This is a genomic window from Leptolyngbya boryana PCC 6306, from assembly GCF_000353285.1.
Classification (GTDB): Bacteria; Cyanobacteriota; Cyanobacteriia; order Leptolyngbyales; family Leptolyngbyaceae; genus Leptolyngbya; species Leptolyngbya boryana.
Map to the genome: position 1 here is coordinate 994,977 of NZ_KB731324.1, position 56,647 is coordinate 1,051,623.

General features: G+C 47.0%; 56 protein-coding genes (1 of these 56 running past the window's edge). 30 read left to right on the top strand and 26 right to left on the bottom strand.

Annotation, left to right across the window (positions count from 1 at the left end; translation table 11 throughout):
- Positions 1–32 precede the first annotated feature (32 nt).
- Both LEPBO_RS0104610 and LEPBO_RS36180 read right to left on the bottom strand, forming a co-directional pair.
- Entirely contained in the window at positions 33–1,019 is a 987-nt protein-coding gene (locus tag LEPBO_RS0104610; RefSeq protein ID WP_017286364.1) for a methyltransferase domain-containing protein, read from the bottom strand.
- Between the two features lie 75 nt (positions 1,020–1,094).
- Entirely contained in the window at positions 1,095–1,709 is a 615-nt protein-coding gene (locus tag LEPBO_RS36180) for a Crp/Fnr family transcriptional regulator (RefSeq protein ID WP_036044394.1), read from the bottom strand.
- Between the two features lie 401 nt (positions 1,710–2,110).
- Here LEPBO_RS36180 and LEPBO_RS0104620 point away from each other — a divergent pair, with 401 nt between their 5' ends.
- Both LEPBO_RS0104620 and LEPBO_RS0104625 read left to right on the top strand, forming a co-directional pair.
- On the top strand, positions 2,111–4,459 hold the full coding sequence (locus tag LEPBO_RS0104620) for an HD family phosphohydrolase (protein ID WP_017286366.1): 2,349 nt from the start codon (positions 2,111–2,113) through the stop codon (positions 4,457–4,459).
- A 192-nt stretch (positions 4,460–4,651) separates the two neighbouring features.
- Positions 4,652–5,632 carry a phosphodiester glycosidase family protein gene (locus tag LEPBO_RS0104625; protein WP_017286367.1) on the top strand — a complete coding sequence of 327 codons (981 nt, stop codon included), beginning with the start codon at positions 4,652–4,654 and terminating at the stop codon, positions 5,630–5,632.
- 43 nt (positions 5,633–5,675) lie between these two features.
- Here the strand turns inward: LEPBO_RS0104625 and LEPBO_RS0104630 are convergent, their stop codons facing one another.
- Entirely contained in the window at positions 5,676–7,712 is a 2,037-nt protein-coding gene (locus LEPBO_RS0104630) for a sensor histidine kinase (RefSeq protein ID WP_017286368.1), read from the bottom strand.
- A 341-nt stretch (positions 7,713–8,053) separates the two neighbouring features.
- Between LEPBO_RS0104630 and LEPBO_RS0104635 the strand changes: the two genes are divergently transcribed.
- Both LEPBO_RS0104635 and LEPBO_RS0104640 read left to right on the top strand, forming a co-directional pair.
- Complete coding sequence (locus tag LEPBO_RS0104635) at positions 8,054–9,244, top strand: GNAT family N-acetyltransferase (RefSeq protein WP_017286369.1); 1,191 nt, start codon at positions 8,054–8,056, stop codon at positions 9,242–9,244.
- A gap of 30 nt (positions 9,245–9,274) precedes the next feature.
- The gene (locus tag LEPBO_RS0104640; RefSeq protein ID WP_017286370.1) at positions 9,275–9,658 is read left to right on the top strand and encodes a DUF4346 domain-containing protein; all 384 of its coding nucleotides are present in this window, start codon (positions 9,275–9,277) and stop codon (positions 9,656–9,658) included.
- A gap of 57 nt (positions 9,659–9,715) precedes the next feature.
- Here LEPBO_RS0104640 and LEPBO_RS0104645 read toward each other — a convergent pair whose 3' ends face one another.
- Positions 9,716–10,861 (bottom strand): aminotransferase class V-fold PLP-dependent enzyme, encoded by a 1,146-nt coding sequence (locus LEPBO_RS0104645; protein WP_017286371.1) that lies wholly within the window; start codon positions 10,859–10,861, stop codon positions 9,716–9,718.
- Positions 10,862–10,972: 111 nt separating this feature from the next.
- On the opposite strand from LEPBO_RS0104645, the gene LEPBO_RS0104650 reads away from it, so the two are divergent.
- The 11 genes from LEPBO_RS0104650 (at position 10,973) to LEPBO_RS0104705 (ending at position 21,257) form a co-directional block, all read left to right on the top strand.
- Positions 10,973–11,956, top strand: coding sequence for an alpha-ketoacid dehydrogenase subunit beta (locus tag LEPBO_RS0104650; RefSeq protein ID WP_017286372.1), 984 nt, complete (start codon positions 10,973–10,975; stop codon positions 11,954–11,956).
- Positions 11,957–12,242: 286 nt separating this feature from the next.
- The gene (locus LEPBO_RS42805; RefSeq protein WP_017286373.1) at positions 12,243–12,392 is read left to right on the top strand and encodes a hypothetical protein; all 150 of its coding nucleotides are present in this window, start codon (positions 12,243–12,245) and stop codon (positions 12,390–12,392) included.
- 297 nt (positions 12,393–12,689) lie between these two features.
- Entirely contained in the window at positions 12,690–13,739 is a 1,050-nt protein-coding gene (locus tag LEPBO_RS0104665) for an LPO_1073/Vpar_1526 family protein (protein ID WP_017286375.1), read from the top strand.
- 290 nt (positions 13,740–14,029) lie between these two features.
- On the top strand, positions 14,030–15,454 hold the full coding sequence (gene secD, locus LEPBO_RS0104670) for a protein translocase subunit SecD (RefSeq protein WP_017286376.1): 1,425 nt from the start codon (positions 14,030–14,032) through the stop codon (positions 15,452–15,454).
- Positions 15,451–16,413, top strand: coding sequence for a protein translocase subunit SecF (secF, locus tag LEPBO_RS0104675; RefSeq protein WP_017286377.1), 963 nt, complete (start codon positions 15,451–15,453; stop codon positions 16,411–16,413). Before secD ends, secF begins: the two co-directional genes overlap by 4 nt.
- Before the next feature lie 9 nt (positions 16,414–16,422).
- On the top strand, positions 16,423–16,845 hold the full coding sequence (locus tag LEPBO_RS0104680; protein WP_017286378.1) for a hypothetical protein: 423 nt from the start codon (positions 16,423–16,425) through the stop codon (positions 16,843–16,845).
- A 47-nt stretch (positions 16,846–16,892) separates the two neighbouring features.
- Positions 16,893–17,687, top strand: coding sequence for a tryptophan-rich sensory protein (locus tag LEPBO_RS0104685; RefSeq protein ID WP_017286379.1), 795 nt, complete (start codon positions 16,893–16,895; stop codon positions 17,685–17,687).
- A gap of 111 nt (positions 17,688–17,798) precedes the next feature.
- Positions 17,799–19,835, top strand: a complete 2,037-nt coding sequence (locus tag LEPBO_RS0104690; RefSeq protein WP_017286380.1) for an NACHT domain-containing protein — start codon at positions 17,799–17,801, stop codon at positions 19,833–19,835.
- Between the two features lie 46 nt (positions 19,836–19,881).
- Entirely contained in the window at positions 19,882–20,241 is a 360-nt protein-coding gene (locus LEPBO_RS0104695) for a hypothetical protein (RefSeq protein WP_017286381.1), read from the top strand.
- Between the two features lie 255 nt (positions 20,242–20,496).
- Positions 20,497–20,781 (top strand): UPF0175 family protein, encoded by a 285-nt coding sequence (locus LEPBO_RS0104700; protein WP_017286382.1) that lies wholly within the window; start codon positions 20,497–20,499, stop codon positions 20,779–20,781.
- On the top strand, positions 20,778–21,257 hold the full coding sequence (locus LEPBO_RS0104705; protein ID WP_017286383.1) for a DUF3368 domain-containing protein: 480 nt from the start codon (positions 20,778–20,780) through the stop codon (positions 21,255–21,257). The genes LEPBO_RS0104700 and LEPBO_RS0104705 overlap by 4 nt, the downstream gene beginning before the upstream one ends.
- 116 nt (positions 21,258–21,373) lie before the next feature.
- Here the strand turns inward: LEPBO_RS0104705 and ispE are convergent, their stop codons facing one another.
- Positions 21,374–22,315 (bottom strand): 4-(cytidine 5'-diphospho)-2-C-methyl-D-erythritol kinase, encoded by a 942-nt coding sequence (ispE, locus tag LEPBO_RS0104710; protein ID WP_017286384.1) that lies wholly within the window; start codon positions 22,313–22,315, stop codon positions 21,374–21,376.
- 148 nt (positions 22,316–22,463) lie between these two features.
- On the opposite strand from ispE, the gene LEPBO_RS39780 reads away from it, so the two are divergent.
- The gene (locus LEPBO_RS39780) at positions 22,464–23,084 is read left to right on the top strand and encodes a hypothetical protein (RefSeq protein ID WP_017286385.1); all 621 of its coding nucleotides are present in this window, start codon (positions 22,464–22,466) and stop codon (positions 23,082–23,084) included.
- A 120-nt stretch (positions 23,085–23,204) separates the two neighbouring features.
- On the opposite strand, the gene rsmA is transcribed toward LEPBO_RS39780, so the two are convergent.
- Complete coding sequence (rsmA, locus tag LEPBO_RS0104720) at positions 23,205–24,017, bottom strand: 16S rRNA (adenine(1518)-N(6)/adenine(1519)-N(6))-dimethyltransferase RsmA (RefSeq protein ID WP_017286386.1); 813 nt, start codon at positions 24,015–24,017, stop codon at positions 23,205–23,207.
- Between the two features lies 1 nt (position 24,018).
- Positions 24,019–25,047, bottom strand: a complete 1,029-nt coding sequence (gene purM, locus LEPBO_RS0104725) for a phosphoribosylformylglycinamidine cyclo-ligase (protein ID WP_017286387.1) — start codon at positions 25,045–25,047, stop codon at positions 24,019–24,021.
- Between the two features lie 343 nt (positions 25,048–25,390).
- Here purM and LEPBO_RS0104730 point away from each other — a divergent pair, with 343 nt between their 5' ends.
- Positions 25,391–26,443, top strand: coding sequence for a septal ring lytic transglycosylase RlpA family protein (locus tag LEPBO_RS0104730; RefSeq protein ID WP_017286388.1), 1,053 nt, complete (start codon positions 25,391–25,393; stop codon positions 26,441–26,443).
- A 205-nt stretch (positions 26,444–26,648) separates the two neighbouring features.
- Here the strand turns inward: LEPBO_RS0104730 and LEPBO_RS0104735 are convergent, their stop codons facing one another.
- From LEPBO_RS0104735 to LEPBO_RS0104745, 3 genes are all read right to left on the bottom strand, one after another.
- Positions 26,649–27,731 (bottom strand): class I SAM-dependent methyltransferase, encoded by a 1,083-nt coding sequence (locus LEPBO_RS0104735; protein ID WP_017286389.1) that lies wholly within the window; start codon positions 27,729–27,731, stop codon positions 26,649–26,651.
- Positions 27,732–28,000: 269 nt separating this feature from the next.
- Positions 28,001–28,219 carry a hypothetical protein gene (locus LEPBO_RS0104740; RefSeq protein ID WP_017286390.1) on the bottom strand — a complete coding sequence of 73 codons (219 nt, stop codon included), beginning with the start codon at positions 28,217–28,219 and terminating at the stop codon, positions 28,001–28,003.
- 724 nt (positions 28,220–28,943) lie between these two features.
- Positions 28,944–30,128 carry an NAD(P)H-quinone oxidoreductase subunit H gene (locus LEPBO_RS0104745; protein ID WP_017286391.1) on the bottom strand — a complete coding sequence of 395 codons (1,185 nt, stop codon included), beginning with the start codon at positions 30,126–30,128 and terminating at the stop codon, positions 28,944–28,946.
- A gap of 192 nt (positions 30,129–30,320) precedes the next feature.
- Here LEPBO_RS0104745 and rsmH point away from each other — a divergent pair, with 192 nt between their 5' ends.
- From rsmH to LEPBO_RS0104770, 5 genes are all read left to right on the top strand, one after another.
- The gene (gene rsmH, locus LEPBO_RS0104750) at positions 30,321–31,184 is read left to right on the top strand and encodes a 16S rRNA (cytosine(1402)-N(4))-methyltransferase RsmH (RefSeq protein ID WP_017286392.1); all 864 of its coding nucleotides are present in this window, start codon (positions 30,321–30,323) and stop codon (positions 31,182–31,184) included.
- A gap of 80 nt (positions 31,185–31,264) precedes the next feature.
- The gene (locus tag LEPBO_RS0104755; RefSeq protein WP_017286393.1) at positions 31,265–32,338 is read left to right on the top strand and encodes a histidinol-phosphate transaminase; all 1,074 of its coding nucleotides are present in this window, start codon (positions 31,265–31,267) and stop codon (positions 32,336–32,338) included.
- 10 nt (positions 32,339–32,348) lie between these two features.
- Positions 32,349–32,657, top strand: coding sequence for a type II toxin-antitoxin system HigB family toxin (locus tag LEPBO_RS0104760; RefSeq protein WP_017286394.1), 309 nt, complete (start codon positions 32,349–32,351; stop codon positions 32,655–32,657).
- Positions 32,629–33,048: a helix-turn-helix domain-containing protein gene (locus LEPBO_RS0104765; protein ID WP_026148423.1), complete on the top strand. Its 420-nt coding sequence runs from the start codon at positions 32,629–32,631 to the stop codon at positions 33,046–33,048. Before LEPBO_RS0104760 ends, LEPBO_RS0104765 begins: the two co-directional genes overlap by 29 nt.
- A 168-nt stretch (positions 33,049–33,216) precedes the next feature.
- Positions 33,217–34,821 (top strand): DUF3352 domain-containing protein, encoded by a 1,605-nt coding sequence (locus LEPBO_RS0104770; protein WP_017286396.1) that lies wholly within the window; start codon positions 33,217–33,219, stop codon positions 34,819–34,821.
- A gap of 79 nt (positions 34,822–34,900) precedes the next feature.
- Here LEPBO_RS0104770 and LEPBO_RS0104775 read toward each other — a convergent pair whose 3' ends face one another.
- The 5 genes from LEPBO_RS0104775 to LEPBO_RS0104795 form a co-directional block, all read right to left on the bottom strand.
- Positions 34,901–36,163, bottom strand: a complete 1,263-nt coding sequence (locus tag LEPBO_RS0104775) for a SufS family cysteine desulfurase (protein WP_017286397.1) — start codon at positions 36,161–36,163, stop codon at positions 34,901–34,903.
- 2 nt (positions 36,164–36,165) lie between these two features.
- Positions 36,166–37,494 carry a Fe-S cluster assembly protein SufD gene (sufD, locus tag LEPBO_RS0104780; RefSeq protein WP_017286398.1) on the bottom strand — a complete coding sequence of 443 codons (1,329 nt, stop codon included), beginning with the start codon at positions 37,492–37,494 and terminating at the stop codon, positions 36,166–36,168.
- Positions 37,491–38,273: a Fe-S cluster assembly ATPase SufC gene (gene sufC / locus LEPBO_RS0104785; RefSeq protein ID WP_017286399.1), complete on the bottom strand. Its 783-nt coding sequence runs from the start codon at positions 38,271–38,273 to the stop codon at positions 37,491–37,493. Before sufC ends, sufD begins: the two co-directional genes overlap by 4 nt.
- 127 nt (positions 38,274–38,400) lie before the next feature.
- Positions 38,401–39,837, bottom strand: coding sequence for a Fe-S cluster assembly protein SufB (gene sufB, locus LEPBO_RS0104790; protein ID WP_017286400.1), 1,437 nt, complete (start codon positions 39,835–39,837; stop codon positions 38,401–38,403).
- A 72-nt stretch (positions 39,838–39,909) separates the two neighbouring features.
- Entirely contained in the window at positions 39,910–40,272 is a 363-nt protein-coding gene (locus tag LEPBO_RS0104795) for a ferredoxin thioredoxin reductase catalytic beta subunit (RefSeq protein WP_017286401.1), read from the bottom strand.
- 203 nt (positions 40,273–40,475) lie between these two features.
- Between LEPBO_RS0104795 and sufR the strand changes: the two genes are divergently transcribed.
- The 4 genes from sufR (at position 40,476) to LEPBO_RS0104815 (ending at position 42,045) form a co-directional block, all read left to right on the top strand.
- Entirely contained in the window at positions 40,476–41,111 is a 636-nt protein-coding gene (sufR, locus tag LEPBO_RS0104800) for an iron-sulfur cluster biosynthesis transcriptional regulator SufR (RefSeq protein WP_017286402.1), read from the top strand.
- A gap of 135 nt (positions 41,112–41,246) precedes the next feature.
- Positions 41,247–41,447 (top strand): type II toxin-antitoxin system HicB family antitoxin, encoded by a 201-nt coding sequence (locus LEPBO_RS0104805; protein ID WP_017286403.1) that lies wholly within the window; start codon positions 41,247–41,249, stop codon positions 41,445–41,447.
- Positions 41,444–41,653 carry a type II toxin-antitoxin system HicA family toxin gene (locus LEPBO_RS0104810; protein ID WP_017286404.1) on the top strand — a complete coding sequence of 70 codons (210 nt, stop codon included), beginning with the start codon at positions 41,444–41,446 and terminating at the stop codon, positions 41,651–41,653. Before LEPBO_RS0104805 ends, LEPBO_RS0104810 begins: the two co-directional genes overlap by 4 nt.
- Positions 41,654–41,664: 11 nt before the next feature.
- Entirely contained in the window at positions 41,665–42,045 is a 381-nt protein-coding gene (locus tag LEPBO_RS0104815; protein ID WP_017286405.1) for a hypothetical protein, read from the top strand.
- Between the two features lie 119 nt (positions 42,046–42,164).
- Here the strand turns inward: LEPBO_RS0104815 and LEPBO_RS0104820 are convergent, their stop codons facing one another.
- Positions 42,165–42,950 (bottom strand): AKAP7-like phosphoesterase domain-containing protein, encoded by a 786-nt coding sequence (locus LEPBO_RS0104820; protein ID WP_026148424.1) that lies wholly within the window; start codon positions 42,948–42,950, stop codon positions 42,165–42,167.
- 142 nt (positions 42,951–43,092) lie between these two features.
- Between LEPBO_RS0104820 and holA the strand changes: the two genes are divergently transcribed.
- Together holA and LEPBO_RS0104830 are read left to right on the top strand one after the other, a co-directional pair.
- On the top strand, positions 43,093–44,082 hold the full coding sequence (gene holA, locus LEPBO_RS0104825) for a DNA polymerase III subunit delta (RefSeq protein WP_017286407.1): 990 nt from the start codon (positions 43,093–43,095) through the stop codon (positions 44,080–44,082).
- Positions 44,083–44,176: 94 nt separating this feature from the next.
- The gene (locus LEPBO_RS0104830; protein WP_144056143.1) at positions 44,177–44,689 is read left to right on the top strand and encodes a DUF4168 domain-containing protein; all 513 of its coding nucleotides are present in this window, start codon (positions 44,177–44,179) and stop codon (positions 44,687–44,689) included.
- A 207-nt stretch (positions 44,690–44,896) separates the two neighbouring features.
- On the opposite strand, the gene LEPBO_RS0104835 is transcribed toward LEPBO_RS0104830, so the two are convergent.
- The 9 genes from LEPBO_RS0104835 to LEPBO_RS0104875 form a co-directional block, all read right to left on the bottom strand.
- Positions 44,897–45,412: a DUF1993 domain-containing protein gene (locus LEPBO_RS0104835; protein ID WP_017286409.1), complete on the bottom strand. Its 516-nt coding sequence runs from the start codon at positions 45,410–45,412 to the stop codon at positions 44,897–44,899.
- Between the two features lie 132 nt (positions 45,413–45,544).
- On the bottom strand, positions 45,545–47,431 hold the full coding sequence (ftsH2, locus tag LEPBO_RS0104840; protein WP_017286410.1) for an ATP-dependent zinc metalloprotease FtsH2: 1,887 nt from the start codon (positions 47,429–47,431) through the stop codon (positions 45,545–45,547).
- A 288-nt stretch (positions 47,432–47,719) separates the two neighbouring features.
- Positions 47,720–49,165, bottom strand: coding sequence for a glutamate--tRNA ligase (gene gltX / locus LEPBO_RS0104845; protein ID WP_026148425.1), 1,446 nt, complete (start codon positions 49,163–49,165; stop codon positions 47,720–47,722).
- Between the two features lie 79 nt (positions 49,166–49,244).
- Positions 49,245–50,627: a DUF4335 domain-containing protein gene (locus tag LEPBO_RS0104850; protein WP_026148426.1), complete on the bottom strand. Its 1,383-nt coding sequence runs from the start codon at positions 50,625–50,627 to the stop codon at positions 49,245–49,247.
- 39 nt (positions 50,628–50,666) lie between these two features.
- On the bottom strand, positions 50,667–51,272 hold the full coding sequence (locus tag LEPBO_RS0104855) for a DUF3038 domain-containing protein (RefSeq protein WP_017286413.1): 606 nt from the start codon (positions 51,270–51,272) through the stop codon (positions 50,667–50,669).
- Between the two features lie 180 nt (positions 51,273–51,452).
- Complete coding sequence (locus LEPBO_RS0104860) at positions 51,453–51,956, bottom strand: methylated-DNA--[protein]-cysteine S-methyltransferase (RefSeq protein ID WP_036045338.1); 504 nt, start codon at positions 51,954–51,956, stop codon at positions 51,453–51,455.
- Positions 51,957–52,014: 58 nt separating this feature from the next.
- Positions 52,015–53,334 carry an omega-aminotransferase AptA gene (locus LEPBO_RS0104865; protein WP_017286415.1) on the bottom strand — a complete coding sequence of 440 codons (1,320 nt, stop codon included), beginning with the start codon at positions 53,332–53,334 and terminating at the stop codon, positions 52,015–52,017.
- Positions 53,335–53,428: 94 nt separating this feature from the next.
- Positions 53,429–53,962 (bottom strand): sigma-70 RNA polymerase sigma factor region 4 domain-containing protein, encoded by a 534-nt coding sequence (locus LEPBO_RS0104870; protein WP_144056144.1) that lies wholly within the window; start codon positions 53,960–53,962, stop codon positions 53,429–53,431.
- Between the two features lie 249 nt (positions 53,963–54,211).
- Positions 54,212–54,988 (bottom strand): DUF554 domain-containing protein, encoded by a 777-nt coding sequence (locus LEPBO_RS0104875; RefSeq protein ID WP_017286417.1) that lies wholly within the window; start codon positions 54,986–54,988, stop codon positions 54,212–54,214.
- A 187-nt stretch (positions 54,989–55,175) separates the two neighbouring features.
- Here LEPBO_RS0104875 and LEPBO_RS0104880 point away from each other — a divergent pair, with 187 nt between their 5' ends.
- On the top strand, positions 55,176–55,397 hold the full coding sequence (locus LEPBO_RS0104880) for a hypothetical protein (protein ID WP_017286418.1): 222 nt from the start codon (positions 55,176–55,178) through the stop codon (positions 55,395–55,397).
- A gap of 67 nt (positions 55,398–55,464) precedes the next feature.
- On the opposite strand, the gene menH is transcribed toward LEPBO_RS0104880, so the two are convergent.
- Entirely contained in the window at positions 55,465–56,319 is an 855-nt protein-coding gene (gene menH, locus LEPBO_RS0104885; protein WP_225885713.1) for a 2-succinyl-6-hydroxy-2,4-cyclohexadiene-1-carboxylate synthase, read from the bottom strand.
- A 12-nt stretch (positions 56,320–56,331) separates the two neighbouring features.
- Here menH and LEPBO_RS36190 point away from each other — a divergent pair, with 12 nt between their 5' ends.
- Positions 56,332–56,647 carry the 5' end (the start) of a GspE/PulE/PilB domain-containing protein gene (locus LEPBO_RS36190; protein WP_017286420.1) on the top strand. 761 nt of this gene lie beyond the right edge of the window, so only the first 316 of its 1,077 coding nucleotides appear in the window; it begins with the start codon at positions 56,332–56,334; the stop codon falls past the right edge of the window.

Genomic DNA, 56,647 nt, shown 5'->3' on the forward strand with positions numbered 1-56,647 from the left:
TTCAATCGAGGGGTTTTATTTTGCGGTTTCAATTACAGGGGAGCGGTCGCTGTTGAAAGATTGTGCGATCGATCAGAGGTCGCAGTATTGCGTTGAGCGCGAAACATACCAAATCGGCAAAGACCTGTGCCAAAAGCAATTCGCATCAGGATCAAGGTCGGAACTTCTCGCAGGGATTTGATCAAGCCTGATGCCCCAAATTTGATTAAGCCTTGGGGTCGGGCAATGCCTTGCCAAATCGAATCGAGCCAGGATGGCAGCGTCGGTTCTGTCCAGTCTGCGGTGATCACTTCACCTGCCACGAATCCGGTTGCCGCCAATTGTTCAGAAAATCCTTCAATACTCGAAAAAGCGGGATGTGCCCATTGATCGAGAAGTTGTTGCATCACCGGGCGCTCCCAAAAATTGAGCGGAATTTGACGATCGTCTCTCTGATTCCAATCGGCGACAACCAGAATGCCGCCGGGTTTGAGAACGCGCATTAATTCTCTAGCAAAAATCGCCTTATCTGGCATGTGCGGTCCTGCTTCAATTGACCAAACGACATCGAAACTGGCATCGGGATAAGAAAGTGCCATCGCATCATCGACTCGAAACTGTGCGGTGACGCCCGCGGGCGTTAATTCTTGAGCGCGTTTGACTTGTTGGGGGCTAATCGTCACCCCAGTGACCTCGAATCCATAATCTTTTGCCAGAATTCGGCTACTGCCCCCGATTCCACACCCGACATCGAGAACAGTTGTGCCAGGGGGAAGCTGATCTAATCCACCCCAGCGCACCATTTCATGCACAAAGTCAGATTTTGCGACAAGAAAATCTTTGCGGCGAGGCGGTGCGCCATAATGCCCCAGGTGAATATGTTCGCCCCAGTAAAACTCTAAAATGCCATCTTCTGTCCATGCGTCATATGACGTTGCGACCGAATCAGAAGATTGATATCGACGAGGAGTGATCAGATAAATAGCAATGCCGAGAATGGGTAGGGCAATCAAGAGCCAGAGAACGAGAGATAAATTCATGAATTCAGAGATGGTTGCCTGCAGCGAAGCGGATCTACTACGTTTGTACTTCTGTCAATCTAACGCAGTTCAATCTCAGAATTCAAATTCAGCCAGTTCTCGCCCCAGATCAGCACATAATATCAACAGCTTACGTCGGGGCAGCGGACAAATTTTGCCTTGTTGAGCGAAGTCATTGAACATCCGCGTTACCGTAACTCTCGTCGTGCCAAGCATTTCCGCGATTAATTGATGAGTGAGAGGTACATCAAGCAGATACCCTTGATCGACCTGGGTGCCAAATCTTGCGGCAAGCCAGTACAACAGTTTGAGTAATCGCTGTGACGTCGATCGAATATGCATGAATTGCAGCATGATTTCGGTTTGATTCGTGTAGCGCATCCATGCTGCTTGGGCTTCCGCGTTTGAGGTCGGAATTAATTGTGCGGTCACGTCTGTGAGACATTCGAGTTGATAATGCTTGAGTCGAGACAGCGGTTTCCCAATCATGTCACCTGCTCCCCAAATTCCAAGGGTTGTGACTTCTCCAGATCCAGTCCAAGTTACAGAACGCACATATCCTGTTTCGATTTCCCAGAGACAGTCGGGACGGAGCGTTAACAGTTTTTTGCGCTGAAACTGCAGCTTAGGCGATCTCAAAAGCGACAGGGTGAGGGGTGAGTTGAGGGAGGAGGAATGAACCAGGGGCATAAGAATTTGGGGATAGGGGAACGAACAGGCTAATGTGATGAAAGTTACACTCAAATCTCAAGATTCTTTGGGATTTGTAATTGCAATTTTTTAGGACATAGACCCGAGGAAAGAGGCTGTACGCGGCTAAAAATTAATGCAATTATTCTCACTTACTATACCGGGATCCCCCCGAAAAACGTTCCTTTTATTATCACTATCGTTTAACTTTGAAAATCTTATGCTAGGTCAGTTAATGATATTTAATAGCGATAGATAGATTCGATTATCACGGGCATTGATCTCGCATTTTTCCGTAGTTGAAGGGTTAATCAAATGTCTCAAAACCTAGTAGAGTGGTGCGTAGGTCATGTGTGATCATTGTCGATTCCACAAGATTAAAACTAGGTGGTGAGCTAGTGATGAACTCCCTTCGATCTTGGGCGCAACAAATTCAACACGTGTGCAATGAGTCGGGGAAGCATCTTAAGCAGTCCGCGTCGATGCGATCGTTGCAACGAGTCAGTGCGCTGCAAAAACAGTTAGGGAAACAGCCTAAAGTCCCGAAACCTGTGACGATTGTGCTCACTTCGCTGGTGCTATCTGCTGCATTGGGACAGCGATTTTATGACCAACCTCGTTTGAGTATAGGTAAGATTGCGCCTGAAACGATCACAGCGCCGAGAGATGCCCAAGTCGAAAATAAACAAGCGACAGAAGAGAAACGCAGAGCAGCGCGCAGCATTTCGACTCCGGTCTGGATGCCCGATGTGGCTCTGTCCGATGAAATTCGCAAAACGGTGCAATCCCACTTAGATGCAGGACTAAAACTGCGGAAAGACGCTGGAGAGTTTCCCTATGTCGAACTTGAAAAGCTGTCAGAACCGACTCAACGATATTTACGCAAAGCCGAAGTCTGGGAATGGAAAGCGATCTTAGAAGCGACTCAAGCTCCGAATACTCAGCTCGTCGATCGCATCAGTGATCCAGTGCAACGCCGAGCAGCAACAGAGCTATTTCGGAATAAAAATCAAACAACTCTGGATGGACTATCGGGTCTAGAAGCGAAAATCACAACGGCTCAGCAGCACTATGTCACGGCTCGTTCACAGCTTAGTGCGCCTTACGATCCAACTTTGTTTGATGTTTCTGACGTAGCGTGGCAGAAAATGCAGGGCGAAGTAATGGCAACGCTCGATCGCATGTTGATGCAAGGGATTGCACCTGGGCTAGAAGAAACATATGTGAGAAATGCGATCACACTGAATTTGCAAATTGCGACTCCGCCCGAAACAAGAGCGATCGCAACCCAAATCCTCGTCAGTGCGCTGAAACCGAATTTAGTCAAAGATGAAGATCGAACCCGCCAACAAGCCGAACTTGCGGCAAATAATGTTGAGCTTGTGATGGTGAACGCTTACCGGGGTAGAGCGATCGTTCAGCAAGGAGCAGAGATCACGCAGGATGCGTTTATTTTGCTTGACTATTTTAAGCTGAGTCGCCGCGAAACAAATTGGTGGGGGTTAGTGGCACTCTTTGGCTGTGTCAGTGGCTCCGTTGTTATTTTTTGGCGATTAGAACAGCGCTATCATCCCAAAGGATTGCGGAATCGAGACTACTGGCTGGTGGGCTTGATGTGTCTCAGCACGCCCTTGTTCATTTTGGTCAATGTGCCTTCAACGAATTTACCTGCGATCGGGGTGTTGATGGGAACGTTCTATGGTTCGGTTTTAGCTGTCACTGGGGTAGGATTACTGACGATCATTTTGCCGATCGCCATGGGATTAACTTGGACGCAGTGGTTACCGAGTGCGATCGCTGGACTCACGGTGGCACTGTTCGCTGCAAGAGTGCGATCGCGTGAGGAGTTAGCTTTTCTAGGATTAGGGGTTGGAGTGACTCAAGGCTTGCTCTTTCTACTGCTTGGCGCTCTGTCTGGAGTTGCTTGGTACAGTTTGCTCGGAGGAGCCGTTTTAGAAGGCTTGTTGGGATTAGGGTGGAGCATTATTGCCATCGGGATTAGCCCCTATCTTGAACATCTGTTTGATGTGGTCACCACCTTACGCTTGGTCGAACTTGCCAATCCCAATCGAGCGTTGTTGAAGCGGTTGGCAGCCGAAACTCCGGGCACGTTTCAACATACTTTATTTGTTGCGAATCTGGCAGAAGCCGCTGCACGGAAACTGGGGTGCAATGTGGAATTAGTCCGAGCGGGAACGCTCTATCATGACATCGGCAAAATGCATGACCCCCTCGGATTTATTGAGAATCAAATGGGGGGCGTGAATAAACATGATCTGATTGATGATCCGTGGCAGAGTGCAGCCATTATCAAGAAGCATGTGACAGAAGGCTTAGTCATGGCACGTCGCGCGCGATTGCCCAAGGTCGTGCAAGCGTTTATCCCAGAGCATCAAGGGACAATGACGATCGCATATTTTCATCACCAAGCCCTACAACGCGCTCAGCAGGATCAGACGATCATCGTCAACGATGAGGATTTTCGCTATGACGGACCTGCTCCCCAATCGCGAGAAACCGGGCTTTTGATGTTGGCTGATTCTTGTGAAGCGGCACTGCGATCGCTCAAGGATGCCACGCCAGACGATGCCTTAAATATGATTAACAAGATTTTGGCAGCCCGCTGGAAGGATGGACAGTTGAGTGAATCCGGCTTGACGCGATCAGAAATGAGCACGATCGCAGAAGTTTTTGTGCAAGTCTGGCAACAATCGAATCATCAACGTATTGCATATCCGAAAGCGAAGTAATTTCGATACCTAATATTGATGAATTGATGAAATCTTGCTGAACTTGGAAGCTTTTCCAGATCATCTCGGCAATTGTATGGAGAATGAAGCTAGGTGTGAGAATGTTAGGGTTTTACCTCTGCCTGAGGATAGATCTCTGCTCAGAGTTATTACGTATTTTTAATCAGTCCTTGAAAAAATCACGAGCAAGGCATGATTGACAGAGTTTTTCCCAAGAAACGCTTCATGATTCGTTGGTTATCGTCTGTTTCCGGTAGTTTTTCCGTTACGGCTACCTGTACACTGCTGAGCTGTGCGATTTTGCTGCCTCGCGTTGGCATTACCCCTCAACCTGTTCGCATCGCTCAAGCTGCTGATCCAATTGAGCGGTCTCGGGTAGCGCGCCCAGTCCCAGTTGTGGAAAGAAAGATTGCGGGAGTGCCGATCCGCCTCGTCACGATCGATCTAACAGACCCGCAGACTTTTATTAATATTGGGCTGGCAAACGAGGCAATTCGGGCAAATAGTGCCCGATCGACTCGGGGCGATGAAGCGTTTGAATCTCTGGTGAAGCGGCATCGCGCTGCGATCACCGCCAGCGGAACTTTCTTTAGCATGGATGAGCAGAAGCGCGTCATGGGCAATATGGTTGCCGCTGGTCGCTTTCTGAAATACAGTCCTTGGGAAAATTATGGAACTACTTTAGGACTCAAGCGCGGCAATCAGCTCGAAATGGTGACCGCTCGAACGGAGGGAAAGCCCAAGTGGGAGCGGCATTGGTTCTCGTTGACGGCGGGTCCGCGATTGTTGAAGCAAGGCAGAATATCGATTCGTCCCCGGCAGGAAGGATTCAGTGATCCATCGGTTATGGGAGTGGCGACGCGATCGGCGATCGGCTTTCCCAAAAGCGCGAATCGGTTGTATTTGGTAACTTTCCACAAGCCGATTACCTTGCAGAAAGAAGCGGAGATTATGAGAGCGATCGGGGCGCATGAAGCGATGAATCTCGATGGGGGAACGTCGGTGGCATTGGCGGCAGGCAATCGTGTTTTACAGTCGGCGGGTCGAGATTTGACGAATGTGATCACGGTTTACGACACAAAATTTCCAGCGCCGGAAGCGTTAAAGCGATCGTGGCAAACTTTTCAGCAAGATGATCAGGTTGCACTCAGGTTTAATCCAGCTAGCCCGTAGCCCTGTCAATTCAATCAGGTCAGACGAATTGAATTCGGGGTGCTTAGCTGTTCTGAATGCTGAGCGGCTGAGATTGTTTGACAGGAGAAGGCGCGATCGATAAATCTACATCCGTTTCCTCAATTTCTGCAAACGGATCTAACCACGGCAACCAAATCCGAAACGTACTGCCTTTATCTGGAACCGACCAGAACGACAACGTGCCCCCGTGCATTTCTGCTAATCGTTTTGTCAGCGCTAGTCCTAATCCTGTCCCTTCATGCTTGCGAGTCATGGAAGAATCAATCTGCTGAAAGGGTCTAAACAATAAATGCCAGCGATCTTTGGGAATGCCAATGCCGGAATCTTCGACTTCTAGACAAAGATAAGCGGTCTCTTGATTAATCGGACTGCGATCGGGGCGAACATCTTGAACCAGTTGATAGCCATACCCAATCCGGGCAATCAGTGACACTGAGCCTCCCTCGGGCGTAAACTTCACGGCATTCGAGAGCAGATTAATCACCATCTGACGAACCCGCCGTTCATCGAGGGGAACACGATCGAGATCATCGCCCAGTTTCATTTCCAATTTCAGCCGCTTCATCTCGGCGCTCGGCTGCACCATTTTCAGACATTGCTCACACATTTCTCGAATGTTCACAGGTTGCAGACTCAGCTCTGCTTTGCCCGCTTCGATTTTGGCAATGTCTAATAAATCATTGATGATTTTCAGCAAATGAATTGCCGCATCATCTGCTTGCTGAAGAAACTCTAATTCTTCTTCACGATCGTCACAACAGCCATCGCGCACCAAGCGGACACAGCCAATAATGGCATTCAAAGGAGTTCGCAATTCGTGAGAGGTCGTTGCCAAAAACTCGCTTTTGACTTGGTTCGCTGCTTGCGCTTCTTGCCACGCTGCTTCTAGCTCACTGGCTCGTTCTTCTAAACGCTCCACCATATTGTCGAGTGCTTCAGCGAGATAATTGAGTTCTCGAACCTTGAAATTCTTGGGGGCGCGCTCACCATCAAAACGCTGGCGGATTTTCAGTGCGTATTCGCTCAATTTCTCGATCGGACGAGCCAAATCGCGTGTGAGATAGAGGGTTGCTAATAAAATTGCAGTTAACAAACCCAAGGTGAGGATAATCAAAACCTGCTTGATATCCCCTAAGCCAAACAGCGCACTGTCAACCGAAGTTGCCGCGAGCACAACCCACGTCGAAGTCTCTCCATTCTTCAGCGACACCTGAATCGCACTGCTCCCGGCTAGCCACTCTGCACCGTTCTCTTCAAACAGGACAGGTGCAAGCGATTCGCGTTCATTTGAGGCGCGTGCTCCCACGGTACTGCTCGCCATTGCCTGTTCAAACACTCGTTGTAGCTGCTGAGAGTTTGCTTCTTGGCGAATATTCCGCCCGATCCGTTCAGGAATCGGATGCGCCAGAATTACGCCCGTATCATCAATGACAACGGTATAGCCCGATGAAATTGCATTCACTGCTGGCTCTGGTTTTGAGTAAAGCGATGCCTGCACGCTCAAGGCATAACGCTCTCCAGATTTGAGAACCACGGGCGCGCTCATGACTAAGCTCAATTGATGATCAACCGAAACTTCTGTGCCAACTTTAGCAGGCTGTCCAGGCGATACCTCAATATTGTTGGAATTGACCACATTGGCAGGAGTCTCTCTATTTTGCCAGGGATCTCGCGGAAACTGCACGATCGGTTGATTGCCACATGTACTGGACTGAACAGTTTGAGTTTTCAAGTTCAGCAGTTGGATACATTGCAGCGAGAGTGGGGAATTGCGCTGCAACTGCTCGAGAAAGTCATAGGTTGCTTGAGGAGAATCGAGTTGAAGTGTGGCAGACGTGGTTGCTAAAGCGAGATTCGATCGTAAAGTGGCGATCGAAGTTTGTAGTTCTTCTGCTTTGCGGACAGCGCTAGCTGTGAGGGTAGACCGCGCTGTTTGAAGGAGTCCTGATTTTGCTTTCTTATACGCAACAACTTCGCCTGTCAATAGCACCGGAATACTAAGGAGTAACAAACGCCATAGCAGGATGCGACGAAACGAAGATTGACGTGACTTTGCCATAAGCCCTAGGACTGGATAGGGGACGAAGACAGGAAAGCGGCAGAGCAGAAGAGCGATGACAAGTTTCTAGAGCGATGAGCGGAGGCAAGGCAGAATTTTGCCGAAACGAGTAGTGAACGATCTTATCGGCATAGTTCGAGATGATTCATCCGCTATATGTACGATCTTGAGCGAATTCGCACCAAAAATCATATTTTTACTTTAACGGCGATAGAGCGTTCTAACCAGTTTTGCGCGAATTTCTTCAAAATGGCAGTACCCAGGCGGGGGATATGCTGCGGACTGATATGCCAGATTTGAGCAAATTCTATTACCCTGTATGAAGCTACTGAACTGTGGATATGGTTGAACAATTCCAGCCCCGAACCTCGATCGCTTGGATCAATAAGATTTCTGAAGTTCCGCAGCTCGCCTGGGATGCTCTGGCAATGCCGCTGAAAACGCCGTTTCTCGAATGGGACTGGTTGCATACTCTGGAGACATCGGGCAGTACAACGGCTCGCTCTGGCTGGTTACCGAATCATTTAACGGTTTGGCGAGACCATGAGTTAATTGCTGCCGCGCCGCTGTATATCAAAGGTCACAGTTATGGTGAGTTTGTTTTTGATCACCAATGGGCGGATTTAGCCGATCGCTTAGGGATTCAGTATTATCCAAAACTCTTAGGAATGTCACCGTTTACCCCGGCTGAGGGGTATCGATTTTTGATTGCACCGGGAGAAGATGAGGACGAGATTACCGACCTGATGGTCAGCGCGATCGATCATTTCTGTTCGCGAAATCGGATCTCTGGCTGTAATTTTCTCTATGTTGATCCCGATTGGCGTGTGGTGATGGAACGTCACGGGTTTAGTTCTTGGCTGCATCACAGTTTTATTTGGTCGAATCAGAACTATCAATCGTTTGATGACTATCTAGGCGCATTTAATGCGAATCAACGCCGCAATATTAAGCGTGAGCGGAAAGCCGTGACAAATGCGGGCTTATCTTTCAAGATTCTGACTGGGGATGATATCCCAAAGTCAATGTTTTCGCTGATGTACAACTTCTACAGTGATACTTGTGACAAGTTTGGCTGGTGGGGGAGTAAGTATTTAACCAAGAAATTCTTTGAGCAGCTTTATACGAGCTACCGTCATCGCGTTGTGTTTTTTGCGGCTTATGCAGAAGGGGATGAGCATCCGATCGGCATGTCGTTTTGTCTGACGAAGGGCGATCGCTTATATGGTCGTTACTGGGGTTGTACTCAGGAAATTGATTGCTTACATTTTGATGCTTGCTATTACGCGCCGATCGAGTGGGGCATTCAAAATGGCATTCAACTATTTGATCCGGGTGCGGGCGGGCGGCATAAGAAGCGGCGAGGCTTTCCGGCAATGCCAAATCATTCGCTGCATCGGTTCTATAACAGTCGGCTGTCGCAGATTTTGCGATCGCATATCGAGCAGATTAATGATCTCGAACAACAAGAAATTGACGCGATTAATCAAGAATTGCCGTTTAAGCAACAAACAATCGACTTCAAAATTTAGAATGGATAAGCTGACACGGGTTGGACTCTCATGACTCAAGCGGTTTTTAATCCCACTGCTTTGGATGACAAGCTCTCGAATCGGTTTATTGAACTCGATCCGAGCGGCTATTTTTTGATTTATCTCGATCGATCCGGCGGGGTCATTTGCGCCGATTTTTACACGAATACGATTAACGAAAAAGGGTTAGCCTGCGACCCAGAAACGGGTGAACCGTTACCTTGTAGCGGCGGGTTGAAGCGACAGCCGAGCGCAGTTTTTCGGGGTCGGACGGCGAAAGAGTTGTGTATTGAAGTGTTTGAGAAGCCTGAAACTTGCTGTATTACTCGATTGGATCATGCAGCGTATTTGGGTCGGGAATTTGTCCGGGCAGAATCCTGTTTGTTTGGCGATCAAGAATACGTGCAAGATTAGAATCGGGTTCGGCTCCGCTGGTGCTGAGGTTGGTGAAGGGGAGCCGAGGTTTGCAACCTATAGAAATTCCTCGATCGCATGGGCTAACGCATCGATTTCTTCTTCGGTGGTGAAGTAATGTACACATGCCCGAACACAATTCGGATTCAGAATCACCCGCAGAAAGAAATTTCGCGCCTCTAAATATTGAACCAGTTGCGGATGCTTGCCATTCTCTAACTGAAACGAGACGAGTCCAGAAGCAGGAGCCGAGGTTTTGAGGCATTTCACATTCGGCAATGCTTTCAATCGTTGCCAGAGGTACGCACTGCGATCGCAAATCATTGAATATCTTGTTTCGGCAAAGGGCTGATGAAACGCGATCGCCTCTCTCAAAGCTGGATACAGCGGAATCGCAGAAGTGGCAATCTCAAAAGCGCGACCATCGGATTGAAAGCACTCGGGAGTTCCTTTGGCATCGGTGATCACACTGCGCCAGCCAATAAAGGTTGGATGTAAGGTTTCTCTTGCTTCAGGGCGAACGTACAAAGCACCAACTCCCGCCGCTCCACACCACCATTTATGACCAGTGAAGGCGTAGAAGTCTGCGTTTAATTCAGTGAGATTTAGGGGTAAAACGCCTACAGACTGAGCGGCATCGACGAGAACTTGTACTGATCGCGCATGACAAATTTCCACCATTTCTTGAAGTGGTAAAACTTGCCCCGTGTTCCAGAGAATGTGGCTAACCACGAAGAGACGAGTATTGGGTTGGAGAAACTGTTCGACGATCGCGCTTGGATCACCCGAATTCAAAGTCTCTAATAGGGGACAAACCGAAACCTCTAAATCAAATCGTCTCTGAAGTTCTTGAACGGCTGCCACGATTCCTTGATGTTCGCAATCGGTGAGCAGAATGTGATCGCCTGCTTGCCAATCGATTCCCCACAGGGCAATATTGCAGCCAACCGAGACATCTTCGGTGAGAGTAATCGTGTCTGCAGTTGTGCCGAGTTCTTTCGCGATCGCTGCTCGCGTCAAATTTCCTTCTTGCACAATCCAGGAATTCGCTGCACTGGAAAAAGGACCCAATTCCTGAAAGCGAATATTTGCATCTTGGAGGGCTGCAATTGCCGATCGCGGCATCGTTCCTTGTCCGCCGTAATTAAAATACGCTTTCCCAGCGAGATATGGAAATTCAGCCCGATGCTGTTGTAAAGACATAACGCAACTCTAAGCACTCTCTTCATCCTACGATGAAATATTCGTGACTCTTTGCGGATTGCGCTTGCTCCTCTAAGATAAGTATTTGCAGCACATTACACCTTAAACGCAATGGCAGAGACAATCTTCTTTAACGCCCTTCGGGAAGCGATCGACGAAGAAATGGCAAAAGACCCGACAGTATTGGTGATGGGAGAAGATGTCGGGCATTATGGCGGCTCCTATAAAGTCACCAAAGATTTGCATAAGAAGTACGGCGATTTGCGATTGTTAGATACCCCGATCGCCGAAAACAGCTTCACGGGTATGGCGATTGGTGCAGCAATGACTGGATTGCGTCCCATTATTGAAGGGATGAATATGGGCTTTTTGCTGCTGGCGTTTAACCAGATTTCAAATAATGCGGGCATGTTGCGCTACACGTCTGGCGGGAATTTCAAAATTCCGGTTGTGATTCGCGGTCCCGGTGGAGTAGGAAGTCGGCTCGGAGCAGAACACTCTCAGCGATTAGAAGCGTATTTCCAAGCGGTTCCAGGTTTGAAAATTGTGACCTGCTCAACGCCTTATAACGCGAAAGGGTTACTCAAATCTGCCATTCGTGACGATAATCCTGTTCTCTTCTTTGAGCATGTTCTTCTGTACAACTTGAAAGAAGATTTGCCCAACGAAGAGTACTACTTGCCGCTCGATAAGGCAGAAATCGTTCGCAAAGGTAAAGATGTGACGATTCTGACCTATTCGCGGATGCGTCACCACGTGATGCAAGCGATGAAAACGCTAGAAAAAGAAGGCTATGACGCAGAAGTGATCGATTTGCTTTCACTGAAGCCGTTAGACTTTGAAACGATCGGTGAATCGATTCGGAAAACTCATCGTGTGATCATCGTTGAAGAATGTATGAGAACGGGCGGAATTGGAGCAGAGTTGACGGCTTCGATTAACGATCTCTTTTTTGATGAGTTAGATGCTCCGGTGTTGCGGATGTCTTCACAAGATATTCCGACTCCTTATAACGGAACTCTAGAAGCATTAACGATCGTGCAACCGCCGCAGATTGTGGAAGCAGTTCGGAATATGGTTCCGCTCAAGGTGTAGCGAGAAGGGTCAATCGATCGAAGAAAAGCGATCGATTGACCCTTCAGCTTATTAACTGATGTCGATTAAGTTGTAATAGAACTCGTTAATGAGATTAAGATGTAGCGCCGGATCTAGGTCTGAATTATTATACAAATGAACTATACGATATCCAGCTTCTCGATCGGGCGGATTCTGATCCTAAAAATAGCTTTAAATCTGCTTTCAGAATAAGGTTGCGGAGTCTACCATGTGCCTGACTTGACAGATTAAGATTCGGATTCCGGATCTTAATTTGTCAAAGACGATGGATAAGATTCTGCGCAGTGAAATAATGCAGCAAAGATACGGGCTATTTCTAAAGGTGAAATTTTGGATTGCAAAATTGCTGAATAATGCTCCGATTTGGGATCTTATCCACCAGGAATGCGGTTCAATGCCCGATTTGGGATCTTAGACTGCAAGGTAAAAGAACGCTAATAAAGTTGTTATGTATTAAGAGGAAAGCATATGACCCAAATAATAAAGTTCTTGGCTATTATTACCTTGGTGGGTTCAATTGCTTGGCTTGTCTCAGATCCGGGCTTCGAGCCAGCACTCGCGTTGGTAGGCTCAATATCAACTCTAGTATCAGCGGTAGTTGTTGAGAAACGCAGTAAACGGCTTGCACGACAGCATCAGTCTGTCTCAAATTCCTCTATGGGTATTCAGGCAGGTGGAGATGTAAGTATCGGAAATAGCAATAGCGACGAGCATGCTAAATAAAGATCAGGAACAAAACGTCGCCCAAGGGAGTACTGCAATCCAAGCAGGCGGTGATGTCACAATTACGGGGTTAACTTACACTGAAGTTAGAAACGTTGCACTTGATGTCTTTAAAGCAAATTTCTATGAACTTGCGGGAGTTGCCAAAGAAATAGCTAGAGCCAGAGCCGAAGAAATTACTGAAGCATTTCTATCGAAACTACAACAAGAAAATTCAAATGGGTTTAAGAAATCGAACGATCCCGATTTCCAGTACGCACTTTTTACAGTTCAGAAGGAATACGCCAGAAATGGTGACAAAGAGCTTGGAGATCTTCTGGTTGATCTTTTGGTCGATAGAAGCAAGCAAGAGCAGCGCGACATTTTACAGATTGTTCTTAATGAATCTCTTATCACAGCACCCAAGTTAACCGAGAACCAACTTGCCGCTTTGGCTGTAGTATTTCTGTTTAGGTATACACAGAATTTTCGTGTTGGCAATCATCAAATGTTTGGTGAGTACCTTGACACGCATGTTGCTCCGTTTGCTTCAAAACTCGTTAAAAATATAGCTTGTTATCAACATCTCGAATTTTCCGGTAGCGGAGCGATTGGGCTTGGAGAAATCAGCCTTGAAAAGATTTTGGGTAAGACCTATCAGGGACTATTTCTGAAAGGATTTGAAGAAAAAGAAATTACAGATAGGAGTATCTCTATTGGAATTGCTCAAGGTTTCTTCATACAGTGCCTTAATGACCCATCCAAATTACAGGTTCGTGCGATTAACAAAGAATCGCTAGACAAGGCTTTGGAAGAATGTGCAATTTCGGCTGAGGAGCGTGTCCAAATTCATGCTCTGTTTGACCTCGGAAAAATGAACGATTCGGAGATTAAAGACAAGTGCATCGAAATTAAATCCTACATGTCTAACCTTTTTGAAACATGGTCGGAGTCTACGATGAAGAACTTCAAACTTACTAGTGTGGGGATCGCGATTGGTCATGCAAATATCAAGCGCTTGACAGGTGAGTTCACAAATTTATCTGCTTGGATAAACTAATGCATCCCACCCAAGCGAATTGCCTAGATCCTCTTGGGTGGGATGCAAAGCTCCTGCTGATCCGAAAGATAAGCCATAGGGCAATGCAGTCGATGATACTAGCTTCTTGCTCTCTGTCCCACCCAACTCAACCTGAGAGAATTCGCGCAATCCTCTACATCAATCTAACCCTACCCCAAAGCAAATCTTTTTAGCGGCTTCGTAAGGCTATTTTTATTACTCGAACCGTATCCAATGCAACGTCCTGCATAGAAAGCGCTATCATAACCTTTGTCATAACGGGATTTGCTATGGGACGGCAACGAGGATTATTAATACTCATTTTGGTGATGGTGCTTGCCTCCATTTACATCATTGTGGATGAGCGGCACTTTCCAACACTATTAGGATTGGACTTACGCGGCGGTTCGCAAATTACGATTCAGGTCAAACCCACCGCAGAGATCAAAAACATTACATCCGAACAGCTTGGAGATGTCCAGCGCGTCATCGAAGGGCGGATTAATGGACTCGGCGTATCAGAGCCGCTCGTACAAACAGCAGGCGAAAATCAGATTCTTGTCCAGTTGCCGGGAGTTAGCGATCCCGAACAGGCAGAACGAGTGCTCGGCGGAACCGCTCAACTCGATTTTCGGGCGCAGAAACCTGGAACAGAACAGCAACTCCCGATCGAATATCAAATTCGCCGAGAATTGCTCGCCAAACAGAAAGAACTGCGAAAATCGAACGACGAAAAAGCGATCGCCGAAAATCAAGCCGCTCTCAAACGTAGCAATGACGCGATCGCCGCTTTATTCGACTCACCTGCATTAGGTGGTAGAAACTTACAGAATGCTCAGCCCGAATCTGCCCCCGGTTCAAGTGCTTTCAGTGTCGCACTGAGATTTGATCAAGAAGGCGGCGATAAATTTGCCCAACTCACCAAAAGCTTGGCAGGAACAGGTCGCTCTCTCGGAATTTTCTTAGACAACGGCTTAATTAGCTTTCCTAGCGTCGGTGCAGAATTCGCACAGACTGGCATCACAGGTGGAGGTGCAGTCATTACCGGAAACTTTACAGCCCAAGAAGCGACAGACTTAGCTGTACAGTTGCGAGGCGGCTCACTCCCGCTGCCTGTTGAAGTCGTCGAAAACCGGACAGTCGGTGCAACCTTGGGACGCGATAGTATTCAGAGCAGTATCTACGCTGGACTGGGTGGATTGCTATTTGTATTAGGCTTCATGGTTGTCTATTATCGGCTCCCTGGCGTAATTTCAGCGATCTCGCTCGTTATCTATGCGCTCCTCACCTATGCCGGATTCAAACTCTTAGGTGTAACGCTGACTTTGCCTGGAATCGCCGGATTTATTCTCAGTATTGGGATGGCAGTCGATGCGAATATTCTGATCTTTGAACGGACTCGTGAAGAATTGCAGTCTGGTAAAACCCTGTATCGATCGGTCGAGTCCGGCTTCTTCCGCGCCTTTTCCAGCATTCTCGATAGTAATGTGACCACTGCGATCGCTTGTCTTGCTCTGATTTTTCTCGGTTCTGGGCTAGTTCGTGGATTCGGAGTTACACTTCTGCTCGGTGTCGCCATTAGTATGTTTACGGCTGTGACTTGTAGCCGCACCCTCCTGCTGTATGCCTTGACCTTTGCCGGATTACGCAAGCCTGAATGGTACAGCCCCAACGTTCCCAAAGCTAATCAATCGATCTCGGAGACCGCTTCATGAAACTGAATGTCATTCGCCAGCGAGGACTGTGGTGGGCGATTTCTGCAATCTGTATCCTTGCAAGCATCATTGCCATGCTGATGCTCCAAACTCAAATCGGCACACCTTTACGTCCGGGACTCGACTTTAAAGGTGGAACGCGTCTGCAACTAGAACTCGATTGCAGTCAGCCTGGAAATTGTGATAAGCCCATCAGCCTCGACGCAATTCGTGAAGTGTTGAAGACTGAGAATTTAGGCGACTCGAGCCTTCAACTTGTCGGTCAGGATCAGCGAGCAGTGTTGATTCGGACGAATACATTAAGCGTGGATCAGCGCACTAAACTGCAAGCAGAACTGCAATCGAAAATTGGCAAATTTGATGCGGCGAAAACGCAGATTGATACTGTCGGTCCGACGATCGGGAAACAGCTCTTTCAATCTGCACTCTTGGCGCTGATTGTTTCCTTTGCAGGCATCACGTTCTACATGACAATTCGCTTTGAGTTGGACTATGCGATTTTTGCAATTCTCGCGCTTTTCCACGATGTGCTGATCACCGTTGGTTCCTTCGCAATTCTGGGGTTAACGCCTTTGAGAACCGAAGTCGATAGCTTGTTCGTTGTGGCGCTACTGACGATCGTGGGTTTCTCGGTCAACGATACGGTTGTCATCTACGATCGTATTCGCGAGACGATTCAACTTAACCCAGGTCAGCATATCAATGAGATTGTCGATGATGCAGTCAATCAGACCTTAACGCGATCGATCAACACAACTTTGACGGTGTTATTGACGTTATTTGCGCTGTTTTTCTTCGGAGGCGAAACGCTGAAGAATTTTGCATTGGCGTTGATTATCGGATTTGCTATGGGAGCGTATTCAAGTATCTTTATCGCGAGTACACTATTGGCACTGTGGCGTGAGAAGCGGGGTCGAGCCTTTGCCCCGGTGAAAACGGCAGCAGTAGAAGCCGAGTAACGATAAAGTATGACACCTCCAGATTTCATTGACCCGAATGCACCCAAACTTGACCCCAAATTTCAAGCCGCTGTGCAACGCTTGCATCAATTGACAGTATTGGGGCGGTGGCTGACCCTCATCGGACTGTGGTTGACGATCGGGGCACTGAGTCTCTGGGGGTTACGCTATCCAATTTCGCTGATGCAAGATTACTTTACCTGGGCAGCATTGCGGCATGGGTTAGCGAACAATTTGCTTGCTTCACTTGGCTTAGGGTTGTGTATTGGGCTAACGGTGAGTGTTCTGGTTTGGCAGAGCCGAAATATTCTGTTTGGTCTGCCCAAACCTGAGCAGGAAAGACTGGAACGAATGGTGTTCAAGATTTGGCAACAGGGTGAAAGTCATCCGCTCTGGAAGTGGATTCAGCCCAAGTCATCGAGTAGAAGTTGAAGTGCAGAAAACCCGCTACGCTAGATGAGTGAATTCTAGAAAGCGATATGCAAAATTCTGAGCGCAATTCTCCCGCTGCACCGCTGCTTCAGAGTGCAACATTGATCTCAATTCTCGCGGCGATCGTGATTAATGCGCTTTCCAATGTGTTTCCGCTACGAGGCTTAAATATTGGCGCGATCGCAAATCAGGTTTTAGGCGGAGTTTTGATCACGCCAGCGAATTATGCGTTTGCGATTTGGGGTGTGATTTACCTAGGTTTAGTCAGCTTTGGCATTTATCAAGTGCTTCCGGCTCAGCGTCATAATCCCCGGTTATTGAAATTACGCGCTCCGATCATTTGGGCATCGATTTTTCAGATTGTTTGGGTGTATTTATTTCAACTGCAACAGTTCTGGTGGTCTGTTGTCTTCATGTTGGGGATTTTGTTGAATTTGATTGCTGCATATTGGTGGTCAAGATTTCAAAATACTCGGATTTCACGTGAAGATAAATGGTTGGCTCAGATTCCAATTCGGATTTATCTAGGCTGGATTAGTGTGGCAACGATCGTGAATGTTGCCTCTGCTTTATACGCTTCTCAGTGGAATGGTTTTGGCATTGCGCCGAGTGTGTGGACAGTGTTGATGCTATTGATTGCAGCAGCGATTACTTGTGCGATCATTCTCCAATATCGAGATGTGGCATTTACGGGCGTAATCGTGTGGGCATTTTTAGCAGTTGCGGTGCGTCAATCTGCACAGCCTGCGATCGCGATTACTGCGCTTGGTTGCGCGATCGGGCTTTTAGTGTTGCTGTTGTTGAGAATATCGAAGAGGCAGACAAACTCGCTGCGGGGATGAGTTCTAATTGATTGGGATGCGATCGCGAAAGTTTCTGTAATTTCTCTAGATCATCCGTGTAGAAGCGCGATCGCAGTGTATCAATGAGAGAAAGCCTCCTATTGATACCTTATGACGATCGATCCTATCTCGCAGGCAGTGATTACGAATCTGATCAAACTTGCGATCGAGACGGGCTGGAAACAAGCTGGCAACCAAATTGATAAGAAAATCCAGCAGCAAGTGGGTCATGCGATCGAAGAGTATGTCCGAACGTATGAAAAGCGACACTGTACGCTGAAATATGATTGTCTGCGAATGGATAATTCGCAGACTTTGGAAGAGATCTACACTGATGTCCAGGTTTTGAATACTCGTGAGAGTCGTCGGTTTGAAAGTCCTGAAGCGTTGAAAGAATTGTTTCTAGAGACGGGGCGAGGATTTATTTTTGAGAAAACGACTCGACAAGAAGGTATTGCGGTCGCAAATCTTGAGCCTCGATTGATGGTGCTAGGAAGTCCGGGAATTGGCAAATCGACTTTTCTCAGGAAGGTTGGACTGGAAGCGCTGAAGTGGGAAACGGCAAGGTATCGACATGAATTGATTCCGGTATTTATCGAGTTAAAGCAGTTTGGGGATCAACATAGTGAGATTGAAAAGCTGATTGCTGAAGAGTTTGAGACTTGTGGTTTTCCCAATGCGGACGTGTTTACGCAGAATCTTTTGAAAGCAGGGAAGCTTTTGATTTTGCTGGATGGTTTGGATGAAGTGCCGACCGCTTATGTCGATCGAGCGATCAGCCAAATTGGAACATTTGTTGATAAGTACGACAAAAATCATTTCATTGCATCCTGTCGAATTGCTGCCTATAAAGGAGGATTCCCGCGATTCAAAGATGTGACGATGGCGAACTTTAATGATTCGCAGATGCAGACTTTTGTGCAGCAGTGGTTTCGACGAGAGCCGAAAGTGGCAGAGCAGTATTGGCAATTACTCGATAGTTCAGAGTACAAAGCAGTCAAAGAACTTGGTCAAACGCCTTTGCTCTTAACCTTGCTTTGTGCCGTTTATGACGAATCGCAGAGCTTACCGAAACGAAGATCAGCGCTGTATGGTGAAGCATTGGAAGTTTGGCTGAAGAAATGGGCAGCAGAACGACGAGTTCACCGCGATCCGATCTATCAAGACTTGAATCTTCAGCTAGAACAAGTTTTACTATCTGAGATCGCTTATCAAAGCTTTGCCGAAGATCAGCTATTTTTCTCAAAGCGAGAACTAACTGATCAGATTCGAGCTTTTCTTGTGGGCAATTTGAATGCACCCAAGCATCTTGATGCAGAAAAGGTATTGAATGCAATTCAAGTACAGCAAGGAATTTTAGTTGAACGCGCTAGAGATACTTTCTCATTCTCACATCTAACTTTTCAGGAGTATCTCACCGCTCAATACATTGTGGATGAGCAGCAATTAGAAACCCTGGTAACGAATCATTTGATGGATAGACGTTGGCGTGAGGTTTTCTTTCTTGTAACAGGTCTAGTGAGAAGCGCGGATGTGCTTCTAAACCTTATGAGAGCTAAAACACAAGAATTGCTGTATACAGACAAACTTAAAGGACTGATCAGATGGACAAATGCAGTAACAACTGGATCAGCAGGTGATTTTAAGCCAGCAGTTATGAGAGTCATTACACTTTTCTATGCACTAGCCCTTGACTCCTCCCTCACTCCTAATTGCTGTATAGCCCTTGTTCTTGCCCTCGATCGCTACTGCGCTCTAAATTTCACCCTCGACGGTGCTCTTACCCTTGATGGAGTGATTGAGAACTCTATCACCCTTAACCACATCAAAGTCTTTGCCTCTATCAATTTTCAAGTCTTGGTCAATCAACTTGAAGCGATGAAAGACTCTGTTCCAAGCGACGATGCTTCATTAGAGGAGCGTCGAGTTTTTATTAGTCAACTTCGACACATCTGGTATGACGCTCTCCACCTTAATCCTAAGTTGCTTAAACTATCCCAGGAAGAGAGACAATCTCTCGAAAACTATCTCTACGCCAACGAACTGATGATTCGCTGCAAAGAAGCTGCCTTGCGAGTGTCGCCGCAGGTGTGGGACGCGATCGAATCCCGAATGCTAACCGTCAGCGATGATGAAATTGACTTGTAAAGCGCGATCGTCGTTAAAATGAAAAACCCCCGTGAGACACTCAATCATGACTCACACTGACATTCGCCAAAGAGCGATCGAACTGATTCAACAATTGCCACCCGAACGGCTCAATGATGTCGTTCACTGGCTCGAATCGCTCAGTTCAACTGATGAAACAGCACTCATCGAAATTATTCAACGTCGGCTCCCTCCACACGAACAGCAACGACTCAATGAATTACGCGATCGCAGCGAACAAGCTCTACTCAATGAAACCGAGCAACAAGAATACATCACCTACGCCGATCGACTAGAACAGCAGAACGTCGATCGGCTAGAAGCTCTCATCAAACTTGCCAAACTTAGAAACATTGATGTCCCAACCCTAAATCAACAATTTTGTGTAGAGCCTTATGCCTCCTGAGTCTGAACGAGTTTCCGCTGCCTTGGTGCTATGAATCTACGTCGTTTATTGATAACAATTGGACTTCATCTACCTTGCAATCAGAATCCTGAAAGCTCACTTTTTTAAAGACTGCGATCGAATCCCGAATGCTGACCGTAAGCGATAATGAAATCAACTTGTAAAACGTGATCGTTTGTTTCCATGCTTGCCAAACCTGTATAAGTAATTTATTCACAAGAGCGAGATCGAAAGTTATTTATCTTGGATAAAACAATGCAAATTACAATCGAGATTCCTGACATCCTGGGAAATCAGCTACAAACCAACCCAGGAAATTTAGAGCGAAAGATGCTCGAACTTTGCGTTATTGAAGCTTATCGAAACGCATGGATTAGCTCAGGCAAAGCGAGAGAACTCCTTGGATTTTCAACGCGGTTGGAACTTGATGCTTTCTTCAAGCAGCGAGCGGTTGATCTCAATTACGATCTGTCTGATTTAAAGAAGGATCTAGACACGCTAGAAACCCTTCAATCAGAAGGTAATCTAGCTACACCATGATCGTTATCTCTGACACTTCCCCTCTTTGCTATCTCTTACTGATTGATTTGATTGACTTACTCCCAGAGTTGTACGATCGCATCGTAATTCCCGAAATAATTCGAGATGAATTAGCCGCCCCCAAATCTCCTGCAATTGTTCAAGCCTGGATCGCCCAACCTCCAAGCTGGTTAGAAATCAGAGCAGTTACAACCTCAAACACTCTGTCCGCTGATGCACTTGACCCAGGAGAACGAGACGCGATCGTATTAGCTGAAGAACTGCAAGCCGACTTAATTCTCCTTGACGATCAAGCTGCAAGAGCGGTTGCGACACAAAGAGGCTTAGCGATCGTAGGAGTTTTAGGCATCTTAGTCAAAGCAGGTCAACAAGGAAAAATTGATTTTCCAACTGCGATTTCTCGACTGCAACAAACAACCTTCCGTGCTTCTGCGAGTCTAATCCAAACATTAATCGATCAATTTGAACAGCTGTAAAACCAATGGCTCTCAGAGAAAGCCAACTGCAACAAATCCCGATTGCTCGTTGGATGAATTGAAAATATCAATTTCTTCAAGAGCTTGCTTAAGACGTTAATGCGATATCGCGTAGATTAAGAATTCGCCAGATGAACACCGCACTGGCTTAATTTCGTCACCCAAAGGTCTAAATCCGAATCAGGAATACTCGATCGCATTCTTTCTCGAATTTCTTCTGCTTGCGATCGCGATTCCGCCAAAGCAAACACAGTCGATCCCGACCCAGACATCATCGTTCCAATCGGATTAAACTTCGCAAACTGATCTCGGATCTGTTGAATTTTCTCAAATTCTGGTAACACGACCAATTCCAAATCGTTGTATAAGTGCTGTCCGATTTGTTTGAAATCATGATGAGCGATCGCATTGAGCATTTCTCTCGATCGCGCTTTCTTCGCTTCAATCTCTGATGGCGATTTTGGATAAGTGCCACCAAACTTTTGCCGATAGGTTTTGTACGCCCAAGGGGTCGAAACAGGCAGATCCCGATATTTGGCTAAAACAACATAGAGATGATCCAAACTGGTCAGCGGTGCAAGCTGCTCTCCTCGTCCCGTAGCCAAGGCTGTCCCGCCTGAAATGCAAAATGGAATATCCGATCCGAGTCTGGCGCTAAGTTCTTGCAGTTCCCACTGCGTTAACCCCAAATTCCACATCAGATCAATTCCAACCAAGACTGCAGCCGCATTACTCGATCCGCCTGCCAAGCCTGCCCCCATCGGAATCCGCTTCTGCAAATCAATTTCCACACCGCCGAATCGAGCAGCCATTTCAGGAAATTCTTGCATCATCAATTCTGCGGCTCGGTATGCCAAATTTGTTTGATCGACCGGAACTGCCGGATGATCGCAGTGAACCCGAATTTGATCCGTGCCGATCGCGCGAACTGTGACTAAATCCGCCAGTTCAATGCTTTGCAGCACCATGACGAGTTCATGGAAGCCATCGGGGCGATCGCCCACAATTTGCAGATAGAGATTAATTTTAGCGGGAGCAACGAGAGAATACGATCGCATAAGATTCGCTGAGTCAGACCTATACCATTATCGGGATTGTAGGGACACCTTCACACCAATAATTTTTTACGGGTGTTTCCGTAAACTCTCCCAAACAGTTGAAAACAGAAGCAATCGCAACAGCAGTCATCTTGATTTACGTAGAACAATGAAAACAACATTCCTGAAAAAAGTGCTTGGTCTATTTGGATTCGCAGTGATTGGACTAATGGTTGCCGTAACGTCAGGGTATGCCCAAGATCTGCCCATGGTTGGATTTCTCTTTTCAGGTCGAAGTGTTGGCAATACTGGTCAAGCAACCGTTCCACTCGTCGGAATTCGCTACACAGGTGAATGTCCCGGCGAACAAGTGGCTTCTGCGCGATCGCGATTTTACTCAAAGACAACTCGCCCTGCCCCAGAACTTCGGGCAGTCATTAGAAATGTGACGTTTGGATTTCCGGGAGAGACGAAACCGTTTACCGATCGAGAATATTTCAACGGAGATGTTTCAGAAGATTTTGATATCCGATTTGGGGATGAGCACAAAGGTCGATTTCTAGCTGTACGCCCTGGAGAAAATCAGTTTGAATACGAAATCAAACGGGGAAATCAGGTACTTGAATCAGGCGGGTTTACAGCCTCATTTGAAGAAAGAACGATCGAGCAAAATCGCAGCGCTCGAAACGTTTGGCGCGAGAAAAAATACTGCCGAAGATATGACAAGAAAAAGAAACGTTGCATCGATGAAGATGTGCACGGTTACTATGAGCGCACGTGTGGGCAGTAAATCATTAAGTGAGATCAATTTACGAGTGAGTTGTATTTTGGCTTCGCTCAACATGAGAGATCTGCTATCAAATTTCTTGCCAGGTTGAGCGAAATTCAAGCCGTTCGCTAGGGACAAATATCAACTAACAAAGGCATTGCTCAATGTCACCCATTCTTCCACGCTCAAATCTTCGGCTCTTGCTTGAGGATTGAGATTCAAACGCTCAAGCAATTGATTCAACTCTTCAACCTCAATTAAGCTCTTCAAATTGTTCCGCAGCATTTTCCGCCGACTTGCAAATCCTAGTTTCACAAGCGTCTCTAATTTTCTCGGATCATTTGCAGGAAGCTCGATCGCTCTTGGCTTCAGACGAATCACTGCCGAATCGACTTTCGGAGGAGGTGAAAATGCCTTTGCTGGCACATCACAGATAAATTCTGCATCTGCCAAATACTGCACCCGAATCGATAATGCTCCGTAATGACTCGAATTGGGATTCCCGCAAATTCTTAACGCCACTTCTTTTTGAAGCAGCAAGACGATCGATTCAAAAGGCTGCGGATTCGGAGCCGCGATCGTACCTAGCAACTTTTCGAGAATTGGACCTGTAATGTTATACGGAATATTAGCAACGACTTTTCGAGGCTGCTGAAATGCTGGAAAAGGCTCTAATAATTCATCAATATCGAGTGTGAGAAAATCGCCTTGAAGTAAGACGAAATTCTCAAATTGCCCAAACTTTTGAACTAAAATCGGGCACAAATCTCGATCAATTTCAACCGCAACGACTGCCTGAGCTTGCGATAATAATTGCCGCGTTAAAATCCCCGTTCCTGGCCCAATTTCTAAAACGCGATCGCTTTCGTTCAATTCAGCGGCACTGACAATTTTGGCTAAAGCTTTCTCACTCTTTAGCCAATGTTGCCCAAACTGTTTTCTCGCTTTTGGCACGTTATTCCGGTAATCCTAATAGTTCACCCGAACCTGGAACGACTGTTCCAATTCTTGATGGTTTCAACTCGTGAGTTGTGAAAAATTCCAAAGTACGATCGACACTTTCTTCTGGAACAATCACAACATAACCAATCCCCATATTAAAAGTATTAAACATGGCATTGGGTGCAACATTGCCCTGACTCGCTAACCAATGAAAAATCGGTAAAATTTCCCAAGCATGGGGATCAATTTCAACCGTTTGATTGGGCGCTAAACAGCGCGGCAAATTCTCTGGCAAACCGCCTCCCGTAATGTGCGCCATGCCATGAATCTCAATTCCGGCTTTCAATGCTGCCAAGATCGGTTTGACATAAAGCTGAGTCGGTGTGAGTAAAACTTCACCTAAAGTCGCACCGCCCAAATCACTCGGTCGATCGCTCCAATCAAATCCACGATCGACCACGATTTTCCGTACCAAACTAAACCCATTGCTATGAACGCCTGAACTCGCAAGCCCGATCGCGACATCGCCAACTTTCACACGCGAGCCATCTAAAATTCGGCCCTTTTCAACAATGCCAACACAAAATCCAGCCAAATCATACTCATTCGGCTGGTAAAAACCGGGCATCTCCGCCGTCTCGCCCCCCATCAGGGCACATCCTGACAACTCACACCCTTGGGCAATTCCATCCACGACATCGGCAAGCTGATCCGGTAGCAATTTTCCCGTCGCCACATAATCGAGGAAAAATAATGGTTCGGCTCCACAGGTCAACACATCGTTCACACACATCGCCACTAAGTCAATGCCAACCGTATTGTGAACATCGAGTTGATGTGCCAATTTTAGCTTCGTCCCAACTCCGTCCGTTCCTGAAACTAAGATCGGCTCTTGATATCCAGACGGTAATTGAAATAACCCGCTGAATCCACCTAAGCCTCCTAAAACCTCAGAACGATAAGTACGCTTGACAGAATCGCGAATGCGATCAACAAACGCCCGTCCTGCTTCAACATCAACTCCTGCTTCCCGGTAATCCATGAACCTGCGCGTGAATCTGCAAAACAACAGCATACCTCACAAAATGTATGAAGTTATCGTAAAGTTATCGTGAAGCTGAAAAATCCTCAGCCTGCCTATAAATCCCTAAAAGCCTTTGTATGCAAGACCTTCGTCTTTTGTCAGAATTTGAAGCTAATATGAAGTTTCATTTCGCACTGATAGCACCCTGATCCCCTGGGTAAAAACTTCATGCTAGTCTGTTGCAGTTCTGAACTCAGGAGTGAACACGGAGCGAGTACGAGTTAGCACAGCTTAAGTTGTGTCAGTTGGCAGACCGCCACATCTCGGACTCAAGGTTTGAAGTGAATCTCATATAGGATGTATGAACCAAAAATTGATTAGCGGATTGACTGCCGCGTTACTGTGTTCCAGTACGGTCGGTGTGACCGCCGCCCTTGCGGAGTCCACCCAGGCAGCCAGCCAAGGATCGAAAGAGTCTACTGAGGCTCCCCGACCGTCTTCTCCAACCGTGGTGAAGATGGGCGAAGAACAAAAAGTCGGTGAACAGCTGACCCCCCAAAGCCAGGAATCGATCGCGAAGATTCATTCGCACGAAATCTCTGGGCGTAAAGCCGCTACCCTCTATGTCCGTAATATTCCCGTTGTTACGTTTCTAGGTCAGTCCCGGATTTCCTCAGACGAAGTGAAAGTCGGTGAGGTTGCTGACTCCTCTACCCAAGCCGCGAAACTGAAATACGGTGCGTCTAATTCCCAAGTTGATACTCGCACTCCATCGCGCCAGAATTCCTCTGCTGATCCAGTTAGAAGAGCCACTGAGATCGCAGCAAAATTAAACCAACTCCACCGTGACGGTATTAACGCAGATCAAATCACCGTCCGATGGAACGAACAAAAGTCCGGCGATCGATTTGTGATCGAGGCAAATAAAAAAACGATCGTCGCGGTCGATCCAGAAACGATTCTGCCAAACTCAACGCGCGATCCTGAGCAAGATGCGCTCCAGGTTGCAAATCGTCTCCGCCGATTGCTTGGAAATGCAGAACCCCTGCGCCAAGTGTCGAATCGTCCGCAACGTGCTCCTCAAGAAGTGGCTCTCGGTCCCATTCGGTTCCGCTCTCAGGGGATGGCGTCTTGGTATGGACCTGGCTTTCACGGCAATATGAGCGCGAGTGGTGAAGTGTTCAATCAGAACGCGATGACCGCGGCTCATCGAACTTTGCCCTTTGGTACGCTGGTGCAAGTAACCAATTTAGACAATGGTCGAACAGTGACAGTGCGGATTAACGATCGTGGACCGTTCTCCGGTGGTCGCGTGATTGATTTGTCTGCAGGTGCGGCTCGTGTGCTCGGATTAGTTCAAAGCGGCGTTGCTCCCGTTCGCCTTGAAGTTCGAGACAGAATTGCAGGAAATTAGAAGTTTAGGACATTCGGATGGGTGAATTGTTCACTCCTGTTCAATGCTGCAATTGAAATTTCGCGGTTGATTTGCAGCACCCATCTATGAATTTCTAGATTGAGTTGATTTTTCTGAGTACAGACTCTGATCCTCTATCCTCGCTGAATCAGTGAGGATGGAGGATTTATCCTCACTGATTTCCTACACCTACAGGTGATTCGGCTCAATCATGGGTTAGCCCTTTTAGTTTGATGTCTGCATTTAGCCCTTTGCTCTGAATCAAAACCTCAAATCCACCTAATCCCATTGGATTCATCAGTTGATGCAATGCGTCGCGGCGCTGCAATCGATTTTGTAAATCCTCGCTACTGGTCGGTTCGGTGAGAGTCAATTGCGATAATCGATCGCCCAAGCCTAACGCCATTAAAAATAAACCTTGCTGAGTTAATCCCACAGTCTGCAATCCTGACAATTCTCCCTGTAATTGCAGCGCCGTGAAATTCACATGAGCCGTAATATCTTGTTCTCCCACATATATATATGGATCGTTGTGATGGCTATGTTGGTAGTAGCATTGCAATGTTCCCCCTGATCGCATAGGATTGTAATACCGCGTCGCTGAATATCCATAGTCGATCGTTAAAACGAACCCAGATTTTAGCCGTTTCGCAATCGCATCCATCCAATCGAGCGCAGCTAAATTGACTTCGGTTCGATATCCCTCTGCATAGCCAGAAACATCAACGCCCACAAACTCAAAATACTTCGCTAATCTCTCGCTTGAAAGCTCAGCGATCGTTTCACTGAATCTGTTATCGATGAGTTCAACATAAATTTCTTTCAGTTGATGATCCTGAACCGTCACCAAATGTACTGGAAAGGCATCGACTAATTCGTTGGAAAAGAAACATCCCACGATCGACGATTCTGGAATATTCTCGATCGTCGTCCAATCAATACGTGCGCCTTTTTCAATCCAACGTCCTAATCGCTGCCGCTGTTCAATCACATGGGCTGCCGACTTCTCAAGGATTAAATAAGACAGCGCAGAAAAACAATCTAAATCTCGGCGCTCTAGATATCGCAAAATATCCACAGCCAGCAATCCTTGACCCGCACCCATTTCCACTACAGTGAATGGATTCGGCTGACCCAAGACCTGCCACATGTCGATCAACTGTTCCGCCAGCAATTCCCCAAAATCAAAAGACAAATGGGACGAAGTGAAAAAATCACCCTTCGCCCCAATTTTCTCGCGCTGTCGCGTGTAATAGCCCAATTGCGGGCAATACAGCGCAAGATCCATAAATTCGGCAAACGTTAACCGTGAACATCCGCGAATTCGCTGCGATATTAAATTGTAAAGAGGACTCGACTCGTCCAAAGATTGATTGTCCTGAGCAAACACAATTCACCTGAATACTAGAAACGATCGTCTTTCACTCTATTGCATTTTTTAGCTGGCTACAGTAGAGTATCTGTACTAAATCGCTATCTAAACTGAAATCTAGGATTCAGGAAGGAGGGATGCACGTCCACTAAAAATCAAAAACTGCACCACACTCCGCCTAGGGTTTACGCTTTTGCCAAAGCAGGTTCTTCTGCTGCGACATTCGTTGTAGCCTGCGGAGCATCAAATGCTACGATGAACTTCGCGTTTGGACGGGTCTGAGTCAGAACCTTCAAATACGAATCTGCATCGTTACGACGACGGAACCGAATGACAACCTGACGTTGGAGGTCAGAAGTCAACTGATATACAACCCAGGGAGTTAGCTGCTCTTGGTACTTCATAATTCAACCGTGGAGAATAAGGGCGTTACAAGAAATGAACAATCACTCGAATTAAGCTTAAGATCCGGTTTTGGAGAGAAACGCTACATCTAGGGGTCGCGCTTCAGTTCACATACTATTGATAGCGTCTAAGTTGAAAAAAGTCAATCTTTTTGCTGCAAGAGCGTCTGTCCGTGCATTCGCTCAGTGTTATTGCTGAAATTGGCGGACGAGTGGCTAGAATGGAGCACCATTTCACAGCAGAGTAGGCAAAGTAGAAAAATCTCCTACTTTAGTCGAATAGCCAAACGCTCTCACAGAAGTATAGATTGTTAATTCAGATACGCTACAAATTCTACGAAACTCCTCGATCGAATCCTTGAACTCATTAGAGTGCTGCGAGCCATAGAATCGCCTGAAATACATCCCTGAAAGCTACTCCAGCATACGCACTAGCTGAGTCTCTAGCAGGAATATCCGTATACAGACGAAAATAAAGTCACGCTTCTCAAACAATATCCAGCACTGAGCTGTTGACGGAAACTGATTTTGGGTTGCCTCCGTGTGAGCACAGAACGAGATTAAAAAAAGTTTATTGAAAGCTTAAAATCTAGCCGCAACTCATACTAGCTTAAAATGAAGCATTTGAGGACATCATGTTGTGTTTTATCAAACGCGATACAGAATGCAACAAAAAAGGCAGGTTCGTTACCTGCCTGGAGTTGATGAGGTCTGGGCAAGGAGTTTAGCGATCGACTGATCCCATAATGATGTCGATACTACCGAGAATCGTAACGATATCTGCCACCTTCATGCCCTTGACCAAGTAGGGGAGAATCTGCACGTTGTTGAAGTCTGCTGCCCGAACTTTGAAGCGCCACGGGAAGATATGATCCTCTCCCATGATGAAGACACCCAATTCGCCTTTGCCGCTTTCGAGTCGAACGTAGTGTTCTCCTTTGGGGATCTTGAATGTCGGTGCGATCTTCTTACCAATGAATTGATAATCGGGTCCATTCCAGTCAGATTTGGGACCTTCGAGCATCCGCTTCGCTTCCAAATTCTCAAATGGTCCACCTGGCAAGCCTTTAATTGCTTGTCTGATGATTTTGACGGACTCACGCATTTCGCGAATCCGCACTAGGTAACGCGCAAAGCAATCTCCTGCGGTTTCCCAATGCACATCCCAATCTAGCTCGTCATAGCGCTCGTATTTGTCAACTTTCCGCAAGTCCCAGTTCACGCCAGAGGCGCGCAGCATTGGACCGGATAAGCTCCAGTTAATAGCATCTTCGCGAGTGATGACTCCAATACCATCGACACGACGACGGAAGATTGGATTATCAGTAATCAGCTTCTCGTATTCATCGACTTTCGGCATGAAATAGTCGCAGAAGTCTAAGCACTTATCCACCCAACCGTACGGCAGATCCGCAGCAACACCGCCGATTCTAAAGTAGTTGTGGTTAACCATGCGGTAGCCTGTTGCTGCTTCCCACAGGTCGTAGATCAGTTCGCGTTCGCGGAAGATGTAGAAGAAAGGAGTTTGTGCGCCGACATCTGCCATAAACGGACCAAGCCACAGGAGGTGATTTGCGATCCGGTTCAATTCCAGCATGATCATCCGGATGTAGCTGGCGCGTTTCGGAACGGGGATCCCAGCGAGTTGTTCGGGAGCATTGACCGTGATGGCTTCGTTGAACATGCCTGCCGCGTAGTCCCAACGGCTAACATAAGGCACGAACATAATGTTGGTACGGTTTTCGGCGATTTTCTCCATGCCGCGATGAAGATAGCCAATGACAGGTTCGCAATCGACCACGTTCTCGCCGTCGAGCGTGACGATTAAGCGCATTACCCCGTGCATGGAGGGGTGATGCGGACCCATGTTGAGAACCATGGGTTCTGTTTTGGTTTCGATCATTGCCATCGGTGTTCTGCCTCTCGATTCACAGATTTTGGGAAAAGCTTAGATTTCGGGCTTTTGGGCGCTTGTTGCACTTTTTTAATTATAGAGAATCATGCCTCTTCGTGCGGTTTGGAATCAATTTTGTCAGGATTCAATTTACACTTAGACCCGGATAGAATTAAGTCGATGGCGCAGTGAGCGCCCTTTGTTTTCATGACTTTAGATTTTCACCATATTCCAGTTTTGAGTCGCGAAGTGATCGAAGGTTTGGCGATTCAAAGCGGTGGACATTATTTGGATGCAACGGTTGGTGGTGGTGGGCATAGTGCGTTGATTTTGGCAGCGGCGGATGCGGTGCAGTTAAGCGCGATCGACCAGGATGAAACTGCGATCGCGGCAGCAAAAGCGAAATTAGGCGATCGTGTTACGTTCTATCACGAAAATTTCTCAGAATTTGATCCCGGTGATACACGATTTGATGGAATTTTGGCGGATTTGGGTGTGAGTTCGGTTCAGCTGGATGTGGCCGATCGCGGGTTTAGTTTTCGGCAGGAAGCGGCACTCGATATGCGGATGGATCGCAGGCAGGAGTTGACAGCTGCTGAGATTGTGAATCATTGGGAAGAGTCGAAGCTGGCTGATATTTTTTACACCTATGGCGAGGAGAGACTGTCGCGGCGAATTGCCAAGCGAATTGTCGAACAGCGACCGTTTAAGACGACGACGGAATTAGCGGATGCGATCGCACACTCCGTTCCGAAGCAATATCGATATGGTCGAATTCATCCGGCAACTCGCGTGTTTCAAGGATTGCGAATTGCAGTGAATCGAGAACTTGAGGTGTTGGAGACTTTGATTGCGAAAGCTCCGATGTGGCTAAAACCAGGCGGGCGGATTGCAATTATTAGTTTTCATAGTTTGGAAGATCGGATCGTTAAGCATCGACTGAAAGAGTCGGAACTTTTGACAGTACTCACAAAGAAGCCGATTATTGCCCAGGAGGATGAGATTCGGGAGAATGTCAGATCTCGATCGGCGAAGTTGCGAATTGCAGAGAGGAAAGCGATCGACCATTAATTGTTCTAGTTCTTCCTCGTCTCAGGCTTTAAAGAGTTTGATAGACTCAGATCTCTGCCAAACTCTTTAATTTTTTGATCATGCTTGAGTTCATTCGCTCCGATCTGGCTGAATTTGCGGCATATAACACGCAGCATACAGATAATTCACATCTGGATCATCCCGATCGCTTAGATGTGAATGAAAATCCATACGATCTCCCGGATGAACTCAAGCAAAAATTAGCCTGGACTTGGCAAAATGAAATCGAGTCCAATCGATATCCAGATGGCGGATATTTAGCGCTGAAAGATGCGATCGCGCAATACGCTGGAACGCAATTCACCAACTCAAATATTTCAGTGGGCAACGGCTCAGATGAATTGATTCGCTCGATTCTGATGTGTACTTGTTTGAATGGCGAAGGGTCGATTCTCGTTGCCAATCCAACGTTCTCCATGTATGGAATTTTGGCGAAGACTTTGGGAATTCCAGTGGTGAGTGTGGATCGTTCTCCTAAGAATTTCGAGATTGATTTGCAAGCGGCTCAGAATGCGATCGATACTCAAGCGATTCGTGTTGTTTTTGTTGTTCATCCGAATTCGCCGACAGGAAATGCGCTGACTTCTGCCGAAATTGCCTGGTTAAAAAGTCTGCCGCAAAACATTCTAGTTGTGATTGATGAGGCTTATTTTGAATTTAGCCAGACGACTTTGGCGGATCAATTGCTGGAACGCCCGAATTGGATCATTTTGAGAACGTTTTCTAAAGCATTTCGATTAGCAGCGCATCGGGTTGGATATGCGATCGCGCATCCTGAAATGATTGAAGCGTTAGAGAAAATGCGTTTACCGTTCAATTTGCCCAGTTTCTCGATCGCTGCGGCGCGGTTGGCTTTGGCAGAACGCGATTCTCTTTTAGAAGTCGTGTCAGAGATTTTAGAACAAAGAGCGATCGTTTATCAAAAACTCGAACAACTGCCAAATCTGCAACTTTGGCAGAGTGCAGCAAACTTTATTTACGCGCGATCGAGTCATGATTTAGAGCAATTAACCGAACAATTGAGACAGCAAAGAACGATTATTCGGCATACAGGTGGCGGGTTGCGGATTACGATCGGAACACCGGATGAAAATGTACGCATGTTCGATCGACTCAAGAATGCTCTGACCTAGCTCAATTTCTATGCGAGTCATTAGTCGAAGCACCCTGAGAAAGTTTTGGGAGAAACACGCGAATGCTCAGACCAGTTTGCTAACTTGGTATGAGCGTGTGGTGTCGAACTCGTTTGATACCTTTGTTCAAGTCAGAGAGGTGTTTCCTTCTGCGGATTTAGTCGGAAATTTTATCGTCAATATTGGTGGTAACAATTATCGATTAATCACGTACTTGGATTATCGGTTTCAGATCATTTTTATTCGAGCAGTTCTGACTCATGCAGAATACGACGAGGAGGATTGGAAAAATGACGACTGGTTTGAAGATGCCGAGTAGTTATTATATGCAATTGATTAATGCGTTTCCTCCTCGTCCGATTACTGATGATGCGGAACTGTTAGCAACGCAAGCTCGGATTAATGCGATTCTGGATCGCAGTCCTTTGACGCAGGATGATCAGGATTATCTCAAGGTTTTAGGGACGCTAGTTTATGAGTATGAGGAAAGGACGGAAGTTTTTCCAAGGCTGACGGGACTTGCATTGCTTAAGTTGCTGATGACGGAGATGAATTTGCTGCCTCAAGATCTAGTGCCGATTTTGGAAGATGAATCGATCGTAGATGGGATTTTAAGCGGTGCAGTTCAACCCTCGAAGCTTCAAGTGCAACAGTTAGCGACGTTCTTTCGGGTGTCTCCACAATCTCTAGAAATGCGATCGCGAGTGTAAGAAATGCGATCGCGCTTTGTTTCAGATGCGATCGCTTTGTGGCGTGAAGCGATCGTTCCATTAAAAACAGCAAATGAATGAAAAAGTAACGAAATTCAGCAGTCTCGATTGCAAGTTTGCCTACGTCCTAGATAATAGGTCTGGTGACTTGCGCCTCTTGTATTGCTTATGAAGTTCCGTTCTTTTCAAAACCTTGTTTTTGCGATCGCTGGCGTTCTCTTATCAATTGGAGTCGTTAGCTTTGTCTGGATTTTTGCTCAAAGTCCACTTGGCTTATTCCAAGGCAGTCGGCTCAATGCACCGACTGCTGCGATGTTTGTTCCAAAACAAGCGCCAGTGCTGGCATCGCTCTTAGTGAATCCAGATCAGTTAGAAACATTGCGTCAATTGTCCGCAAAACCAGGAGATCGAGCTGCAACACGCGCCGAATTTGAACAATTCAAACAAGGAGTTTTAGGAAGTTCGGAACTGAACTACAAGCGAGATGTGCAGCCCTGGTTAGGCAATGAAGTGACGGCTGCAATTACAACGTTAGATATCGATCGCGATGAGACAAACGGCAAAGAAGCTGGATATTTACTGGCTTTAGCGACGAAAGATACTGAGCGATCGAGAGAATTTCTGCAATTGTTTTGGCAGAAACGGGCAATTGCTGGAACTGAATTAGTATTCGATGCGTATCAAGGCACAAAAATTATTTACGGCAAGATTGAATCAGAGTCGGTTCCCATAACGGTTGCAAGTGCGGTTGTGGGTCGCCAGTATGTTCTGTTTGCCAATAGTCCGAAAGTGCTGCGGGATGCGATTAATAATGTGCAAGCTGCGGAATTGAATTTAGAAAATTCGAGTCAGTATCAAGCAGCGATCGCGGCGCTCGATCGAGGACGAATTGGAGTTGTGTTTGCAAATTTGCCTGAACTTGCAAAGCTCAATGGTAAAGAACCTCCAACTGCTTCCACGGCTGCAATTTCGCTGAGCTTGGATCGCAAAGGATTAGTTGCAGAAACCGCGATCGTGCGAGACGGTGAGACATCCAAATTGAGCGATAAAGCAGTTGGCGCATTGAATTACATTCCTGCGATGGCGTCAATTTCTGCTTCTGGGATCAACCTCAATCAATTATGGTCAGGACTTTCAAGCGAGAGCAGCTTGACAAAGCTAGTTAATTCTCCGGTTGATACTTTAGGTCAGCGATGGAACCTCAATTTACCGAAAGATATTTTTAGTTGGGTGACCGGAGAGTATGCGCTGGCTTTGATTCCAGATTCTGATTGGGTGTTTGTGGCAGAGAAGACAGAAGGAGCCGAAAGCGCGATCGCGCATTTAGACGAATTAGCTAAAGCTCAAAGAATCAGTACAGGTACGATTGATGTCGGCAATCAGTCTGTTTCAGTTTGGACGAAGTTCTCGTCGGGTGCGGCAACGAAGAAAATTGAAGCAGATGTAGTTGGAGTACATACTACGATCGGGAAATACGAAATTTTTGCAACTTCCATCAATGCGATGAATGCGATCTTGACGGCGCAGAACAATACACTCGCCAACAGTCAAGAATTCACAAATGCGATCGCTGGATTACAAAAAACGAACACGGGTTATCTCTATATCGATTGGGATGCAGCACAGCCGATTTTAGAGAAGCAATTGCCAATTTTGAAAATTGCTGAATTAGCAGGTGGATCGATTTTTGAGCACTTGAAATCACTGACGATTAGTAACTATGGCAATCGATCGGGTATTCAACGCGGCGGTGTTTTCGTGCAATTAAGTTGAAGCAGCCTTGGAGATAAAAATAAGGGTGTCGGCTCAAAGAAAAGCTCGACACCCTTATTTTTTCAATCATTCTTGCGTTCTAGTTCATCATTCCGCTGAAAAACTCGATCGTGCTTTTCAACGCTTCAATAAACTGATCAATCTCTTCGTGAGTATTGTAAAAATACAAGCTAGCTCGCGCTGATCCAGGAGCATTCAACAATCGATGCAAAGGCTGTGTGCAATGATGCCCGGATCGAATCGCAATGCCTTCGTGATCGAGCAGAGTCGAAAGGTCGTGAGGATGCAATTCTCCAGCCGTAAAGGATGCTAAAGCCGCTCTGCCTCGACCCCGTGCATCTGGCTTAGTTCCATAAATCCGCAGATTCGGAATCTCAGCCAACCGTTGGAATAGATGCGCTGTTAACTCTTCTTCGTAAGCATGAATCTTATCCATGCCAATGTTCGTTAAGTAATCAACGGCTGCACCTAAAGCGATCGCTTCTGCAATCGCCGGAGTTCCCGCCTCAAACTTATGCGGCAAATCTGCATAAGTCGAATGATCCAAGTACACATCCGCAATCATTTCACCGCCGCCGAAGAACGGAGGCATCGATCGCAGAACGTCTAACTTGCCATACAAGAATCCGATCCCAGTCGGTGCACACATTTTATGCCCCGATGCGACGAGCCAATCACAATCGATCGCCTGCACGTCAACTTGCATATGCGGCACAGCCTGACATGCATCAATTAAAACTCTCGCCCCAACTTTGTGAGCTTCTGTACAAATCTCATGAACCGGATTAATGCATCCCAAAGTATTCGAGACATACACCACTGAAACCAGCTTAGTCTTCTCAGACAGCAATGATTTGAAATGCTCAAAATCAAGGCCCTCTTCTTCATTCAGTTGGACATGCTTAATCACCGCACCTGTTCTCGCAGCAATAAGTTGCCAAGGCACAAGGTTACTATGATGCTCCATCACCGTCAGAATGATTTCATCGCCTGCCTGCAAGTTATTCAAGCCCCAAGCATACGCCACGATATTGATTGCTTCACTTGCATTGCGCGTGTAAACAATCTCTTGCCGTGATGCTGCATTCACAAACGCTGCTACCTTATCGCGTGCGCCTTCATAAGCATCAGTCGCTCTCGCACTCAGCGTATGTGCGCCACGATGAACATTTGCATTGTCATGCTCGTAGTAATGACGCAACGCATCGAGAACCGCGATCGGCTTTTGTGAAGTCGCGGCATTGTCGAGATAGACTAACGGCTTATCATGAACACGCTCATTTAGAATCGGAAAGTCCGATCGCACTTGAGCAGCGAGGGTTTTTTCTTGCAGGAAAGTCATGGTTAGGTGTGTTGGGAACGAATAAACGTAGCGAGTCGATCGCGCAAAGACTCAACGGGAATTTGATCAATTACTTCAATGGCAAACGCATAGGTCAACAATTTCCGAGCCGATTCGTGATCAATGCCTCGACTCTGAAGGTAAAAGACTTCATCTTCTTCGAGCTGGCTGACGGTCGCACCATGAGCGCATTTCACATTGTCTGCAATAATTTCTAGCTGTGGCTTCGTATCAACTCGTGCTTTCGGAGAGAGCAATAAATTTCGGCTGAGCTGTCTCGCATCGGTTTGCTGAGCCGCTTGAGGAACGAAGACTTTGCCGTTGAAAACAGCATGAGCACGATCGCTAACAATCGTCTTATTCACCTGATTTCCGACCCCATAAGGTCTGCTCAGAGAAAGCAAACTGTGCGTATCCCCAACGCGATCGCCATCTAGCACAGTCAAGCTATTCAACGTTGTTTCAGTTTGCTCCCCGGTCTGGTAAATCTCTAGATTATGTCGAGCAACCTTGCCGCCGAAGTGAACTGCGGTACAGGAATAGCGAGAATCTCTTGCCTGAGAAACAGCCGTTTTGCCAATGTGAAACGCAGCGTTACTATCTCTCTGAACTCTAGTATGGCGAATTTCTGCGTTTTCCGCGATCGCGATTTCCGTAACGGTATTGGTGAAGTATGCGCCCTCGGTTAAGGTGACAAAATCTTCAACTACTGTTGCGCGGCTGCCTGTTTCCGCAACGACTAAGCATCTTGGGTATTGAGCCGTTTCGCTTTGAGTTGAAACATAGAGAATATGAATCGGCGCTTCAACGTCCTGATTCTTCGGAATAAACGCGATCGCGCTATCACTCAAATTTGCTGTATTTAATGCAGTGAAAACTTCCTCTCCACCAGGCAATTTTGCCAGATGATTTTTGATGTCTGGAATGAATTCTGCAACGTTTGCGAAGTTACTCACGACAACGCCATCCGGCAAGTCGTCTATCGCAGAAAGATCAGGAGCAAAAGCACCATCGACAAAGACTAAGCGCGAATTCACGGCTTCTTTCAGCAGAAAAGCTTCAATTTGCGGATAGCCTAAGCTTGCAGGTTCAGCAGATTTTAAGCTGAGAGAAAGTAACCCAGATAAATCTGTGAATCGCCATTCTTCATCACGAGTCGAGGGAATTGCTCGATCGTGAACAATCACAGCAGCGCGATCGCGGATGTCCTGCAATTCGGGTGCAAGATTCGATCGCAGTTTGAGCAAATTGGCGAGATATTCAGCCCGATCAACTTTCGGGACTGTCCCTAAATTTCCAACTTCGGGAACGGTTGAGACTTCAATCATCATGCACCTACCGCTTCACCTTCTACAACCCAGTCGTATCCTCTTTCTTCAAGCTCTAGCGCTAATTCTTTTCCGCCGCTTGTGAGAATCCGCCCATCTGCCATCACATGGACAAAATCAGGTGTGATGTAGTTCAGTAACCGCTGATAGTGCGTAATCATTAGCACTGCATTCTCTGAAGTCTTGAGCGCATTGACACCCTGCGAAACGACTTTCAACGCATCGATATCCAATCCAGAGTCAATCTCATCCAAAATGCCTAACTTCGGCTCTAACAAAGCCATCTGTAGGATTTCATTGCGCTTTTTCTCCCCGCCTGAAAATCCTTCGTTAACACTGCGAGTGAGAAAGCCTGCATCCATTTTCAATAGCTCAAGCTTAGAATGCACGATATCGTCAAAGTCAAATGCATCTAGCTCTTCTAAGCCTTCCTGTTTGCGCTTTGCATTGTAAGACACTCGCAAGAAATCCACATTCGTTACGCCTGGAATTTCAAGCGGATACTGAAACGCGAGAAATACGCCAGAATTTGCGCGTTCGTGAGGTTCAAGCTCGAATAAATCTTTTCCTCGAAACAGAACTTCTCCACCCGTTACGGTATAAGCGGGATGTCCTGCCAAAATTTTAGAAAACGTACTTTTCCCCGATCCATTCGGGCCCATAATCGCGTGAGTCTCACCAGCTTTAATTTCGAGATTCATTCCTTTTAAAATCGGAGTCCCATCAATCTCAGCCGTGAGATTTTTAACCGACAGAATCACTTCACCATTTTCAACAATCATTCGCTCCCTCCTAACTGTGCCCTATGCCAATTAATATTCGGCGCGATCAGGAGCTTCAAAACTTGACTAACCTCGATCGCTAAAGTTCAGCAGAGCAAGGGTGTCCCACTCTGCTGAATCGATTTTCTTAACCCACGCTACCTTCTAGCTTGAGGCTGAGCAGCTTATCTGCTTCGACTGCAAACTCCATCGGCAATTGGTTAAAGACATCCTGACAGAAGCCGCTAATCATCATTGAAATTGCGTCTTCTGGAGAAATGCCGCGCTGAGCAAAGTAAAACAATTGGTCTTCGCCAATCTTAGAAGTCGAAGCTTCGTGTTCGACTTTGCCCTGATTATTCTGCACCTGGATGTAAGGGAACGTATTCGCTTGAGCGCGATCGCCAATCAGCATCGAATCACACTGCGAATAGTTCCGCGCTCCAGTTGCTTTCGGTGAAATTTTCACCAAACCGCGATAGCTATTCTTCGACTGACCCGCCGAAATCCCTTTCGAGATGATCGTGCTGCGAGTATTCTTGCCGATGTGAATCATTTTCGTACCCGTGTCAGCTTGCTGATGATTGTTCGTCAAAGCAACCGAGTAGAATTCACCGACAGAATTATCGCCGACTAAAACACAACTTGGATATTTCCAAGTAATCGCAGAACCCGTCTCCACCTGTGTCCAAGAAATCTTAGAATTCTTCCCTTGGCACAATCCACGCTTGGTCACAAAATTATAGATTCCGCCTTTCCCGTCTGCGTCTCCTGCATACCAGTTCTGAACAGTCGAATATTTAATATCCGCATCGTCCAGCGCCACTAATTCGACAACTGCTGCATGAAGCTGATTTGAATCGTACATCGGTGCAGTACAGCCTTCGAGATAGCTGACTTGTGCGCTTTCTTCCGCCACAATCAAGGTGCGCTCAAACTGTCCCGAATCGCCATTATTGATGCGGAAGTAGGTCGAAAGCTCCATCGGACATTTCACGCCTTTCGGAATGAAGACGAATGAGCCATCACTGAACACTGCCGAATTCAAAGCAGCAAAGTAGTTATCGCCAACGGGGACGACGCTACCCAGATATTTTTTCACCAGCTCTGGATGTTCCCGCACTGCTTCTGAAATCGAGCAGAAGATTACGCCATCTTTTGCCAGCTTCTCTTTAAAAGTCGTTGCGACAGAGACACTATCAAAAATCGCATCGACTGCCACATTACTGAGCCGTTTTTGCTCCGAGAGTGGAATTCCAAGCTTCTCAAACGTCTCCAGCAATTCGGGATCAACCTCATCGAGGCTTTTCTTCTTCTCGCTGACTTTTGGAGCCGAGTAGTAAATGATGTTTTGATAATCGATCGCGGGATATCCCACCGCCGCCCAATCTGGCTCGGTCATTTTCAACCATTGCCGATAGGCGCGCAACCGGAAGTCCAGCATCCATTCCGGCTCTTCTTTCTTCGCAGAAATCAAACGAACTACATCTTCGCTCAATCCACGTGGAATTGTGTCGGATTCGATGTTGGTGACGAATCCGTATTTGTAGGGTTGGTTAACGAGCGTTTGAACAGTTGCACTCATGGTTGAATTTATCGATCGTGTTCTCTGAATCGGATCTTTTTAAGGAGGGACGAAACCGCCCCTGGGTGCGACCTAGATGTTACTCGTAGCTTTACGAATCTCATCAAAGGTAATGTCTTGCTTCTCTCCGGCAAAATCGTTTTCGGGCGTGAGGAACAACATACAGTGACACTCTTTGCGTTCTCGCATTGGGACACAGGGGCAATTCCAGTACGCCGCCGCGACTTCTGCTTCTTTGTCTTCGTAGTGACGACAGGGGCAGAGTGGCGATCCTAAGTCTTCTTTATGCTTCGCGAGTCCTTCGATCACAACGGCGGTTACGCCCGGATCGATACAGAAATACGTGCCTGTGCGCTTCGCATATTGCTCGGAAAAGTGGCGCATCGCTTCAAGGTTTTTGTCTGATGCTTGTGTAGCTTGAGGGTCAGTGTTCATGAGTCAGATCAGCAGTACATTTAGAGGATCTTATTACTAAAACAACACCTGTGTTGCGTTGCGCGATCGAGAAAAGCGAGCCAGAACAGGACGAAGCAGTTTATAATTAAAACAACTTCCGTGTTGCTTAATCCTATTGTAGAGTACTTTAGCAACATTAGAGTTGTCAAAGTCGGTTAGGAATTGATGACTTGAGGCAGGAGATGACGACGATTCAGCAGCCTTCGACGAAACAAGATATCCTGCGTCACCTTTTGAAGCAGGGCGAATCGACCGCGCAAGATTTAGCAGAACAATTAAATTTAAAGCCCCAAGGAATTCGACGGCACTTAAATGAACTCGAAGCAGAAGGCTTAATTGTTCACAAAAAGATTCAGGCTGGAATGGGTCGCCCGAATTATGTGTACGAACTGAGCCGAGAAGGTCGATCGCAGTTTCCCGATCGCTATGACGAATTTGCCGTTTCTCTGCTGGGGACGTTGGCAGAGACGGTCACGAAAGATCAAATGAAATCGATCTTGCAGAAACAATGGGAACGTAAAGCGATCGAATATCGCGATCGACTCGGTTCTGGTTCTCTCGAAGAACGAGTGGCAAAATTAGTCGAACTGCGGGTCTCAGAAGGCTACATGGCAGAATGTCACACTGTTGAAACGGGTGGATTTATTCTGACTGAATATAACTGTGCGATCGCGCAAATCGCCGAGTCGTTTCCGAGTGTATGCGGACATGAGTTAGAGATGTTTGCGATCGCGCTTCCCGACTGTAAAGTTGAGCGAACTCACTGGCTTGTGAATGGTGAGCATCGCTGCGGATATTTGATTCAACTGAAAGGATAAGCAGATCGACTGCAAGATGCTGAGGTTCGTGAAGTTGAATTGCAGGTGTGAATGTGCCTCAAATTCTCAGGAGCAATCTAATCAGAGAGCAATATTTAGAGAAAGGATTAATTACGCTCGTCAAGGGGATGAACCATGAAAATCAAAGCAGTAATCTGGCAAGAAGATGATGTATGGTGTGCTTCTGTTCCAGCGTTACCAGGCTGTCACACTTGGGCAGAAAATCGTGAACAGTTAACTGAAATGCTACAAGATGCGATTCAAGGATGGTTAGAGGTAGCAAGTGAGCGAGAAGTACTTGAACCTGAGAAGCAATTAGTCGAGATTTCTGTATGAAATCTATTTCGGGGAAGATGCTTTGCAAGATTGTGGAGCGTCAAGGTTGGGTGTTGAAGCGAACGACAGGCAGTCACCACATTTATTCTAAGGAAGGAGTAGATGTGATTCTTTCAATTCCAGTTCACGGTAATCGAGATTTGCCCAAGGGGACACTGAGAAGTATTTTGAAAGATGCTGACCTGACCGAAAACGACTTAGAGTAATCCAACTTTTTATGCAACCAGATTCAGAATTTCTCACACCAGAAGAATGTCTTGAAGTGGATAAAGCGCTTTTGACTTCAAGAGATAAGTTTTCTGCACGAGTTGCGATCTACTCACTGCGATCGCTGAAACAAATCGCTCAAGCTTCAGGTAAAACGATCGCGAACCTTGACTCGACTCAAATCGAAGATTGGATCTACCAGGATGAGAGCTTACAAGGTGGAATCGACAACGAATTTAAGAAATTCTTCTCCAAACTTGTGATTGCGTCGATTAATCCGTTGAATCAAGTTGCAGCAGCGAACGGAAGTCCGATCGAAGAGCTGAACATTCAGCAAGTAGTCGCTTGGTTTGAGGCGAAAGCGAAAGCGGAGATGCAATCAAAGAATTAAGGATTGAGGGAGATATAGCGATCGTTGGCCCATCTGAGATCAACGAATACGATTACCCAATCTCGCTTGATAGTCTGAGAGAATCGATCTCCTGTGCAACCAGAAGATCGACACGCATTTTAGAACTGATACGTTGCCCAGTCTGGATTTCTCACATATTCCGTCATGTTATTAAACTTGCGGAATTCAGCTTGATGAATCCAAAACTCGTTCTCTGGATAATGATCCAGCCATTCCTGATGCAACTCATCAAAGGTCTGACTTAACTGATCGCGATCGAGATTTTCTGGCAGCTTGCCAAAATACCCCAACGTAATATGCGGCGTAAAGTAATACTGCTGCTCAATCCCAATCTCAATGAGGTCTGGATTCTGATAAATTGCCCGACGGCACTTTAAAATCCGCTCATATCCCGCACTATCCGTCGTCGCCAAACAGACCGCGATCGCGCGAGCCATCACCATCAAGCCCACCACTTGAAATCGGATCGATTCCCCCGTGGAACTCAACTGCGACTGTCGAAAACTGCTCGCCACTCGATCGCGCAACCGATCATCAAAACCTGGCGTTTCTTTTGCATGAAGATACGCCTCATTCCAGATCAAATCCGCGATCGTCAGATGAAAACTCTCAGCCGGAATCGGCACAAACATATCTGCGCCCAATTTCTCCACAATTTGCGACTGATACTGTTTCAGGGACGCATAAATGCCACGATTCTTGCCGTCCTCCGACCCTGGAGGCGTAATCACCGTGTACCCTGGAAAAGCAGTAGGTTGCCAGCCCTGCCCCGGCACAAGCTGGAACTTCGGAGACTCTTGGATATGCTGCACCTGTGACTTATACGTTTCTGGTAAAGTCAGCCGCATCACCCGATTGAGGAAAGTTTGATAATTCTCGTCCAATGTGCGATCGCCTCGCGCCGTAAATCGATAAATTAGAAATCCATTCTTAAATCTAACGGTAAAGTGTCATCTCGCTGCGAGAGAAATAAGAACTTGGAATGCCAGGGATTAACTCTAGGACTAAGGGGAGACTAAATTCGGTATGGGGATTTACTTTTATTGGGGGGAAGATAGTTTCGCGATCGCTCAAGCCGTGAAAGCCCTGAAACAACAGACACTTGACCCCATGTGGGAAAGCTTTAACTTTGATAAATTTTCCCCGGAGCAAAGCGATGCGGTCGTTCAAGCCCTTAATCAAGCGATGACTCCCCCCTTCGGCACTGGAAATCGTCTTGTCTGGCTCTCTGAGACGACGCTAGCGCAACGATGCCCGGAAGAGATGCTATCTGAACTCGATCGCACATTGACTGCTCTACCAGATACCACAACGCTGCTGCTGACAAGTTCCTCAAAACCAGACGGACGGCTCAAATCCACGAAACTTCTACAGACTCACGCCACGATTCAAGAGTTCTCACTGATTCCGCCCTGGAAAACTGAATTAATTCGGACTCAAGTGCAGCGAGTGGCGCAGGAATTTGACCTCAAACTTACGTCAAAGGCGATCGATTACATCACTGAAGCAGTCGGCAATGATACGCGCCAGCTTTACAGCGAATTAGAGAAACTGAAAGTCTTTGCCGCTGATTCTAAGAAACCTTTAGATGAATCTGCGATCGCGCCTCTGATTACCGCCAGTACGCAAAGTTCTCTGCAACTGCTCGCTGCAATTCGGCAAGGGAAAACGGCTCAGGCATTAGAACTGGTGGCTGACTTGTTACGCCAAAATGAGCCTGCTTTGCGAATTGTCAGCACTCTCGTGGGGCAATTCCGGCTGAGATTGTGGATCAAGCTCATGCTCGAATCAGGAGAACGCGACGATCGAGAAATTGCCAAAGCCGCAGAACTAGGCAACCCGAAACAGCTTTATTTTCTCAAACAAGAACTTCAATCTGCGTCACTTCAACAATTGCAACAGGTTCTCCCAATTTTGCTGGAGTTAGAATTTAGCCTAAAACGAGGTAGCGATGAGACGATCACGCTGCAAACAAAGGTGATTGAACTTTGTCAAATTTTCCAATTCAGAAAGTGATCGAAAATTTCTCACTTCTTTTCTGGTTCGCGGAACTTCTTGCAAGTAAAATAATTCAGATTATTTGTACCTCTCTTGTGTGCTACTTTGCCGGATGTCACACCGCCTTATGATGATGAATCGTGAACCCTCTTCTCTCTCTCAAATGCTGATCAAACGCTCTCTTGCAATCGGTGCCTTTTCGACGATCGCTGTTTTAGCAGGCTGGACACCGAATCTCTCCGCTCCAGTCGCAAAAATGTTTGATCAATCTGCTTTTGCACAGGAAACTGCCTTTACCCGGTACGTTCGGTCTGCGGTTGCGCTAGAACAACGCCGACTTGAACTTGAAAATCAACTGCGACAAGTCACAGGTGGCAGCGTGCCTAAAGGGGTGTGTCAAAATATCAATCAAGTGAATTCTGGTGCCCGTGATCAAGTGCGTGGGCTATGTCAGGAGTTTCGTCAAAGTTTTTATAAAATTCTTGCCAGTCAAAATCCTCAATTGAGTTTGGATGAATTCAACTCTTTCCAAAGTCAAGTCGGCAGTCGTGCAATGTGCGATCGAGTGGCTCAAGAAGCTCGACGCTTGAAAATTGGCGATATTAGCTGTGAAGGCACGAAGTAGTTTCACAAGCATTTCTTGATCAGGCTAAAAAATCGGGGTAGTGAAAACTGCCCCGATTAGTCTATGAACAGAGTTTCAACAGACAGTCACAGTTGAGATACATAGCTTCTAGCTTGCCTAATCCTGTGAATGTCGATCGATCAACTCAGCGACGGCAGCCATTTCGGCTCTAGCACTGACTCTCGATCGTCTGCTGCATTTAACTGATTAGGCTTCAGCCTGCTTGATGAATGGCACGAGGTGAATCATGTAATCGCGTTTACCAAGGGGTACACCAGCCATACGAAGAATGTCATACGCTGTGACCAAATGGAAGTAAAAGTTTGGGATGAGAAATTCATTCACATAGGCGCTACCAGATAGCTCGATGTATAGGTTCTTGTCATAAATGCGTGTCATCTCATCTAGCTTTATATCTTCAACGTTAATGCTCAAAAGAAGTTCATTCGTGTTTGCGATAAGTTCGTATGCTTGTGCAAGAGATGTGACATTTGGATCTAAATTATCCGCAGACTTACCATCACACCAGAGAGCAAAGTTGCGTGGCTGATTACAGGTGAAAGCAATCTGAGTCCCGAAGGGAAACATATCAGCCGCGATGCGCTGTTGAAGAAACGATTCGTCATCACAAAAATGAGCTTGAGCTGTTTTCAAGAGATGCTCAAGAGTTGCTAAGCGACTTTGAAAGAGGTTTTGAATTAAATCTATATTTTGCCGTTGCATGTTGTAATTTTTAAGACTTGTTCTGTAAATCCTAGCTGTAACTCAGATGGATTTCAGCCTAACAAGCTTATCTCATATAAAAAATCGGGGTAGTGAAAACTACCCCGATTAGTTTATGAACAGAGTCTCAGCTTACAGTTGAGGCACGTAGCGCTCTTTGTCAGGAACTGCCGTGTACTCAGCCACGATTTGACGGAATTCGTCACCATCGATCGTTTCTTTGTCCACGAGTAGATCAACCAATCGGTCAATCACCTCGCGATTTTCGCGAATGATCTTGCGAGTGTCTTCTAAGCAATGTTCAACAATGGAACGGACTTGAGCATCAATTCGAGCCGCGATTTCTTCGGAATACTCCGATCGCGTCATCCAACCGCCACCCAAGAAAACCTCGCCTTGCTGACTTTCTAGCGATAGAGGACCTAAATCCGACATGCCATAGCGAGTGACCATCTGACGTGCCATGCTTGTGACTTGTTGAATGTCACCGCCTGCACCTGTCGTCACTTCAGCATCTCCAAAGATCACTTCTTCTGCTGCGCGTCCACCCAATGCGCCTTTAATTCGCGCCAAGATTTGAGCACGTGAGATCAATCCTTGATCTTCACTCGGCATAAACCAAGTTAGACCACGAGCCTGACCGCGAGGAATTAAGGTTACTTTCTGAACTGGATCGTGTTCTTTCACCAAAGTGCCGACGATCGCATGTCCAACTTCGTGATACGCAATCAACCGTTTGCTCTTGCTGTCGGTTAGCGGTGTGCCTTCCATCCCTGCAACAACCCGGTCAACTGCATCATCAATCTCAGACATCGTAATCGCATCTTTGCGGCGACGTGCGGTGAGAATCGCAGCTTCGTTCAGCAAGTTGGCTAAGTCAGCCCCAGAGAAGCCAGGAGTCCGACGCGCGATCGCATCTAATGAGACTTCTTCGGAAATCTTCTTGTTGCGAGCGTGAACATTGAGAACTTCTAAGCGACCTTTGATATCAGGGACATCGACGGTCACTTGGCGATCGAAACGACCGGGACGAAGCAAGGCGGAATCCAACACATCAGGACGGTTTGTTGCCGCAATGATGATGATGCCAGAGTTGCCCTCAAACCCGTCCATTTCAGTGAGAAGCTGGTTCAAGGTTTGCTCACGTTCGTCGTTACCGCCACCGATACCTGCTCCACGTTGACGACCCACTGCGTCAATTTCATCGATAAAGATGATACAGGGTGCATTTTCTTTGGCTTTTTTGAACAGATCGCGAACTCGGGAAGCCCCGACACCCACGAACATTTCGACGAATTCAGAACCCGAAATCGAAAAGAATGGTGTACCCGCTTCGCCTGCGATCGCTTTTGCTAATAAAGTTTTCCCGGTTCCAGGAGGTCCGACGAGTAAGACTCCTTTGGGGATTTTCGCGCCGACTGCGGTAAAGCGTTCTGGCTTCTTCAAGAAAGTAACAACTTCTTGAAGTTCCTCTTTGGCTTCTTCGATGCCCGCGACATCATCAAACAAGACACCTGTTTTGGCTTCCATTTGGAACCGAGCGCGAGACTTGCCGAAGTTCATCGCTTGTCCAGGACCGCCCGGAACATTACCAGAGCGACGGAACAAGAAGAACAATCCACCTAATAAGAGAATCGGGAAGACCAAGTTACCGAGTAAACCCCAGACTGCCCCATCGTTGCGAACTGGGTGCGAATCTAGGTTAATGTTCGAGGAACGTAAGCGTGTGATGAGTTGGGGAGTGTCGCCTGGTAGATCGACCCGTAACCGTTGTAGCCGATTGTCCAAGTCTGGATCGACGGCTTCGACGATCGCGGTACGACCGCCATCATATAAGTCAACGCTAGTAATTCGATTGGCATCCAAATACTCTAGGAATCGCCCGTAGGTCATGCGTGTACTAGCAGTATTTTTCCCAGTGTTGGGTGCGGCTGGAGCGATTGATCCTTGCCACAGGAAGAACCCAACGACTAGCGCGGGAATCGCCCATAGCAGGATGGTTCTCCAAGAAGATTTCATAAATTGGCAACCTCGTGATATGGCTACAACGGTAATTTTATCGATCGTGCTTCAAGTATGGGATTTTCCATACAGCTTGGGATTTAGCTTGAGAATGAGGCTCAGTCGCGTCCCAAGTACTATGACGGATTCTCTATCAAGTGATTAATGAGAAGAATCTTAACTAAATTTAACAGAAATTGTGAGATTCAGGCAATGAAGGTGGGAGATGGGAGAGTGGGGAGATGGGGAGTGGGGGCAAGAAGCAATTTTCTCTTTATTCCCCCATTCCCCTATTCCCCCATTCCCCTATCCAGCATTCGCGATCGATAACGCTTGCTCAAAGCGAGATCGATCGAGTCCTTTCTGATTGAGTAACAGCCAGGATTGAACGAGGTCAGGACCTTGTAATGCTCCAGTTAGAGCGGCTCTGAGAGATTTCATCACGATGCCTTTTTTCAAGTTCTGCTCTTTGACCACTTGTTTGATGACATCTTGAGTTGCAGTCTCGGTGAGTTCAGCAGGCATGGCATCCAAAATGGCTTGGATAGCAGTTGCAGCGCCGTCTTGTTGCATTTGTGCCTTGGCATCGTCGGTGTAGTCCAACGATTGGAATAAGTAGCGGGTCATGTCGGCTGCTTCGTTTAATCGAGCAAGACTGGGTGCAACGAGCGCGGTAATCTGTTCGAGCCAAGCGCGATCGCGCTCTGCATCAAATTCATATCCTGCTGATTTCCAAACCGGAATTAATAAATTTGTTGCCTCAGAAACGGGCATGGCATGAATGTATTGCCCATTAATCCAGTTGAGTTTGTCCCAATCGAATTTTGCACCGGCTTTGTTGACGCGATCGAAGCTAAATTGCTCAGCCGCTTCAGCCAGGGTGAAAATTTCAGTCATCGGTTCAGGGGGCGACCAGCCGAGCAGGGTCATATAATTCGCGATCGCTTCTGCGGTGTATCCCATCTCTTTAAAGTCAGAAATTGAGGTCACGCCGTCCCGCTTGGAAAGTTTCGCGCCTGCTTGGTTGAGAATCAGCGGGGTATGTCCAAATTCAGGCAGAGTTGCGCCTAAAGCTTCATACAGCAGAATTTGCTTTGGAGTATTTCCGATATGATCTTCGCCTCGAATCACATGGCTGATGTTCATATCAATATCGTCAACCACCACTACAAAGTTATAGAGGGGTTGTCCGACTTCTTGACCTTCTGCTGCACGGGCAATCACCATGTCACCGCCTAGATCGCGACCTTTCCAAGTCACCGTGCCGCGCACGAGATCTGTCCAGGAAATTTCTCGATCGTCTTCGATTTTGAATCGAATTACAGGTTTACGCCCTTCTGCTAGAAACGCTGCTTCCTGTTCGGGGGTGAGGTTGCGATGGCGATTGTCATAGCGCGGTGCTTCATTTCTCGCTTTTTGAGCTTCTCGCATTGCGTCGAGTTCTTCCGGCGTATCATAAGCGCGATACGCCAATCCTCGATCGAGCAACTGCTGAATCTTCTCGCGATAGAGATGCATCCGAGCCGTTTGATAAACGGGTTCTTCGTCCCACGTCAAACCGAGCCAGGTTAATCCCTCGAAAATATTTTGCGTGAATTCAGGTTTCGATCGCTCTAAATCAGTGTCTTCAATCCGTAGGATAAACTTGCCGCCATGATGGCGGGCAAATAGCCAATTAAATACCGCAGTTCTAGCCGTTCCGATGTGGAGATTGCCAGTAGGACTGGGTGCAATACGAACGCGAACGGTCATGAGTAAATCGCCCAGAGTTTTTTGTGCATTCTCCATTCTAACGGAGTGCAGCAACTCCAACGTCTAGGCGATTCAACGATTACTGCAAGAAGGCTTGAACGGTTCCATCCGGTTTGTACAACACTCGGAAAGTGGCTGAACCTCTTCCCTTGAGCGGAGAAACTAGATTCTCTCCAATTTTCGGAATTCCGGTGACGTTCGCAAACTTTCTTGCAGTGTCGTCTAATGCCTGTCTGTCTGTAACATTTCCTTTCTCATCTACAAAAATCACAAATTCAAAATTGCTCTTGAGATCGGCTGGCGGTTGCCAAGCCTTTTGTAGTCTCTGCTCTGCTTCCTTCGCTTGAGGAATCTGCACAGCGGCAGGAGGAGCAGCAGCACGAGACAGAGAGGAAGGTTGTGGTGCGCTCTCAGCAGATGGAGATGCTTCACGTGCAGCGCTTGCGATCGCGGCATCACCCGCATTTTCAGGAGGGGTTGGTGCTTCGTTAGGATCTCTCGATCGAGCAGCTTGGTTGCCAGTAGTATTTCCTTGGGCGGGCGATGGCTTAGTTTGGTCAGGAATCGAAGCTACTGGAACATCTTGTAGCGGAGGCGTTTGAATTTGGATTTGCTGTTGAGGAGGAGCTTCAACAGCGGGTTCTTGAGCAATTCTCAGTTGGGGCGGCTGACCAGGCTGTGCTGGGAGACTACCAGGATTTAGATTAGGAGCGGTTTGGGTTCCAGGAGAACCAGAAGGCAAGGGCACTGGGGAAGTGGGGAGCGCTCCAATCGTATTGGGTGCAGGAGTGCTTGGAAGGGGTTGTACTGGAAGGCGCTGATCGTTGCTGCTCGGAGATTGGGCGGTTTGGGGTGCAGGAGATGAGTCAAATAGAGGTCTAAAGGCTGCCATTACGCCAATGGCGACAATGAAACCTGCTGCGATCGTTCCCCATGCAGGAGCGACCTGCACCCAACTCGGTTTTTCAAGATTGGGAAGTGCAGTGACATCAGCAGAATATTCATCGAGTGCAGAGGCAAGATCTGCGAGTTGAACCGCACTCAATTGCAACGTTGATCCGGTTGATTCGTTGGCAAGCGTGCCTAAATGTAATTCGTGCGAGATCAATCCTCTCGGTTGCAGGTGAATTCCAGCCGAATTTTGCTCAGTTTCAGGCATGACAGCGGTGTTAGGTTCTGTCGCTGTCGCAGAGTCACGATTTCCAAATCGGCTGGACTGGCTGAGAAAATTTTGGACGTAGTGGCTGACCGCATTACAAAGGGCTTCGAGCTGATTGCGATCGCCTCTAATGGTTGTCCACTGTTCTTCACTGACTCGTGGATCGTCAAAGCTGAGTTTGAAGCGCAGATGTTTGAGAACAGATTGACCCATCCAACGCGAAAGCGGCGAATCCTTCGCAGCGATTTCTAAAGTGCAGGTGGGCGGTGTGTAACGTCGAATCACAGAGTTGGGTGAGGACATGAGTTCAAAGTTGAGCGCGTCAGGTCAGGTCGGGACAGGTTAATTTGGAACCGTGGGCAATGAGCGATCGAGCAGGGTTAACCACAGGCGGCGTACACCTTGCGGATTGCCATAAAACAGCAGGTCAATCAGCAATTTTAACGCCAGATTGGTGAGTGAATCAGTCGAAGCTTTTTCGCCTTCTTCCATTCGCTCTTGATAGGTATTGTGAAATGCATCTAGATAGTTGCCTAGAAGGGCAGCTTGATGGGGTTCGCGATTCTGTTCGGTCAATTGTTCGAGAAGTGCAACAGCGCGCCGAATCAGCTCACTGTGCTGTTTTGCCAGATGACAGATGATTAGAGTTAAAGCGCGAGCTTCATCGACATCGAGCTTTTTGCGTCCGCCTTGTCCTTTACGTAAAGGACTCGATTGCCTCAACCGCCAGAGTGAGACTCGATCGCTGATCATCGATTCGAGCTTCAAATCGGTTGCAGCTTGCAGCATGGCTTCCGAGGAGAGATTCGCGATCGCTTCGAGTGCCAGCAAAATGAGATCAAGTTGGGCTTTGATGTTGTCCAACTGATCGGGGCTTGGCTGGGCTGAGAGGTTGAGGTCTTCCCAATTTGAGGGAGAGGAGGCGGTTGGCTGCACGATCGATGTCATATATTCAGCGTATGGGAGAACTTTGACAGTGTGGAGGCGGTTTCAAGTCTTGAAACATGCGACTCGATCAAAATTCGTTTTGTTTCCCCGCCTAAATTCAATCACAGATTAGGCTACGGAGGGTAGCGCAGGGGGAACTTCTATCGGGAGGTAGAGATTGTGGGGAGTGGGGGTCTTTAATCAAACAACGCTTCCCAATAAATTTCCCACTTCTGCTTGTTCATGCCGAAGGAGCCATTGTTTACGATCGACTCCTCCTGCATACCCTGTTAAAGCTCCATTGGCTGCGATGACTCGGTGGCAGGGAACGACGATCGCGATCGGATTTCGACCGTTCGCTGCACCGACCGCGCGAGATGCAGTAGGATTGCCAGTTTGTTTGGCTAATGTGCCATAAGAGATAGTCTGACCAAAGGGAATCTCTGTGAGCAATTGCCAAACTTGTTTTTGAAATGGGGTTCCTTGAGGCTCAAGTGGCAGATCAAACTGCTGGCGCTGATGTGCAAAGTATTCTGTCAGTTGTTCTTGAACTTGCACAAACAGATCGAGCGTTGATTCTTGCCAGTCTTCAGTTCGATTAGGGAAATATTTTTGTCCGTGCAGATGCAACCCAGTCAGCGATTGACCATTTGAAGTCAGCAGCACTTGACCTAAAGGACTCGTGAACCATTGGTAGTAAATCATTGCAATCGACTCCACAATCTCAGAAGTCGGAGTTTAGAACGCTCCGACTTCTCGGACATTACATCGATCGTAATACGTGGCTCAATCGTTCCACCATCTCATCGATATGATGTTTTTCCAGAATCAAGGGCGGGGACAGCGCAATAATGTCTCCGGTGGTTCTAATCAGCAAGCCTTGCTCAAAACAATTGACTAGCGCATTGTAAGCTCGAACTCCGGGTTGTCCTGGAATGGATTCCAACTCAATTCCTGCCACTAATCCTAAATTCCGCACATCAATCACATGCGGCACGCCTTTGAGCGAATGCATTGCTTCTTCCCAATATGAAGCAAGACTGGCAGCCCGATCGAATAACTGCTCCTCTTCATAAATATCCAGCGTCGCCATTGCTGCTGCACAGGCTAAGGGATGTCCTGAATAGGTATACCCATGAAATAGCTCGATCGCACTTTCCTGCCCATGCATAAACGCATCATAAATATACGATCGTGCAAACACAGCCCCCATCGGAACCGCAGCATTTGTAATGCCTTTTGCGACACAAACCAAATCTGGCATGACTCCAAAGTAATCAACCGCAAACGCTTTGCCCAAGCGCCCAAAGCCTGTGATCACCTCATCAAAGATCAAGAGAATGCCGTACTTGTCGCAGATCGATCGCAGTTTCTCTAAATACCCGACAGGCGGAATCAGCACACCAGTCGATCCAGCAACAGGCTCAACAATCACAGCCGCGATCGTGGATGGATCATGCAAGGTCACAATCCGCTCTAGCTCATCAGCTAAATGTGCCCCCCAAGTCGGCTGTCCTTTACTAAAGGCATTCTGTTCTAAATTATGCGTATGCGGAAGATGATCAACGCCTGGAAGTAAACTGCCGAAGAACTTACGATTTGGAGCAATTCCTCCTACCGAAACTCCTCCAAATCCGACCCCGTGATAGCCTCGCTCTCGACCAATTAACCGAGTTCGGCTCGCTTCACCCCGCACCCGATGATACGCCAGCGCAATCTTCAGCGCAGTATCGACTGCCTCTGAGCCAGAATTCGCAAAAAATACATGATCCAAATCGCCAGGAAGCATTTTGGCTAAGCGATCGGCTAAGGCAAATGGACCAGGATGTCCCATCTGAAACGTGGGCGAAAAATCTAAAGTCGCGGCTTGCTGATGAATGGCATCGACAATGCGATCGCGGCAATGTCCTGCATTCACACACCATAGCCCCGCAGTCCCGTCTAAAACCTGCCGCCCATCGACTGTGATGTAGTGCATATCTTTGGCAGATGCCATCAGACGAGGCTTAGCTTTGAACTGTCGATTTGCAGTAAAAGGCATCCAGAAAGCATCAAGGCTCTCTGGTAGAGAGATATCTAACATGGCTAAATTCTTTTAGGGAATGAACGATCGACATTCAGCGATAAGACAGGTTCTTGCTGAATGTCGATCGCGGAAGCTGAACGACAACGATCCGTTAACTGGCTGATTTTTTGCGAGTGGTCGTCTTCGTCGTTTTTGTGGACGTAGTTTTTGCTTTTGCTGCGGGTTTAGTTGCAGCTTTAGCAGGTTGCTTCGCAGGCGTTTTAGGAGCCGATTTGGTTGCTTTTGGGGCAGCTTTTTCGCGCTTGGGCTTCTCTTCAGAAGCTCCTGCTTCGCTGTCTAAAGCATCCGATCCGTTTTGCAAAGTTTCGGCTGTCATCGACAATGTTCTACGACGACGACCTTTTGTGCTACTTCCATCTTCTTTACGAGCAGAAGAGAGATAGTACTTCAACGTAGAAGGGCTAATCTCAACACCTTTCGAGGAAAGCATCTGCGAAACCTCGGTATAGGTATACCCACGATCGAGTGCCAAAATGATTTGATCTTTCAGCAGGCTAATGGCTTCTCTCAGTGACCAAATTTCTTTGGGCTTTTCAGGCAGATCCTTGAGCGCACTGGAAGCTCCGCTGATCGAATCTTTAGATACAAGTGTTGAGGTCGGCGATCTTCTTTTCGTTGCAACCATTGTGTTCTTCCTAATTCGTAAATGGGACACAAGTTTAGAGTTCAGATAAAATTTTTCAAGCATTCGATCGTGATCGAAGTGCTGATCGATCTGATGCTCTTCCGGGTCGGTTTGAAGTAGTAACAATCCTGTTATCACTATCGTCGTCAATTATAGAGACATTTTTGAATTTGGTAGCAAATCTTAAAAAACCTTGATCAAGCTGCAGTCATGCATCGTTTATATGTACGGATATATTATCGATTTCGGTTACGCCAACCACTCAATGATTGCACAAAGTAATGGCGCAAGCAGCAGTCCTGGCAGAAATGCAGCAATGCTTAATTCTGCGACCTCTAAAAGGTTTAAGCCAAGTCCCATCACGATTAATCCGCCGACTCCAGAGGTGAGTAAAACGGATGGATTTGTCGCTGGCTCAGATAGGGATTGCGCTAAAAAACTAGCGGCGATCGAGAGTCCGCCTTGATAAACCACGATCGGCAAGATCGAGAACGCGACTCCAATGCCATAGCTGCTGCTCAATGCGATCGAGGCTAAGCCATCCATTGCAGATTTGATCGAAAGGAGTGTATTGTCTCCTGACAAACCATTGTTCAAACTCCCAATCATTGCCATCGGGCCAACGCAAAACAGTAAACTTGCCGCCACAAATCCTTCTGTAAAACTTCCGCCTCCTTGAAAGCGATGTTTCAACGCATCCCCGATCGCACGAAGTCGAGCATCAATGCGCCACCATTCACCGAGTAACCCGCCGATGACGATCGCAATTAACCCAATAATCACGCCATCGAAAATGCCAAGCTTGACCTTGAGCAAACTTCCTGCCATCGTTACACCGAGAAACAAAGTCAGCAATCCGAGCGCTTGAGTAATGATGCGCTGCATTCGGGTGGGCAGATTGCCTTTTAGCACAATGCCGAGTCCACTTCCAATGAGCACGGTTGCAACATTGATCCAAGTGCCGCTTGTTTTTACGAATACGCCAAGTGTTGCAGGATGAATGAGCCAGATCAGGGTTGTTAGCATTCGTCGTAGCGTTATCCTAGCCGTAAAGATGATATTGCTCTCGTTCCCAGGAAAGAGCTATCGAATGATAACGTTTACCCATACGGGAGAGACATCTTTATTAAAGCTTTAGATATTCTTTCAGCAATCGCATCGGAAACGGTTGAAGAAGGAAGCAAGGTTGCAAGGTTGTATAGAGGTGAAGAACATGATCGCCGTGAAGTCAGTCCCAAAATTTAGCCCCGATCAATCCGTGCGGTTTATTGGTGGTGAAGGAAAGGTGAAAGAGTATCGAGCAGAAGCAGGAAACTGGTCGTACTTGGTTGAGATGGAATTGGGCGAGGAGCCTGAGATGGGTAGAATCGGCTACGAGACAATGATTCTGCTCTCCGAAACAGATTTGAATGCGCTTGAGGAGATTTGGAGTTAGTGCGTCAGAAAAGTTTACTGTGTGGTCATGGGCGGTTTCAGCGATGAAGCCGCTTTTATTTTGGGCGCTAGAGGTTGGATTGCGAATCAAGTAGAAAGTGTTGAAGCCGATCGACAAATTCTTCTGGTTTTTCAAAATGAACGTTATGACCGCAATCTGAAACGATCACCAGTTCTGCGGTTGGACAGAGCGCCGCCATTTCTTGATTGATTTCGATGAATTTACGATCGCATTCTCCCACAATCAACAAAATCGGCTGCCGATGCGATTCTAATGTCTTCCATAAACTCGGCTGCATTCCCGTTCCCATTTCTCTGAGCGATCGCGCAAGTTCAAGCGGATTATTCTTTGCTCTCTCTTGTACGATTTGCACGAAGTTCGGATGCGCAGCAAATGATCGAAACAGCGGCATGTTGTACCAATCTCTTAAGAACTGCTGGAAATCTGCTTCTAATCGATTAGCTAATTCGTGATCGTGCTGGATTCTCTGCGATCGCTCTCTGGCTGTTTTCAGCCCTGGTGAACCTGATTCGATCACAACCTTCGGAAATCGATCAGGATAAGTCAACGCCAAATAGAGCGCTAAGCGTCCGCCCATTGAGTATCCGACCAAATTGGCTTGATCAATTTGTGCCTGTGTTAAAAGCTCAACGATCGCTTCAGCAGTGTTCGGCAGACTATACTCCCACGTTTCTTGAGTTTTGCCATGACCGGGGAGATCGATCGCCATGCAATTAAACTGCTCCAGCCGCGAACTTACGGAATGAAACTCTGTATGGTTCCCAAGAAACCCATGTAAAAACAAGACAGCAGGTTGGCTTGACGCAGACGTGAAATTCAGCAGCATTTCTGTAAACTTCTGGGGAACAATATTAAAACCTAGCTCGAAGCAGGATCGCTTACCAGCAGTTGATCCCCTCATGTTGACACATCCATGAATACAGACCAGGTTTTTCAGCTTGTCGATCGCGTTTTGCCCTTTGAAGCGTGCCTCTTTCACCAGATTTTGCCCCTCTCGATCGAGGAGGGCAAACTTCATTTGGGGATGGTGATGTTAGATGATGTGGCTGCCCTAGAATACGCTCGACGCATGATCGGCTACCAAAATTACTCGCTTATCCCTCAAAGCATTTCGTCAGAGGCGCATCATAAAACGCTCACGGCTTACTTAAACTACAATCAAACTCATCCCAAGACTGAACGATTCATCAAGGCTCCGGAACCCGAAAAGCCAAGTTCTCACGCTCAAG

Excerpts from the sequence above, each read along its gene's own strand:
- LEPBO_RS0104630 (WP_017286368.1), bottom strand. The coding sequence starts at position 7,712 with ATGGCAAAGTCACGTCAATCTTCGTTTCGTCGCATCCTGCTATGGCGT.
- sufD (WP_017286398.1), bottom strand. The coding sequence starts at position 37,494 with ATGATGATTGAAGTCTCAACCGTTCCCGAAGTTGGAAATTTAGGGACA.
- LEPBO_RS0104805 (WP_017286403.1), top strand. The coding sequence starts at position 41,247 with ATGAAAATCAAAGCAGTAATCTGGCAAGAAGATGATGTATGGTGTGCT.
- LEPBO_RS0104865 (WP_017286415.1), bottom strand. The coding sequence starts at position 53,334 with ATGTTAGATATCTCTCTACCAGAGAGCCTTGATGCTTTCTGGATGCCT.
- LEPBO_RS0104855 (WP_017286413.1), bottom strand. The coding sequence starts at position 51,272 with ATGACATCGATCGTGCAGCCAACCGCCTCCTCTCCCTCAAATTGGGAA.
- sufB (WP_017286400.1), bottom strand. The coding sequence starts at position 39,837 with ATGAGTGCAACTGTTCAAACGCTCGTTAACCAACCCTACAAATACGGA.
- LEPBO_RS0104635 (WP_017286369.1), top strand. The coding sequence starts at position 8,054 with ATGGTTGAACAATTCCAGCCCCGAACCTCGATCGCTTGGATCAATAAG.
- LEPBO_RS0104625 (WP_017286367.1), top strand. The coding sequence starts at position 4,652 with ATGATTGACAGAGTTTTTCCCAAGAAACGCTTCATGATTCGTTGGTTA.
- LEPBO_RS0104875 (WP_017286417.1), bottom strand. The coding sequence starts at position 54,988 with ATGCTAACAACCCTGATCTGGCTCATTCATCCTGCAACACTTGGCGTA.
- LEPBO_RS0104650 (WP_017286372.1), top strand. The coding sequence starts at position 10,973 with ATGGCAGAGACAATCTTCTTTAACGCCCTTCGGGAAGCGATCGACGAA.
- LEPBO_RS0104680 (WP_017286378.1), top strand. The coding sequence starts at position 16,423 with ATGACACCTCCAGATTTCATTGACCCGAATGCACCCAAACTTGACCCC.
- LEPBO_RS0104735 (WP_017286389.1), bottom strand. The coding sequence starts at position 27,731 with ATGGATCTTGCGCTGTATTGCCCGCAATTGGGCTATTACACGCGACAG.
- LEPBO_RS0104685 (WP_017286379.1), top strand. The coding sequence starts at position 16,893 with ATGCAAAATTCTGAGCGCAATTCTCCCGCTGCACCGCTGCTTCAGAGT.
- LEPBO_RS0104665 (WP_017286375.1), top strand. The coding sequence starts at position 12,690 with ATGCTAAATAAAGATCAGGAACAAAACGTCGCCCAAGGGAGTACTGCA.
- LEPBO_RS0104755 (WP_017286393.1), top strand. The coding sequence starts at position 31,265 with ATGCTTGAGTTCATTCGCTCCGATCTGGCTGAATTTGCGGCATATAAC.
- holA (WP_017286407.1), top strand. The coding sequence starts at position 43,093 with ATGGGGATTTACTTTTATTGGGGGGAAGATAGTTTCGCGATCGCTCAA.
- sufC (WP_017286399.1), bottom strand. The coding sequence starts at position 38,273 with ATGATTGTTGAAAATGGTGAAGTGATTCTGTCGGTTAAAAATCTCACG.
- LEPBO_RS0104695 (WP_017286381.1), top strand. The coding sequence starts at position 19,882 with ATGACTCACACTGACATTCGCCAAAGAGCGATCGAACTGATTCAACAA.
- LEPBO_RS0104775 (WP_017286397.1), bottom strand. The coding sequence starts at position 36,163 with ATGACTTTCCTGCAAGAAAAAACCCTCGCTGCTCAAGTGCGATCGGAC.
- gltX (WP_026148425.1), bottom strand. The coding sequence starts at position 49,165 with ATGACCGTTCGCGTTCGTATTGCACCCAGTCCTACTGGCAATCTCCAC.
- LEPBO_RS0104700 (WP_017286382.1), top strand. The coding sequence starts at position 20,497 with ATGCAAATTACAATCGAGATTCCTGACATCCTGGGAAATCAGCTACAA.
- secF (WP_017286377.1), top strand. The coding sequence starts at position 15,451 with ATGAAACTGAATGTCATTCGCCAGCGAGGACTGTGGTGGGCGATTTCT.
- LEPBO_RS0104880 (WP_017286418.1), top strand. The coding sequence starts at position 55,176 with ATGATCGCCGTGAAGTCAGTCCCAAAATTTAGCCCCGATCAATCCGTG.
- LEPBO_RS0104770 (WP_017286396.1), top strand. The coding sequence starts at position 33,217 with ATGAAGTTCCGTTCTTTTCAAAACCTTGTTTTTGCGATCGCTGGCGTT.
- ftsH2 (WP_017286410.1), bottom strand. The coding sequence starts at position 47,431 with ATGAAATCTTCTTGGAGAACCATCCTGCTATGGGCGATTCCCGCGCTA.
- LEPBO_RS0104705 (WP_017286383.1), top strand. The coding sequence starts at position 20,778 with ATGATCGTTATCTCTGACACTTCCCCTCTTTGCTATCTCTTACTGATT.
- LEPBO_RS0104730 (WP_017286388.1), top strand. The coding sequence starts at position 25,391 with ATGAACCAAAAATTGATTAGCGGATTGACTGCCGCGTTACTGTGTTCC.
- LEPBO_RS0104795 (WP_017286401.1), bottom strand. The coding sequence starts at position 40,272 with ATGAACACTGACCCTCAAGCTACACAAGCATCAGACAAAAACCTTGAA.
- LEPBO_RS0104870 (WP_144056144.1), bottom strand. The coding sequence starts at position 53,962 with ATGGTTGCAACGAAAAGAAGATCGCCGACCTCAACACTTGTATCTAAA.
- ispE (WP_017286384.1), bottom strand. The coding sequence starts at position 22,315 with ATGCGATCGTATTCTCTCGTTGCTCCCGCTAAAATTAATCTCTATCTG.
- rsmH (WP_017286392.1), top strand. The coding sequence starts at position 30,321 with ATGACTTTAGATTTTCACCATATTCCAGTTTTGAGTCGCGAAGTGATC.
- LEPBO_RS36180 (WP_036044394.1), bottom strand. The coding sequence starts at position 1,709 with ATGCCCCTGGTTCATTCCTCCTCCCTCAACTCACCCCTCACCCTGTCG.
- LEPBO_RS39780 (WP_017286385.1), top strand. The coding sequence starts at position 22,464 with ATGAAAACAACATTCCTGAAAAAAGTGCTTGGTCTATTTGGATTCGCA.
- secD (WP_017286376.1), top strand. The coding sequence starts at position 14,030 with ATGGGACGGCAACGAGGATTATTAATACTCATTTTGGTGATGGTGCTT.
- LEPBO_RS0104835 (WP_017286409.1), bottom strand. The coding sequence starts at position 45,412 with ATGCAACGGCAAAATATAGATTTAATTCAAAACCTCTTTCAAAGTCGC.
- LEPBO_RS0104850 (WP_026148426.1), bottom strand. The coding sequence starts at position 50,627 with ATGTCCTCACCCAACTCTGTGATTCGACGTTACACACCGCCCACCTGC.
- menH (WP_225885713.1), bottom strand. The coding sequence starts at position 56,319 with ATGAGGGGATCAACTGCTGGTAAGCGATCCTGCTTCGAGCTAGGTTTT.
- LEPBO_RS0104815 (WP_017286405.1), top strand. The coding sequence starts at position 41,665 with ATGCAACCAGATTCAGAATTTCTCACACCAGAAGAATGTCTTGAAGTG.
- LEPBO_RS0104760 (WP_017286394.1), top strand. The coding sequence starts at position 32,349 with ATGCGAGTCATTAGTCGAAGCACCCTGAGAAAGTTTTGGGAGAAACAC.
- LEPBO_RS0104740 (WP_017286390.1), bottom strand. The coding sequence starts at position 28,219 with ATGAAGTACCAAGAGCAGCTAACTCCCTGGGTTGTATATCAGTTGACT.
- LEPBO_RS0104610 (WP_017286364.1), bottom strand. The coding sequence starts at position 1,019 with ATGAATTTATCTCTCGTTCTCTGGCTCTTGATTGCCCTACCCATTCTC.
- LEPBO_RS0104745 (WP_017286391.1), bottom strand. The coding sequence starts at position 30,128 with ATGGCAATGATCGAAACCAAAACAGAACCCATGGTTCTCAACATGGGT.
- LEPBO_RS0104640 (WP_017286370.1), top strand. The coding sequence starts at position 9,275 with ATGACTCAAGCGGTTTTTAATCCCACTGCTTTGGATGACAAGCTCTCG.
- LEPBO_RS0104810 (WP_017286404.1), top strand. The coding sequence starts at position 41,444 with ATGAAATCTATTTCGGGGAAGATGCTTTGCAAGATTGTGGAGCGTCAA.
- purM (WP_017286387.1), bottom strand. The coding sequence starts at position 25,047 with ATGGATTACCGGGAAGCAGGAGTTGATGTTGAAGCAGGACGGGCGTTT.
- LEPBO_RS0104765 (WP_026148423.1), top strand. The coding sequence starts at position 32,629 with ATGACGACTGGTTTGAAGATGCCGAGTAGTTATTATATGCAATTGATT.
- LEPBO_RS0104620 (WP_017286366.1), top strand. The coding sequence starts at position 2,111 with ATGAACTCCCTTCGATCTTGGGCGCAACAAATTCAACACGTGTGCAAT.
- LEPBO_RS0104645 (WP_017286371.1), bottom strand. The coding sequence starts at position 10,861 with ATGTCTTTACAACAGCATCGGGCTGAATTTCCATATCTCGCTGGGAAA.
- LEPBO_RS0104860 (WP_036045338.1), bottom strand. The coding sequence starts at position 51,956 with ATGATTTACTACCAATGGTTCACGAGTCCTTTAGGTCAAGTGCTGCTG.
- LEPBO_RS0104830 (WP_144056143.1), top strand. The coding sequence starts at position 44,177 with ATGTCACACCGCCTTATGATGATGAATCGTGAACCCTCTTCTCTCTCT.
- sufR (WP_017286402.1), top strand. The coding sequence starts at position 40,476 with ATGACGACGATTCAGCAGCCTTCGACGAAACAAGATATCCTGCGTCAC.
- LEPBO_RS42805 (WP_017286373.1), top strand. The coding sequence starts at position 12,243 with ATGGATAAGATTCTGCGCAGTGAAATAATGCAGCAAAGATACGGGCTA.
- LEPBO_RS0104690 (WP_017286380.1), top strand. The coding sequence starts at position 17,799 with ATGACGATCGATCCTATCTCGCAGGCAGTGATTACGAATCTGATCAAA.